The sequence below is a fragment of the Cupriavidus sp. 05N39 genome (assembly GCF_056397325.1).
The window spans coordinates 1-51,360 of record NZ_JBFTNE010000070.1; the positions used below are offsets into that span (position 1 = coordinate 1).

Sequence of the window (51,360 nt, forward strand, 5' to 3'; positions counted from 1 at the left end):
CCAATCACCCAATCACAGCCATGCCGCCTTCGTCTATCAAGCGGCGGATCACGTTCTGCAATTCCTGAACAATAATAGGTGCCAAACCTTCCATCGGTTCGTCCAGTAATAGCAGTACCGGGTTTACCATTAACGCCCGGCCAATTGCCAGCATCTGCTGCTCGCCACCCGACAACTGGTTGCCCAGATTGCCCCGGCGCTCCTGCAATCGCGGGAAGATCTCATAGACCCGCGCGACGTTCCAGAAGCCCGGCCGCGCCACCGCCGTCAGGTGCTCCTCCACCGTCAGCGACGGGAACATGCAGCGCTCCTGCGGGACCCATCCCAGCCCGGCGGCGGCACGCTGGTGGGCTGCCAGCCGCGACAGGTCGCGCCCTTGCCAGTGCAGGCTGCCGCGCCGCAGCCGCGTCAGGCCCATCAGGGTCAACAGCAGCGTGCTCTTGCCCACGCCGTTGCGGCCCAGCAGGGCCAGGCTCTCACCGGCGCGGAGCGTCAGGTCGATCCCGTCGATCACCACGGCCTCGCCGTAGCCCGCGCACACCCCTTCTGCCCGCAGCAATTCAGTCATGCGCGGCCTCCCCGAGGTACACCTCCCTGACGCGGGGATCGGCGCCGATCTCCGCCGGCGTGCCTTCGGTGAGCACACGGCCGCCGACCAGCACGGTAATGCGCTCGGCAAAGCGGAATACCAGGTCCATGTCGTGCTCGATAAACAGGATGGTGATGTCGCGCGGCAAGCCGGCAATGACGCCAAACAGCTCGGCGCTCTCGCCGGCCGGGATGCCGGCCGCGGGCTCGTCCAGCAGCAGGATGGCGGACCGGGTGGCCAGCGCCAGTGCGATTTCGAGCAGGCGTTGCTTGCCATAAGGCAGGTTGCGCGTCTCGGTATCGGCATCGCGGTCGAGGCGCAGGCTGGTCAGCACCGCCATGGCCTCGTCGGCCAGCGGTCTCTGCGATGCCACGGTGCGATGCCAGATACGTGTAGCGCCGCTGCGTTCGGCCACCGCAAGCACCACGGATTCCAGCACGGTCAGCCCAGGGAACAAGGTGTTGATCTGGAAGGTGCGCGTCATGCCGCGCCGCACCCGCGCGTGCTGCGGCAGATGCGTGATGTCCTCGTCGCCGAGCCAGATGGTGCCGCTGCTGGGCGGCAAGGCGCCGGTCAGCAGGTTGATGAAGGTGGTCTTGCCGGCGCCGTTCGGCCCGATCAGGGCATGGCGCGCGCCCGGCGGGAAACGCAGCGAGATCTCGCTGTTGGCGGCAAACCCGCCCCAGGACCTGGACAGCCCTTCCGTGCGCAAGATGGCCGTCATGGCTGGTCTCCGTCCGGCTTGCGGCGCATGCCGCGCAAGGCGTCAACGGCGCCCATCACGCCGCCGCGCGCGAACAGCACGGTCACCACCAGCAACAGGCCGATCCAGAACTGCCAGTAGACCGGATTGATGCCCGCCAGCACATCCTGCGCGATCATGAAGACCGCCGCGCCAACCAGGGCGCCGTACAGCCTGCCCGCGCCGCCCAGCACCAGCATCACCAGCAACTCCGCCGAGCGCGGAAAGCCCAGCACGTCCATGCCGACGAACTGCGTGGTCTGCGCCAGCAGCCCGCCGGCCACGCCGGCCAGCGCCGCCGCCACGGCAAATACCGCGCCGAGCCGGCGCGGCACGTTGACGCCCAGCGCGGGCATGCGGCGCGCCCCTTCGCGCATGCCCCGCAGCGACAGTCCAAAGGGGGAGTCCACCAGCCTGCGCACCAGCGCAAACAGGACGAAGACAACCACCAGGCTGTAGAGGTAGGCGGTCTTGCCGAACAGATCGAACTCGAACAACCCGAGCAGCGGCGACATGGTGACGCCCGCCAGCCCGTCCACGCCACCGGTGAGGAAGGCCGCTTTGTTGGCCGCCTCGAACAGCATCAGCCCGATGCCCAGCGTGACCATGAGCCGGGTCAGGTCGCCGCCGCGCACCACCAGGAAACTCGCCAGCCAGCCCGCCACGCCGGCCACCGCGCCCGCCGCAAGCAGACCCGACAACGGCTCGCCCCAGCCATGCGCGGCCAGCAGGCCGGCGGTGTAGGCGCCCAGCCCGAAGAACGCCGCATGCCCGAGCGAGACGATGCCCGCGTACCCCAGCAACAAATCCAGCGACAGCGCGAACAGGCCGGTAATCAGCACCTGGCTGCCGAGTATCAGGTAGCCGGGCAACAGGAACCAGGCCGCCACCGGCAGCAGCCAGAACACGATCTCGCCGGCTCGCCAGCGTCCGTCCGGCAGGCGCGGGCGCAGTACGCCGCCACCCGCGCTGGCCACATCGGATACCTTGTCCAGCGCGCTCATGCCCGCCTCCCGTAGAGACCGGCCGGGAACAGCACCAGCAACAGCACCATCAGCGCATAGATGACGAAGGCGCCCACCGCCGGCACGTAGTACTTGCCGGCCACATCGGCCACGCCCAGCAGCAGCGCCGCCACCAGCGGCCCGCGGATGGTGCCCGCGCCGCCCACCGCCACCACCAGCAGGAAATACACCATGTACTTGAGCGGGAAGGAAGGATCGAGGCCCAGCACATCGATGCCAAGCCCGCCACCCAGGCCCGCCAGTCCAGAACCGAGCGCGAAGGTCAGGCTGAATACGCGCTCCACATTGATACCGAGACCGCGCGCCGCCTGCTGGTTGTCCACCGCCGCGCGCACCTGCGCGCCAAAGCGCGTACGGGCCACCAGCCAGCCCAGCGCGGCGGTGATCGCCACCACCACGCCGATCAGGAACAGCCGATAGGCGCCAAGATCCAGCCTGCCAAGCCGCACCTGCCCGCGCAGGAAAGCGGGCAGCTCCACCGGCTGCTGTCCGGGCCCGAACACGTAGGTCGCGGCGGCGATCGCCATGAAGGTGAGCCCGATGGAAAACAGGACCTGGTCGAGATGGCTGGCGCGGTAGAGACGCCGGTACAAGGTGCGCTCCAGCCCCCAGCCCACCACCGCGGCACCCGCGAAGGCCAGCGGCAGCGCCGCCAGGAAGGGAACGCCGGCGCGGCTCATCAGCACCACCGCGACGTAGCCGCCGAACATGGCGAATGCGCCGTGGGCCAGGTTGACGAAATTCATCAGGCCCATGGTGACAGAGAGCCCGACACTGATCAGGAACAGCAGGCAGCCGTAGGCCAGCCCGTCGAACAGCACGCCAAGGAAGCTGGCGATCATCGCCGGCCCTCCCCGCGTTGCGATGAGGCCCGTCCACTGCGCTGAGTCATGAAGTCTCCTGTCTTTCCAAAGGGATGGATGGGGTTCACTCGCCCTCGAAGGCGGCAAAGGGCAGCCCGACGTAGTTTTCCGCGAGAGACGCGGCCGCGGCCGGTGAAGCGGCAACGTATTCCAGCTCGGCGCGCTGCAGCCGCGCCATAAAGGGGGTCTGGTCAGGGAAACGATGCAGCAGCGAAGTCATCCACCAGGAGAAATGCTCGGCGCGCCAGACCCGCCGCAGGCAGGTGGCGGAGTACGCCGCCAGCAGGTCTTCGCGGCGTTCACCATAGTGTGCCGCCAGCGCGCGTGCCAGCGTGCGCACGTCGGCCACCGCCAGGTTCATGCCCTTGGCGCCGGTCGGCGGGACGATATGCGCCGCGTCGCCGGCCAGGAACAGCCGGCCATATTGCATGGGCTCCACCACATGGCTGCGCATCGGCGTGATGCCCTTTTGCAGCACCGGGCCTTCGTTGAGCCGCCAGCCGTCGCCGGTCTCCAGGCGGGCGTGCAGCTCCTGCCAGATCCGCGCATCTGGCCACAGGGTGAGATCCTCGCCGGGACGGCATTGCAGGTAAAGCCGCGTGATCTGCGGCGAACGCATCGAGAACAGGGCAAAGCCGCGCGCATGACTGGCATAGATCAGCTCCCGCGCGGCTGGCGCGGCCTCGGCCAGGATGCCGAGCCAGGCAAAGGGATAGGTCCGCTCGAACACCTGCAGCGCGGATGCTGGAATCGCTCCACGCGAGACGCCGCGAAAGCCATCGCATCCGGCGATGAAATCGCAATGCAGCGTGTGGCGCCGCCCCCCGTGTGCAAACGTGACGCCGGGCGCCTTGCCATCGATGCCGTGCAGCGCCACGCCGCTGGCCTCGAACAGCAACGGCGCGCCATCCGCCAGGCGCGCGGCGATCAGGTCCCTGACCACCTCGTGCTGGCCGTACACGGTGATGGCACGGCCCCCGGTCGGCCCGGACAGGTCGATATGGTGGCGGCGTCCGCCGAACAGCAGGTCGATGCCGTGGTGGCGCAGGCCCTGGCGCTGCAGGCGCTCGCCCGCGCCGCAGGCCACCAGCAGGTCCACGGTGCCTTGCTCCAGCACGCCGGCGCGGATGCGCGCCTCGACGTGCTGGCGGCTGCGGTCCTCGATGACCACGGCATCGATGCCGGCGCGGCGCAGCAGATGCCCCAGCAGCAGGCCCGCCGGCCCGGCACCGATGATCGCTACCTGGGTGCGCATCGTGGTCTCCCGTCTCCCGTTCAGCCTCTTGCCACGGCCCCTGGCCGCGGCGCCCGGTCTTGGATGAGGGGCATTTTCAGGCGCTCGCCCCCAATTTGCAATCGGGGGTTCCGGCGATACCGCGCGGGCCGCCGGCGGAAGCAGGAAGGACGATCAGGCTGGCAGGATCGCCACGTACGCCAGGCCGGCGGCCAGGACTGCGCATAGGGGCGAATAGACCCGCGTGTCCAGCCGCGCAAACGGAGAGCCGGTGATGCGCTTGAAGAAACCAACCAGGCGGAAATCGCCCACCGCCCTCGCCAGCATGGCCACCGCCACCAGGCCGATGGCCCATTGCAGGAGCGGCCCCGTGGATGGCGCGGCGAACAGCCCGGCGCGCGCGGCCACCATCGATGCCACCACCGCCAGCCCGACGGCCACCATCAGCGTGCCGGTGCGCGAAGGCGTGAAAGCGGGAACCATCGCAGGCACCGCGGCAGCCCCTTCGCCTGGGGATACCTTGCGCGGAATGCGGGGCACCGCCGCATCCTTGGCCAGGGAGCCGCCCAACGCCCAGTAGACATGCACGCCGGCAAGCAACAGGTAGATGCAGACCAGCAGAAGAGCGACCAAAGCGACCATGGCAGCAGGATTCCTATCTGTGAGAAGATGCCCCGGACCGGGGCATCCAGCTTAATCCAGCCGGAGTGCGCGATGCGAAGCCGTGACCATATGCCGCAGCACCGGGAATCCCGGCCGCCAGAATCCGTGCCCACCAGCAAGGAGACCGTCATGCCATCTGATCGACGCAGCTTCCTGTGCCGCAGCATGCTGCTTGCCGCCGGCCTGGCCTTGCCCGTCGCCGCGCTCGCTGCCCCGCCCTCCCCGCCCCCCCTGCGCCGTGCGCTGCCCGGCGGCCGCGAAACGCTGCCGGTGATCGGCATGGGCACCGCCGATACCTTCAACGTGGGTACCGGGCCCGGCGAGCGCGCGCCGCTGGCCGAGGTCATGGCCCTGCTGCTGCAAACGGCCGGCCCGGTGATCGACACCGCGCCCAGCTACGGCAGCGCCGAGGCCGTTACCGGCGACCTGCTGCTGGATGCCAGCGCCCGCGCCAAGGTCTTCCTGGCCACCAAGATCTCGGCGTCGGCCGCCAACGCGCCGGCGCAGTGGGCGCAGTCGCTGCGCGACCTGCGTAGCGAAACCGTCGATCTGCTGCAGGTGCACAACCTGATCGACTGGCGCGACAACCTGCGCTTTATCCGCCAGTTGAAGGAACGCGGCAAGACGCGCTATACCGGTATCACCCACTACCGCGAGGACGCGCACGAGGCGCTGGCCCAGATCGTGCGCAGCGAACGCGTGGATTTTGTCCAGCTCAATTACTCGGTCGCCGAGCGCAATGCCGAACGCACGCTGCTGCCGCTGTGCCAGGAGCGCGGCGTGGCGGTGCTGGTCAATCGCCCGTTCCAGGACGGCCGGCTGTTCCGCGCGGTCAAGGACCGCCCGCTGCCACCCTGGGCCGGCGAGATCGACTGCGACTCCTGGGGCCAACTCTTCCTGAAATTCATTGTCAGCCATCCCGCCGTGACGGCGGCGATCCCCGCCACGTCGAAGCCCAGGAACATGCGCGACAACCTCGGCGCGGGCCTGGGCCGCATGCCCGATGCCCGCCAGCGCGAGCGCATCGCCGCGCTGCTGGCCTGAGCCGGTCATGGCCAGCACCACGCAAGCGGCCCGGCACGGCCTCGGCATCCAGCCCGGCGAAGGCAGCGCGGTGGCGGCCGGCTTCCTGTTCTTCTTCTGCCTGTTCGCCAGCTACTTCATGCTGCGTCCGGTGCGCGAGACCATGGGTATCGCCGGTGGTGTGCAGAACCTGCAATGGCTGTTCACCGCCACCTTCGTGGTCATGCTGGTGGCGATTCCCTGCTATGGCCTGTGCAGCGCGCGCCTGCCGCGCCGGCGCTTTGTGCCGTGGGTCTATGCGTTCTTTATCGCCAACCTGCTGGGCTTTGCCTTGGCCACGCGCGCCGCGCCAGACAGTATCTGGCTGGCGCGGGTGTTCTACGTCTGGCTGTCGGTGTTCAACCTGTTCGTGGTGTCGGTGGCGTGGAGCCTGATGGCCGATGTATTCCGTCCCGGCCAGGCGCGGCGCCTGTTCGGCCTGCTGGCCGCCGGCGCCAGCGCGGGCGGACTCGCCGGGCCGTTGCTCGGCGGCTGGCTGGTGCCGCGCATCGGCCTGACCGGGCTGATGCTGCTGTCCGCCGCGCTGCTGGCGGCCACGCTGCCCGGCGTGGGCTACCTGTTCGGCTGGCGCCGGCGCGCCGGTGCCGGTGTGCCGGCGGCGGACGATCCGGTCCCGGCTCAGGACCCGGCCCGGCCCATAGGCGGCGGGCTTTGGGCCGGCCTGACGCTGGTGGCGCGTTCGCGCTACCTGCTGGGCATCAGCCTGTTCGTGATCCTGCTGGCCACCGCCAGCACCTTTCTCTACTTCGAGCAGGCCAGGCTGGTGGCACAGACCTTTCCCAGCCGCACGCAGCAGACGCAGGTCTTCAGCGCCATCGACGCCATCGTGCAGGCACTGACCATTGTGGTGCAGGTGTTCTTCTCGGGCCGTGTCGCCAGGCGCTATGGCGTGACTTCCCTGCTCAGCGCGGTGCCGCTGGCGGTGGCGGCGGGCTTCCTGGTGCTGGCGCTATGGCCAGCCTTCGGCGTGCTGGCCGGCGTGATGATCCTGCGCCGGGTGGGCGAATATGCATTGCTGCGGCCGGGCCGGGAGATGCTGTTCACGGTGGTGGATGCCGAAACCAAATACAAGGCCAAGAACGTGATCGACACCGCCGTTTATCGCGCCGGCGATGCGGTCAGCGCCTGGATCAAGACCGCCATTGACGGGCTATCCGGCCACCCGGCCGTGGTGGCGCTCACCGGGGCTGCGCTGGCATTGGGATGGGCCTGGCTGGGATGGTGGCTTGGCCGCCAGCATGAAGGCCAGCACGGGACCGCATCGCCGGCGTCCACCGCCCGCCTGGCGGCGGCGCCTCGCGACCGGGGCGGTGCCTGAGTACGCTCGCCAGATACGCCGGGAGGCAAATGCGATACACGGTTCAGGTGTTTTCCTGCACTTCAGCCCCCGCATTTGCCGAGAGTTGTGACGATTGTGRCGGATTATTTTTCGAGGAGTCCTGATGAAGTCCGGAATTTCGATGTACAAGGCAGCCGCCCTGCTTACCGCCCTGGCCATCAGTGGCATGGCCTGCGCCGCGCTGCCGCCGCCCGAGCCGCAAACGCCGCAAGGCGAGCGCGCCACGCAAAAGCCCCTGCCGCCACAGCCGCCGCGGCACAAGAAACACAGGAAGCACAAGCAAAAGGCTCCTGACAGGCAGGCCCCGGCGCCGCAGGCTGCCCCGGTACCCGACGCTTCGCCACCTCCGTCGCCGCCGAGTCCGGCGCCCTGATCGCCATGGCTCCAGCGTTACATCTGCTAACCGTGTGGACAGATTCCGGCGACGCCTGACCCCTAAGATGCCTGCAAGGCCAGCCGCTGTCACTGTCGCTGGCCCTCACATGCAGCCACAAGGAGTCAGTCATGCGCAAACCCAATCGTGCCGCCCGCATCGTCGGCGCAGGCCTGCTCACCGCCGCGCTGCTGGCCGCGGGTCCTGCCTCCGCACGCGGACGCGGCCACGGTGACGGCGACTCAGCCGGCGCTGTCGCGCTGGCCATCGGCGCCCTCGTCGGGCTGGCCGTGGTCGGTACCGCCGTGGCCAGCCAGCCGGTCGTCATGGCCGCCCCGCCCGCGCCGGCTTATGGGCCGGCTTATGGGCCGCCGCCGGGATATTGCTATCGCGATTACGATCGCGCTTATGTGCCATGCGCGCCACAGCCGGCGCCCTATTACTATCAGGAAGCGCCGCAGCCTCGATACCCAGGATACTGAGCGCGACGGCCCGTCAGATCCGGCGGGCCATGGCACCACCGGCATCCTCGCGCGCCCGCTGGCGCAAAAGCCGAGCCAGGCGCTCCCTGGTGCGGAACTGCGTTTCGAGATGGCGGTGCCGGATGCAGTGGCGCCGTTGTTGCGGGGACCGGCGCAGGCTGGCCCGTCTCCGGGCGGCATGGCGATCCTGCCGGGCGCCTTGCTCACGGGCGGCCCGCCAGCTCCAGGGCAAACACCATGCGCTGCAGCCACTTGCCGCTCTGCGCATCCATCTGGCCAAAGCGGCAGCCGAAATGGTTGTACGCCTCGTTGCCGTGCCATGCCTTTCGATGCCGCACCACCTGCAGCGCAAGCTTCATCGCACCCAGGTCGCCAAGATCCAGGCAGCATTGCGCGATGCTGGTCCCGACCGGCAACTGACCCGGTCCGATGCGCATGGAGCGCAAGCCCACCCCGGATACGGACAGGTCCGCGACTTCCATTTCCACAAGCTGGCCGTCGCTTAACAGGATCTGGCAGCGAAAGTCCCTGTCCTGCTGCAGGCGGACGCGAAAATGCCTGCGGCGCGGAACCATATAGATCCCGGCCGGCAAGGAAGCGAGAAACGCCGGTCCGCCGTCGAAGCGGGTGACTGCCGGCGTGGCGAACCGGAAGTGGAACGTGATATCGCCCAGCGATGCCGAGGCGGCCAGTTCGCTGGCGTTCAGGATCGCTTCCAGTTCCAGGCCGTTGCGGCACCAGGCAAGCACGCAGGTGCCTCTGGATGGGTCGACGGACAGAAAGCACGAAGCAACCCGCCACTCCTGCACAGGTTGAAGATGGAGCCGGGTACGCACGCGGGCCAGATCCTGCAGGATCTGAAGTATCCGGCCCGGATCGCTGAGCCGTTCGATATGGCTGCCAGCAGCCCACGGGAGCGGCAAAGGCGCGCCTAAGGCGTTCGAGGCCATGATGGTATTGCAGACTGGTCCGGGAACACTGCGGCGCTAGCGCTACGATTCATCGGGACTAACTCATTCAAGGTATTCGATCGGACGTTTCTCGCGACTTTCCAGCTTCGAGGGCATATTCGTTGCATCGCATGTTCCGTTGCATGCCGACCGCTCTAACGGCATTGCCAGACAGGTTCTTGAGAAATCCAGCGCTCTCTTCCCCATCTTTTCCATTCGGCGCCATTCCGCCCTTCCCCGGCGGGCTAAAGATTTGATCGCTCCCGCCGTTAGGAGTCGTTTCGCGGTCACATTTCTTTCCGCTTTCGCTTGCCAGCCTGGGCCTGACTCCGCGCCGGGCCGACGCCTCGCGTCAGATCGTTCACCAGCCATTCCAATCCATGAATAGACTTGACTCCGCTTCGACCAACCCGCCGTCATCGGACGGGTTCCAGTACGCCCTTGAGGGTGAGATCCACGCGATACTGGACATCCTGGCCATGCAGGAGCGCAGCCTCGACTTGCGCTTGCCGGACGGGCGCACACTGCACACGAAAGTACTGTCCGTGGATGGGCCAGCCCGCACGTTTACGCTCCAGGGATACGTCAGCGAGCCTGACAATGAGGCAGTACTGGCCTGCGCGCAAAGCGAACTTTCGACTGTCCTGGATGATGTGTCGCTCACGCTTTGCCTGGGCGCCCCGGCCCGCTCCCTGTTCTCCGGCGCCGCCGCGTTCTCGGTGCCGTTCCCGGAAAAACTGTCCCAGGTGCAACGGCGGCGGGACTACAGGGCGGAGACGCTGGATTACCAGTACACATTCGAGGCCGAGTTGCCTGACGGCACCGGACTCATCCTGGACATTGCCGATCTTTCGGCGTCCGGGGTGGGCCTGCGCTCGCGCACACCAGGTACGAATGCCCTGGCCGTCGGGACGTTGCTGCCCAAAGGCAGGCTGCGCTTTGGCACGCTGGCAAGCCTGGAGATGGGGGTTCGCGTGGTACGTTACCAGTCGGTGCATACCGACGGCGATGCGGTACACCACTACGGCTGCGAATTTGTCGCGTTCGAGCAGGGCGCCCTGCTCGATTGACCGGAGTCATTCAACTGGAGTCATTCATGTCCCACCCGCATCGCGTCGTTGGCGCCCTGCTGCTTTCGATGTTTTCGCTTACCGCACTGGCACATGAATCGCTGTGCGCGGCGGCCGAGAATGTTGCGTTCTCATGCACGGTCAAAGGCAACAAGGTTGTATCGCTTTGCGCTTCGCCGGATCTTTCCAAAACGAAAGGGTACGTGCAGTACCGCTTTGGAAAAAAGGGGGCCGTCGAGCTTGCTTACCCGAAACTCACGGATGATCCGCGCAAGCACTTCCGGTGGGGCGTCACCGCTTACTCAGGTGGCGGCACCGATTACTTCCGGTTCTCCAACGGGGGCTACGACTATGTGGTCTACGCCGGCAGCGGCAAGGGCTGGGAAAAGGAAGGGCTTGTCGTCGAGAAGGACGGCAAGCGCGTCGGCAGCTTACCCTGCCGTGACGGAGGGCTAGGTCCGGACAACTGGGCGGTGATGTATTCCGCAGGTTTGCCGGAGCTGGATCAGAGCAAGCCATCGGATCAATTCGATATGCCCTGACCCTGCCATGACCCTGCCCTGACCCTGCCCCGATCCAGGCAAGGGGCGGCAGCGCGCGCTGGTCGACCCTGCGCTGGCCGCGTCGGCCAGTCGGAATCTCTCCGGGCCGATGCCAAAACCCTGGCCGAACCGGCATCYGGACTGCAGCCGCCCGGTCAGCCGTCCCGCCCCGCGCAACCCACGATTTCGGCCAAACAAGGGGCGCCCGAGGCCAAATCCGCCGCCTCGGGCATCCGCGGCCAACCGCGTGGGCGTATAGTCGTCGCTGACCAACGGTGCCGTGCCTGGCTCGTCCCGCACGGCACTGGTATGCGTCCCCAGACATCGGGCCGGCACGCAAGTTGCCACCACTACCAAGGACAACATCATGAAGACCAAAGCCGCCATCGCCTGGAAGGCCGGTGCCCCGCTGACCGTGGAAGAAGTCGACCTGGACGGCCCGCGCGCCGGTGAAGTGCTGGTGGAGATCAAGGCCACCGGCATCTGCCATACCGACTACTACACGCTGTCCGGCGCCGATCCTGAAGGCATCTTCCCGRCCATCCTGGGCCACGAAGGCGCAGGCATCGTTACCGACGTGGGCCCCGGCGTGACCTCGCTCAGGCCCGGCGACCATGTGATCCCCCTGTACACGCCGGAATGCCGCCAGTGCAAGTTCTGCCTGTCGCGCAAGACCAACCTGTGCCAGGCCATCCGCGCCACGCAGGGCAAGGGCCTGATGCCCGACRGCACCTCGCGCTTCTCCATCGACGGCAAGCCGATCTTCCACTACATGGGCACCTCCACCTTCGCCAACCACATCGTGGTGCCGGAGATCGCCCTGGCCAAGATCCGTCCGGATGCCCCTTTCGACAAGGTTTGCTACATCGGCTGCGGCGTGACCACCGGCGTGGGCGCGGTGCTGTTCACCGCCAAGGTGGAAGCCGGCGCCAACGTGGTGGTGTTCGGCCTGGGCGGCATCGGCCTGAACGTGATCCAGGCGGCCAGGATGGTGGGCGCGGACAAGATCATCGGCGTGGACCTGAACCCCGGCCGCGAGGCCATGGCCCGCAAGTTCGGCATGACCCACTTCATCAACCCGAACGAGGTGGAGAACGTGGTGGACCATATCGTGCAGCTGACCGATGGCGGCGCCGACTATTCCTTCGAATGCATCGGCAACACCAAGGTCATGCGCCAGGCGCTGGAGTGCTGCCACAAGGGCTGGGGCAAGTCGATCATCATCGGCGTGGCCGAGGCCGGCGCGGAGATCTCCACCCGCCCGTTCCAGCTGGTCACCGGCCGCGAATGGAAGGGCTCGGCCTTCGGCGGCGCGCGCGGCCGCACCGATGTGCCGAAGATCGTCGACTGGTACATGGAMGGCAAGMTCAAYATCGACGACYTGATCACCCACACCCTGCCGCTGGAGCGCATCAACGAGGGCTTCGACCTGATGAAGCGCGGCGAGTCGATCCGCTCCGTGGTCCTGTACTGAGGCCCGCCATGCTCGAACTACTCTCAGAGCACGGCTGCTTCGGCGGCGTGCAGCGCTTCTATCGGCACGCCTCGACGACCATCGGCCTGCCGATGCGGTTCTCGGTATTCCTGCCGGCGCAGGCATTGATCCAGCCCGAACGGCGCCTGCCCGCGCTGTTCTACCTGGCCGGCCTGACCTGCACCGAGSARAMCTTCATSAYCAAGGCCGGCGCCCAGCGCGTTGCCGCCGAGCATGGCCTGATCCTGGTGGCGCCCGATACCAGTCCGCGCGACACCGGCATCGCCGGCGAGGCGCAGGCATGGGATTTCGGCGCGGGAGCGGGTTTCTACCTGGACGCCACGCAGGCGCCCTGGAGCCAGCACTGGCGCATGGAAAGCTATGTGGCGCAGGAGTTGTTCGACCTCGTCACCACCGCGCTGCCCGCCGATCCGCAGCGTGTCGGCATCTTCGGCCATTCGATGGGCGGGCATGGTGCGCTGGTGCTGGCGCAGCGCCATCCCGGCCGCTTCCGCTCGGTGTCGGCCTTCGCGCCCATCGCCGCGCCCATGCGCTGTCCGTGGGGCGAGAAGGCCTTTAACGGCTATCTGGGCGAGGACCGCGCAAGCTGGGAGCAGTACGACGCCTCGGCGCTGATGCGGCGCCAGGCCAGCGCGCCCTTCCCACGCGGCATCCTGGTCGACCAGGGCCTGGCCGACAAATTCCTCGCCGAACAGCTCTACCCCGAAGCCTTCGAGGCCGCCTGCGCCGCCGTCGGGCAGCCGCTGCTGCTGCGCCGGCACGAGGGCTACGACCACGGCTATTACTTCATCTCGACCTTCATCGAGAACCATATCCGGCATCACGTAGCGCAACTCTGACCATGTGCGGACGGGCTGGACCCATTTGCTGGTGGAAGATGTGCAGGCCTGGTGGGACAAGGTCAATGCACAGGATATCGGCGGGCGCTACGGCGTCAGGCTCGTGCCGCCACAGGACCAGCCCTGGCAGATGCGCGACTTCGTGCTGCTCGATCCGTCCGGGGTGTTGTGGCGTATCGGGCAGAACCTGGAGTAAGCGCCGGTGCAGGCGGCGCCGCCTGGTAATACGTTGAAACACGCCGGCGCCCGATGAAACGGAATCCGCCGTGCGACGCCTTGCGTTGCGGCGGGCCGCGCTGGTAGTGTCCTGGATCGCTGTCACCGCGTCATCCGAACGCGGCTTGCGGCCAGCCGAAGGACTTCAACATGACCCGCAGCGCCCGCGCTTTTCGCCTGATTCCCGTGGTGGCCACGCTATTGTTGTCACCCGCCGCCTTCGCGCAGGGTTCACCCGCGGCTGGCGACGAAGCCATGAACGCCATCCAGAGCAACTTTGCGCGCATGACGCCTGCGCCGCGCACGGTGGACAGCATCAATCAGGAACTGAAGCAGAACCATGCCGCGCCGATCGGCGCCAGCGGACGTGGCGGCAGCCGCGGCCGGGGCCGCCAGCGCTCGCAGGACAGCGCCCAGAACGGCCCGGGCGGCACTGCGGCCGATACGCCAGCAAGCCAGGATACGGGGCTGCACGCCAACGCGCCGGGCGCTACGCAGGCGGCCGCGGCGGCTTCAGGCAACCAGTAAAGCCGCGCCTATCGCTGCGCCACCCCGAAACGCTCGCGGTAGTCCCGCGGCGTAATGCCCATCTGGCGCAGGAACGCGCGCCGCAGCCCCTCGTCCGAACCAAATCCGGTGCGCGCGGCAATGGACTTGAGCGGCAGCTCGCCTTGTTCAAGCAGCCGCCGCGCCCCTTCGATGCGCGCCGACTCGATAAACGCCATCGGGCTGCTACCCGTCTCCCGCGCGAACACGCGCCGGAAATTGCGCTCGCTCATCGCCACCCGGCCCGCCATCTCCGCCATCGTGAAGTCGTGCGTCAAATCCGAGAGTATCCAGTCCTGCACCCCGCGAATGCCGGCGTGGCTGGTGGCYTGGCTGGCCAGATGCAGGCTGTACTGCGATTGCCCCCCTGGACGCTTGAGGTAGACCACCAGTTCACGCGCGAGGTCTAGCGCCAGTTCGCGGCCAAGGTCTTCCTCGACCACGGCCAGCGCCAGGTCGATGCCCGCAGTCACCCCGGCCGAGGTCCACAGGTTGCCCTGGCGCACAAAGATGGCGTCCGCATCCACTTCCACCGCCGGAAAGCGCTGGCGCAGCAGCGCGGCCACGCCCCAGTGCGTGGTGGCCCGGCGCCCGTCGAGCAGGCCCGCGGCGGCCAGGAAGAAGGTGCCCGAACACAGCGCAATCAGCCGCCCGATGCGCGGCGCCACCGCGCGCGCCCAGGGCACGATGCCCTGGGCTTCGTCCATGGCGCGCTCGATATCGCGCGCGCCCACGATCAGGGCGATGTCCGGCAGCAGCACGGTATCGAGCCGGGCCGTGGCCTCCAGCGTCATCAGCGTGTCGGAGCGCACCGGGCCGGTTTCCAGCGCGACGATCCGGGTGGCGTAGGCCGGTGGCTGCCCGCGCTGGGCCAGGCGCACATTGGCGTAGTCGAACACCGTCATGGGGCCGACCGCCTCCATGGCCTTGAATCCGGGGTACACCACGATATCCACCCGCCGTGGGGCGGCGACTGCCTGCGCTTGCATCGATCTGACCGGAATGGAAAGCGGCGATCTTACCCCACTGCCGGCCACGCCCTCGCGCCGGTACAAGCATATGCAGCCGCCGCATTAGTCGGTGGGCGTGCAAGCTTGTGCCAACAAATTCGTTCTGTTGCAGTGAACCAGTTCTTAGCATGGTGCATATCGTCCACATCCCGCAGCCTACCGAGGAGTGTCATGCACCAAGAGCCAGAGCAGCCGTCCGCAGTCAACCGTTCCTCGCCCGAGGGCAATCCGCGCAGCACGGGCGCCCTGAACCGCCGCGGCTGGCTGCAGGCCGCCGGCGCGCTCGCCATCGCCGGCGGCGTCGCGCCCTTTATCTGGACCTCCAGGGCCAGCGCCGCCACCGGCCAGCTCAAGCCGGTCAAGCTGGCCTGGAACGCCAGTTCCGTGTGCCTGGCGCCGGTTGCCGCGGCGCTGAAGGAAAACATCTTCCGCAACCACGGGCTGGACGTGGAGCTGATCAACTTTGGCGGCTCGACCGACCAGTTGCTCGAAGCCATTGCCACCAGGAAAGCGGACGCCGGCGTGGGCATGGCGCTGCGCTGGCTCAAGCCGCTCGAGCAAGGCTTCGACGTCAAGCTGACGGCGGCCACCCACGGCGGCTGCATGCGGCTGCTGACCCTGAGCAACTCGGGCGTGACCGACCTGAAGAGCCTCAAGGGCAAGACCGTGGCCGTCAGCGACATGGCCAGCCCGGCCAAGAACTTCTTTTCCATCCTGCTGGCCAAGCGCGGCATCGAYCCCGTGCGCGATGTGCAGTGGCGCCAGTACCCGGCCGACCTGCTCGGCATCGCGCTGGAAAAAGGCGAAGCCCAGGCCGCCGCCGACGGCGACCCGCGCACCTACCTGCTGCGCAAGGAGCGCGGCCTGGTCGAGGTCGCCACCAACCTGTCGGACGAATACGCCAACCGCGCCTGCTGCGTGCTCGGCATTCGCGGCAGCCTGATCCGCGAGGACAGGCAGACCGCCTCGGCGCTCACCCACGCCGTGCTGCAGGCGCAGGACTGGACGGTGGCCAATCCCGCAGGCGCGGCGCGGCATTTCGCCGAGTTCGCCAAGGTGCCRCAGGCCGATGTGGTGGCCATGCTCAAGAGCCATACGCACGGCCACCATCCGGTGGGCGCGGACCTGAAGAAGGAGCTGGCGCAATACACCGACGAACTCAAGCTGGTGTCGGTGATCCGGCCCGGCACCGATTCCAGCAAATTCGCGGAGCGCATCTATGCCAACGTTCTCGGCTGACGGGCAGCGCGGTGCGCTGGACAGCGCACAGGCGCTTGCCGGACACGATGCCTTCGACGCGCCCGATGACTTCCTGGCCTTGCCCGCGCCCGCGATCCCGCGTGTCTGGCTGGCCGGCGCACTGGCCGCGGCGGCCTGGCTGGCCGTCGCCGCCGTGGTGAAGTTCTGGCCCGAGCCGGAAGACTGGCCACTGACGCATGAAACCGCCTCGCTGTTCGCGGGTATCGCCGCCGTGCTGCTGGTGCTGGCATTCGTGCAGCACCGGCTGGGCGGCATCGGCGCCGCGCTGCGCCGTGCCGGACCGTGGCTGCTGGTGCTCGCGGCGCTGACGCTGATCTGGGAACTGGTGACCGCCAAGCTGGGCCTGTTGCCGCGCCCCTTCTTCGCGCCGCCGCAAGCGCTGCTTGAAGTGTTTCTCGAGGACTATGCGCGGCTGGCCGACGCGGTGGCGCACTCGCTGCGCCTGCTGGCCACCGGCTACCTGCTGGGCGCGCTGGCGGGCTTCCTGACCGGCGTGGCCATCGGCTGGTCGAGCCGCGCCGGCTACTGGGTCCACCCGGTGCTGCGCCTGCTGGGGCCGCTGCCGGCCACGGCATGGCTGCCGATCGTGTTCTTCGCCTTTCCCAGCAGCGCCAGCGCGGCCACCTTCCTGGTGGCGCTGGCGACCTGGTTCCCGGTCACGGTGCTGACGTGGTCTGGCGTGGCGGCGGTGGACCCGGCGTATTACGACGTGGCCCGCACCCTCGGTGCCAAAGAGCGCTTCCTGGTGCTGAAAGTCGCCGTGCCCGCGGCGCTGCCGAGCGTGTTCGTCGGCCTGTTCATGGGCCTGGGCGCATCGTTCTCGGTGCTGGTGGTGGCCGAGATGCTGGGTGTCAAGTCCGGCCTGGGCTGGTACCTGCAATGGGCCCAGGGCTGGGCCGCCTACGCCAGCATGTACGGCGCGCTGCTGGTGATGGCGATCCTGTTCTCAGGGCTCATCACCTTGCTGTTCCGCTCGCGGGACCGCCTGCTGGCCTGGCAAAAAGGAGTGGTCAAATGGTAAGCGCCGTGCTCGACGAACCCGCCCGGGCCCAGCCTGCGCAAGCTGCCATCGACACGGCCGGCGCCGCCGGCAACGGCGTGCGCCTGACCATCGACCAGGTCAGCCATCATTTCACGCTGCGCGACCAGGTGCTGCCGGTGCTCAGCCGCGTCAGCCTGACTGCGGAGCCGGGCGAGTTCGTTGCCCTGCTCGGTCCCAGCGGCTGCGGCAAGTCCACCCTGCTGCGGCTGGTGGCCGGGCTGGAGCCGCCACGGCGCGGCACGCTGGCGGTGGATGGCGTACCGATCGGCGGGCCTGACCCGAGCCGGGTGGTGGTGTTCCAGGACCCCACGCTCTACCCGTGGCGCACCGTATGGGACAACGCCGCGCTCGGCCTGGAAGCGCGCGGCTTGCTCGGCAGCCAGCGCGCCCGCGTGGACGATGCGCTGGCACGCGTGGGCCTGACCGACTTCGCCCGCGCCTATCCGCGCCAGCTGTCCGGCGGCATGGCGCAACGCGCCGCGCTGGCGCGCGCTCTGGTCAACGAGCCGCGCCTGCTGATCCTCGACGAGCCGCTGGGCAAGCTCGATTCGCTGACGCGCCTGAGCATGCAGGGCGAGCTGGTAGCGCTGTGGCAGCGCTCGCGCTTTACCGCGCTGCTGGTTACGCACGACGTGGAGGAAGCGCTGCTGCTGGCCACGCGCGTGATCGTGTTCAGCGAACGCCCCGCCCGCATCACGGCGGAACTCAGGATCGACCGCGACTATCCGCGCCATCGCGACGACCCCGAACTGATCCGGCTGCGCCGCGAGATCCTCGGCCTGCTGGGGCTGGGCCAGGGATGGTAAGCCAACGCAGGCGAGGCGGCCATGCCCGATGAGCTCTGGCATCTGCACGGCACCTGGTGGCTGGGGCCCGACCCGCTACCAGGCGGCATGGCGGACGGCATGCGTACGCGTAGCCTGCCGCGCTTGCCCTCTGGCATCCCGGCGGCGACAAGGCGCATGGCGGGCGTGATCGCCCTGGCGGCTTGCGCGATCGCCCTGCCGCTTTGGCTCTTCGCCGGCACGCCGTGGCAATCGCACGCCGAACCCGGTCCCCTGCTGCGCCAAGCCCAGGCGCGTGGCGAACTGGTGGTGGGCGTGCATGTGTATCCGCGCCCGACGCCGCCGGGCCGGCCGCTGGTGGCAAAACCCGATCCGGGTGAAGCCGGGCTGGCCGCGGAACTGGGCCGTGCACTGGGCGTCCCGGTCAGGCTGCGGCATTTGCCGGTAGCCAGCGCCGGCGGCAACGAGCACCCCGCTATCGATCTCGCTTTTGGCGCGGCGGCGGACGGCGCGTATCCTCGCGCAGCCTCGGTACGGGCACCAGGCACGCCTCGCGGCACTTTGCTGACCCTGCGCTTCGCGCCGGTAAGCCGGCTCGATGCGCTCGACGGCAAGACCGCCTGCGTGAGCGAAGGCAGCCCTTTCCAGGCGCTCCTGACCCGAGCTGGCGCCGGGCTTCGCCGCTACCCCTCGCCGCTGCAGTCGCTGCTGGCGTTCCGCCGTGGCGAGTGCGCGGCGGTGGCGGAAGATGCCGCGCTGATCGCGCGCGTGATGCGCTTGCCGGAATGGCGCTTCTTCGCGGCGGCGCCGCTGCTGCTCGATGGCGAGGGCGCGACGCTGACGCTGCGCCAGCCTGACGCGCAATCGGCGCGCTACCTGGAGCACTGGCTGGCGCGCTGGCAACGCGACGGGCGGCTTGCACGGCTGCGAGATGCAGCCGCCGGCGACGCCGCCTTCAACATGATGCTGGTCGAGAGCGGGCTGATCTGCCATTGAACATCCACCAGACAAAACAGGAGCAAGAATGCATTTGAAACCCACCGGCACGACCAGCCGGCAGCGGATTTCGGAGTGGCATCGCGAAAGCGGCTTCACGCCCGCCGCGCCAACCCCCGATGCCACCGGTACGGCCGGCGCGGCGCGTCCCCTGCGCACGGACGAAGCCTTGCGCGCATTGTCCGCGCGCTTTGCCGCACGCGCCGCCACGCATGACCGCGACGCCACCTTTGCCTTCGAGAACATCGCCGAACTCCACCAGCTCGGGCTGCTCGACCTCACCGTGCCGCGCGCGCTCGGCGGTGCCGGCGCCGGGCTGGCGGAAGCGCGCCGCGTGGTCCATCACGTGGCTGCGGGCGATCCGTCCACGGCACTGGTGCTGGTGATGCAGATCCTCGGCCATCGCAACCTGGCGCAGGACACGCAATGGCCGGCTGACATCCGCGAACAGGTGCAACGCAGCGCGGTGGAACAAGGCGCGCTGATCAATTCCCTGCGCGTGGAGCCCGCGCTGGGCTCTCCCGCGCGCGGCGGCCTGCCGGCCACGGTGGCGCGCCGGCAGGGCGACGGCTGGCTGCTGTCGGGCCACAAGATCTATTCCACCGGCATCCCGGCGCTGAGCTGGCTGGCCGTATGGGGCCGCACCGACGAGCCCAGCCCGCGCACCGGTGTGTTCCTGGTGCCGCGCGACGCGCCCGGCATCACCGTGTTGCCTACCTGGGACCATCTCGGCATGCGCGCCACCGGCAGCCACGACGTGGTCTTCGACAACACCCCGCTGTCCGCCGCCCATGCGGTCGACCTGCGCCTGCCCGAAGCCTGGGCGGAACGCCATGACCCGGCCTGGGCCGTGTGGACATCCACCCTGCTCGGCACGCTGTACAACGCCGTGGCGCACAGCGCCCGCGACTGGTTTGTCGCGTGGCTCAACCTGCGCGCCCCCGGCAGCCTGGGCGCGCCGCTGGCCACGCTGCCACGCTTCCAGGAAGCGGTGGGCCGCATCGACAGCTGGCTGCTGGCCAACCGCATCCTGCTGGACCGCTTCAGCGCCGATGCCGATGCCGGCGCGCCGGCCAGCGCCACGGACAGCAACCTGCTCAAGCTCAACATCACCGACAACGCCATCGCCGCCGTCGAGCTTGCGGTCAGGCTCGCCGGCAACCCCGCCTTGTCGCGCGGCAACCCGCTTGAGCGCCATTACCGCAACGTGCTGTGCAGCCGCATCCATACCCCGCAGAACGACGCCATCCTGGTGAGCGCCGGCGAGCAGGCGCTGCGCGCCGCGGCACACGCCAACCCGCCCGGCACCAACGCCTGAGACCATCATGACCCGACCCGATTCCCAGCCACGCCGCATCGCCATCGTGGGAGGCGGCATGGCCGGCACCCTGACCGCCATCCGGTTGCTGCGCGACAGCAGCGCACCGCTCGCCATCCACCTGTTCGAGCCGCGTGCCGAGCCGGGGCGCGGGCTGGCCTACAGCACGCAAGACCCGGCGCACTACCTCAACGGGCCCGCGCTGAACTTCAGCCTTCACCCCGATGCGCTGGAAGACTTCTCGCAATGGCTGGTGCGCCATGGTCACGCCGCCCCCGCCGAGGCCGACAACGCCTTCGCTCCGCGCGGCGTGTACGGCGACTACCTGCAAGACACCCTGGCGCGCGCGCTGGCAGGCGCGGCCGGGCACGCCACGCTGGAACATGTGCGAGCGGAAATCACCGACGTGACCATCGGCGTGCCGCACCGCGTGCGCAGCGCCGACGGCCGCGCCTGGGATACGGACCACATCGTGCTGGCCACCGGCGTGCAGCCCGCGCGGCCGGCGCTGGCGCAAGACGACGCGCTCGAAGCCGATGGCCGCTACGTGCCGGACCCCTGGCAGCCCGAAGCACTGGCCCGGCTCGCGAACGCACGCGAGATCGCCCTGATCGGCACCAGCCTGACCATGCTCGACGTGGTCGCCACGCTGGAGCGCCTCGGCTTCACCGGCACCTACCACGCGTTCTCCCGGCGTGCGCTGGTACCCTGGCTGCGCCACAACGCCGGCCCCTGCGACGACTTCCTGGCCGCAGCGGGACCTGTAGCGCTGGCCGCGCCCACCGCGCGCGACGTGGTCCGGCGGGTGCGCCGGCAAAGCGCTGCACTGACGGCGCAAGGCCTCGACTGGCAAAGCGTGCCGCCCGCGCTGCGTACCTACATCGGCCCGCTGTGGGCGGCCGCCAGCGTGCCGGAGCGCCAGCGCTTCCTGCGCCATGTGCGGCCCTTCTGGGACAACCTGCTGCACCGCGCCGCGCCGCCCACGCATGCGGTATTCGAGGCGGTGCGCGCACAGGGACGCCTGCACGTACACGCCGCCCGCGTCACCGCACTGGCGCCGGCCGATGACGGGAACACCGCGAGCGGCTGGCAGCGTGGCGGTCACGGGAGCGAGGGAAGAAGCCACCGCGTGGCCCTGCACCTGTCGCGCCCGCTGCCCGCGCCCTCCACTGTGGACGCGGCCATCAACTGCACCGGCGCGGAGTACGGCTGGCACGCAGGCAACACCCGGCCCCTGGTGCGCAGCCTGCTGGCGCGCGGCCTGGTGCGGCCGGCGGCAGCCGGGTCTGGCCTCGACGGCGACGCGCGCGGCCGCGTATTCGATCGCGGCGGCCGCCTCGTGCCCGGCCTCAGCACGCTGGGCGCACCGCTGCGCGGGGCATTGTGGGAGTCGGGCACCATCATCGACGTGCGCAACCAGGCCGCAGCGCTGGCGGCACGGCTGGTGGAGGAACTCGGACTGACGGCCGAGACCGAGGCGCAGGCGGCCTAGCCGGCCGGCATCCGGCCAAGGGCACGCGCAGCCTGATTCAGCCAACGCTTGCCAAAGGCATCCGGTGCTGGCATATAATCCCGTCCGGGCGCCGGCAGGGCGCCCGCTCCCGCAAAAGCCAGCGCACCTGCCTGCCCGTACCGTACGGCGCCGAGCGATCCAGCCCGGCACCGCCAGTTCGTTGCAAGAACCACAACGTTGACCTTTTTTGCCGCCGCGGGAAACGGCATTGCAAGGACATGACATGTGGCTCACAACGCTCAACGCTCCATCCCGCCTTCCCAATAGCGATTTCCTGCGCCGCCATGCACGCAGGCTGTTGCGCCAGCTCCACGCCGGAGAAGCCATGCAGGCGCTACCGGTAATCCGGCGCATCCACCGCGAGCAGGTACGCGCGCAAAGCGTCGCGGAACTCTACCGGCTGCGCCACACACTACAGCTCAAGCACTGCCTGCAACTGCTGGCGGCCGAACTGGGCTACGCCGGCTGGTCCGCGTGCAAACGCGACATCGACGGCCGCCCCGCCAGGGTACTGGACCGCTACCGTCTCGACCTCGGCGAGTTCGGCGACTACCAGCAACTCTGGTTCGCCGACCGGCAAGGCGCCCAGGCATGGCAAGCGTCCAACGGCGGTTACGTGGTCACGTATGGTGAACAAGCGGCGGTGCTGCTGACGGGCAACGCCATGCCGGCGATGCGTGACTGACCGGGGGAGAACCACGGCTCGGGCCGAAGACCCTGAGAAATAGAGGTAGCAAGGGATTCCTGCCGGCCCGGGAACGGGCCGGCGCTATTTTCGCCTTCCATGCGTAACCTCATCCGCAGGTAGTTCGAGGAGGCGGCGCATCTTCTGGCCGCGCCGGATCGTGAACAGCGTGTCTCAGAAACTCAACTGCATCAATTGCAGTCGGCACGCCAAGTCCTGCGTGACCCCAGCGGCCATTGGCAGGCATGCCCGCAACGTGATTCGTATCGAGTTAGTGTGCAGGCGTCGACCGGCCGCCAAGAAAAGGCCGGTCGCACGCCAGTTGAGCGCAGTAGCCTGCCCCCCTTCAGGTCACCGCTCGGGTGGCAAGCTGCGAAAGCGGGTGACATGGGCGCGAGCCCCTGTTCGCTGAAAACTCGGTTGGCGCATGAAGTGGAGCCGCGATGCTCCCGAAGACGTTCCATCAATCGCTGCCGCGAAGCCTCACTCCCCTGTTGGCGTCACGGCCCTCGACGCTGCTGCCGACCGTTGTTGTCCAGTCACCCTTTGAGTTATCGTAACGCCTCATTGCTATGTTGTTTTCACGGCTTTGATGAATGCGTTGCGTACTAAATCGACTGCTGTTTGCAAGCCTTGGCAGCATCGAAGCGATACTCCGGTTTTCCGTGACGACTCATCACATCGCCCCGGGTCGCAAATGCATGCTGTTGAGCAGCGTATCCCACGCCTGGATCGCGCCGGCCTCGTCGACGAGCGAAGATACTTCTTCCGGCTTCACCCCGCGATCCTTGTCAGCATCGGTCAGTGCACTTCCCAGCCTCAACTGGATCTCGGTGTGCGGTTGCGCCATCGAATGGTGGACCCCTGGCGCCAGAAGATAGAAACGGTATAGCTGGCTCCCACCCTCCTTGATGGAAAACAGCACTTCTTCCGCCTCCATGCCCGCGACCGGGCGCTTGCCTTCGCGCAGAATCTGGACGCTGCCTTGCGCGCGCAACTGCCGACGTAGATCGGGCAGGGTTTTGAGCAGCGACGATTGCTGATCCACATCCACCGCATCGCGCATCTTGATGACAAACGCGGACGCTCGGCCGGGTTGCAGGACAATGGTTTGCTCGGCCAGTTCGCTGTTGCGCGAAGGCCCGCCGATCAGTGCACCCGGAATGCAAAAGCCGCGTTCCGTTGGAACCGTCCAGTCATCGCGGTAAGTGATATTTTGGTATACATCGGTTGAGCGTTGCGTGACCTTCTGTATCCCGCTGCTGCGCTGAACGTCGAACTTCATGGTCAGCATCGTGCTGCCGGCGAGCACGTAACCCTCGGCGGTGAAAGGGTAATCCTCTCTCACCTTCGTTTTGAAAATCAACAGACGGGAATTGGGTGTGGGCGAAACGGCTTGCTCCAGCCAAGGAGCATCGGTCTTATGAAGACCATTGTCCCCCGTTCTCATCATTTCATCGGTGAGCGGGATGGACATGATTCGCTTGTTGGCTCGCAACTCGCTTTCGCGCGCATCGACTCTGTAGTGGAACGTTCCCGGGCTGACATCTCTGGCAATATCAATCTTGTTGCCCCAGTATTCGTATTTCTCGTAGCTGAGTCCGCTACGAGCAGGGCGATCCATCACAAGTCGGCCAATGCACCACGGACGCGGATCGGCAAGCAAGGGGTTGTTGGTCATTTCGGGCTCCACGGGAACCGTCCGCACGCAGGCGGACAGGCTACATATCGACAGGAAGAGGGCCGCGCGCAGTACGCGTGAACTGATCCGATTGGGATTCATTGGGAGGCCACCTTGGTGCTGTGCACAATCTGCGCCACGCTGTACAGGGTGGCCCAGCGTGTCCAGGGATGATCGAAACACTTCTGATGCTCATAGCCACCTTGCACAAAGGCCATCTGCACGCCCGTGGCTTTAGTTTCCGACAGATCCGGTATCACCCCACGGCCTTGCGCTGCGGCAGACCATGCCGGCACGGTGCCATCGCCTGGGATGATGCCGTTGTCTTTCTCTCCCGGCTTTGGCGCGACCGCTTGTTGTTGCACGGTGAGTGTGACAGTTCTTCCCCCGACCACGATCCTGAGTACGCCGTGCTGATCGTCGCCCACCCATTTAGCGGCTCTTAGCTCAGCTTCCCCGACACCTTCGGGAAGGTCGCCCCGCCACACCACCCTGCCCCAGGTTTGCAGGTTTTTCGCCGGTTCACTGAATTCCAGCTTGTCAGGCTCATGCGTGCCATCGGAGCGTTGTGGATCGAGCGCGCCGTCTCCGTACAGCGCATAGGTGTTGGCGTGGTAGTTGTTCATCAGCTCCTTTTGCCGATCCACTACATTACTCATCATTTTTTTAAAGTGTTCATGCACAGTGGAAGAATCCATTTCCTCTTCCAGGCGCTTCTTCACAATCCCTGCCGGATCTAACAACTAACTATCGGGCAACAACCCGTACCACGCGTCGTTGATGTAGAGCTCGTCCAGTGCGCTTTGCTTGGGCAAGGCCATACGTACTTCGCCGGCCTTATCCACAAAGATCCACCACGGCTTGCGATCGTGGTAATCCGGCATCGGCGACAACTCCATCGGACCTTCCGCGTTACTGGCAATCGCCACGAACTCGGCCGCGCAGCGGCCCATCAGGCTCTTGTTGATGAAATCCTCTCCCCCCGTGCGGAACCGTTTGGCAAACAGCGGCGCCCCGGTGGCAGGTTGCGCGCCGTGGATCACGCCGAGCATGTCGTTGGCGCCGCCGCAAAGTTGCGAGGCCATGCGCGCCACTAGGCCGCCCATCGAGTGCGTGATGATGATGGCCTTGTCCGTCCGGTTTTCCCGGCAGATCTCCCGGATGCCCATGATGCGCGTGACCTCCTGGCTCTCGGGATCCTTGAAATCCATGCCGTCCAGCACTTGCTGGCCTGAGACCTGATTCGACTGCAGAAAGTTGTAGCCAATGGCGTAGACGGGATAGCGATAGTTGATTAGTGACTTGAACACGTCGGAGCACGCGTCAATCGGTCCGCCAGGACCATAGGCGCCGTAATCGGATGGGTGCGTGCCAAGCACGGCTTTCAGCGCGGCCTTCTCGCCCTCTGCATCACCGTGTGCCCATTCGCCGTGGAGCTTGCCATCGAGCATGGGGTGGTTGAGTGTGTACTCCAGCCAGGCCAGCGTGGCCTGATAACTCCAGCGGTGCACCGTGCTCCAGCCGCGCCGCCTCGCCTCCTTCTCGCTCAAGCCGCTGTTACCTACTTTGACTGGACCGCGGGGATCAACCACGGCCGGTACGGGGTCGAAGCGTCTCGCGCGCCCGGCGGCGCTGGCGAACCAGCCTGCAATGACAGAAATCGCACCCGAAATGCCCGAAACCACGCCATCCATGTTGGGCGGGTACCACACTTCTTCACCGGTGTCCTTGTTGGCCAGTAGCGAGCCCATCACGCCAGGCAGGAAGATGACCGGAATGGGCGAGCGCGGATCAAAGCTTATTTCCTTGCAACGCTGGTCACTATCTGGCGTGAGCACTGCGCGTGCGGAGGCCACGCCATCCGGGTCGAATCCACTGGCAAGCCGGACAACGTCATCACTTCCGTGTCCGGTGTCGGGGACCGTTGCGTTTTGATTGTCTTGTGCGAGCGGATTTACGTCAGGTGTGCTGCTGCTCATAGGGCTACTCATGAGTCTGCCTGGTTTGCGAAGCGTTGGAATGACGTGCCAATACGGGGCCCATCACACGATCCTCCACCCGGAGATCAGCGCGCCATGTCTTGATGGCTCGTCCACGTCAATATCGCGCAATGGATGTGCTTTCCCTGGCCAACGAGAACGATCTGTGCCCCACTTGATCCGCCAAGGGACGGAGCAGCACAGGCTACCGCCAGCCACCTCCAGCAAGTACGCCCAGCGCGCACCGCCGTATGCGTTCCGTTGTTCAACAGGATCCGTCATGGTCTTCGCTCCATTGTCAGCGTGATCGAACTTGACGCAGGACTCTAAACGGCTTTCCTTATGCCATAAATGCCTTTTATACAATTTTTAAACAAAATAGTACTTTTAAATTAAACTCGTACTAGTCCTATATATCTCGGCAGGTCTCCGTGCTATTAAGCGCGGCGGAATACCTTATTGATCGTTGATCGAGCGGCGGTGGTAGCATTGCCTATTCAATGCACGCCGGTACTGCCCACTAGCCCCTGCGCGTGGCGGCTCAACGTCGTGTAGTTGGTGGGTATTGGGGACTGGCAAGTCGGGAAATGCGAGCACGCGGCTCCCCGGCTGCAGCCGTGTGGAGCGCTCCCAAGGGGGGCACGCCGGCCCGCGCTGCGAAGCGGGCCGTAGCGGTGTGCCAGAGCGTATGGGCCGCCCCGGGCCCTACTTCGCCGCCGGGCGCCTTGTCAGCTGACGGTAGCGCGTCAGCGCCCACAGCGGGAAGTAGGCGGTGTAGCCGTGGTACTTCAGGTAGTAGATGCGGGGGAAGCCCGGCGCATTGTGCGACGGATGCTGCCAAAGGCCGCTGCCAGTCTGGCAGCCCAGCAGGTAAGCGATGCCCCTGCGCACTGTGGGCGTATCCACCTCGCCCACGGCGAAGAGGGCCAGCAGCGCCCAGGCGGTGCAGTTGGGCGTGCTCTCGCCCCCATTGGTGCCCGCCAGCGAGTGGTCGAAGTAGCTGTCGTTGGTCTCGCCCCATCCGCCGTCGGCGTGCTGGCAGCGTAGCAGCCAGTCGACTGCCTTGCGGACATAGGGCTGGCGCACGTCCTCGCCCACCAGCGCCAGGCCCGCCAGCACACTCCACGTGCCATAGATGTAATTGCTGCCCCAGCGTCCCCACCAGGCGCCGTCGGCGCGCTGCGTGCGGCGCAGATAGGCCACGCAGCGCTCGACGGCGGCGGCGTGCGTTTCGCGGTTTCCGCTCAGGCCGATGCATAGCAGCACGCGGCCGGAAACGTCCTCGGTGGGCGGATCCAGCAGGGCGCCATGGTCGGCGAAGGGGATACGGTTCAGGTACTCGCGATCGCAGTTGGCATCGAAGGCGCCAAATCCGCCATTGCGCGATTGCAGGCCCACCATCCATTTCACGGCGCTCGCGACCGCGTCCTGGTAGCGTTCGGGCTGGCCGATCCGGCGCGCGTGCACGGCAAGCATGGCGGCCACCACGGCGCTGTCGTCGATGTCAGGGTAATAGGCGTTGGCGTACTGGAACGCCCAGCCGCCGGGCTGCACCGAGGCCGGCACGTGCTTGCCCCAATCGCCGCGCAGGTCTCGCACCTGCCGCGCTTCCAGCCAGTCGTAGGCGCGCTGCACCGCCTCCTGCGTGCGCGCGTCGGTGCCGGCGTGCTGCAAGGACATGATGCTCCAGGCGGTATCCCACACCGGCGACAGGCAGGGCTGGCAATAGGCCGAGCCGTCGGCGCGGCGCACCACGAGCTTGCGGATGGCGGCCAGGCAGGTAGCGCGGGCCGGATCCGTCTTCGGCACGCCGAGCAGCGCCATCATCTCGTACCAGTACACCATCGGCGGAAAGATGCCGCCCAGGCCATCCTCGCCGTTCATGCGCTTCACGCACCAGGCTTGCGCCCGGGCAACGGCCCGCCGGCGCACCGAGGAGGGAATCAGCGGCTCGATCGCGCGTGCCAGCTTGTCGACCACCAGGAAGGCCTTGCGCATCAGGCCTTCGCGGGAGAAATAGTGCCGCTCGCGCTCGGGCGGCGTGACGAACAGTTCGCTGACCCCGACACGGCGCGGATTGGCGGCCTTGGCCCGCATCGAGCACAGCACCGTCAGCGGTACCAGCGTGGAGCGCGCCCAGTAGGCCATCTTGTCCAGATGCACAGGCGCCCAGCGAGGGAACAGGATCAGCTCGACCGGCACGAAGGGGGTGGCGCGCCAAGGCACCTGCTCGAACGTGGCCAGGAGGATGCGGGTGAACACATTGGCCTTGGCGGCCCCACCCTGCGCCAGGATGGCGCGGCGGGCCTGGGCCATGTGCGGGGCCTCAGGGTCGTCGCCCGCCGCCTTCAGCGCGTAGTAGGCCTTGACGCTGCATGACACGTCGAGCGCGCCGCCGTGATACTGGTCCCAGCCGCCATGACGGTCTAGCCTCTGGATGCTTCGCAGGTAGACCGCCATCGCCGCCTGCAATTCGGCGTCGATTTCGTCCACGAAGTGCATCATCAGGATGTACTCCGCGGTGATGGTGGCGTCCGACTCTAGCTCGAAGCACCAGTGGCCGTCGCGATGCTGGTGGCTTAGCAGGGCCTCGCGGGCCGCGTCGATGGCCCGGTGCAGGTCCGCGCCGGCGCCCGGCGTGGCGGGCGTTTCCTGCTTGGGTGCGCCGGCGTCATGCCAGGTGCCAGGTTGAGCCTTTGGCTGGGTATTCGGTTGGGTATTCAATTGGAAATTCGATCGTGCGTTCATTGCGGCTGGCACCGCGTCATCTGGTCCAGCTGGCGCAGGACTTCCGCCCTCAGCCCGGGTTCCATCGACTGGCTGCCCAGCAGGTCGGCGAGCCACAGCCCGTCAGCGGCCAGGCGGCAAATCATCAGCCTCGCCGCATCTGCCGCGGGCAGCGGATCGGGGCGTGCGATTTCGGCGATGCGTGGCGCCCAGCGATCGCGCGTATCTGCATCGGTCAGCATCAGCGCCAACAACAGGTGCAGATAGCTGGCGGCGTCCTCTTTCCTCTCTTCCTGCAGCGTCGCCCGCATATAGGCCCGCGCCGCGCGGCCCTCGGCCTGCGTGTCGCTGGCGATCGCGGCGGCCACATCGGCGTTGAAGGTCTCAACCGCGTCGTCGAAGAGCGCGTCCAGCAGCGCCTGCTTATTGCGGAAATGATGCTGCAATCCGCCCTTGCTGACACCGGCACGCGCCGCCACCGCATCCAGCGTCACGGCGCGCAGGCCGGATTCGAGGGCGAGCTGGGCCGCGGCATGCAATAGCTGCGGGCGCAGCACGTCGGGCTGCTTCTTTCGGCGGTGTGCTTGTGTCATGGAGGCGGATCATACCAGCCAGACGGATTGTTTGGCGACAGGATGCGCTACGGGGTGGCGCGCGGCGCGGCAGCAACCCGCTGCGGCAGACACGCAGGAGCCGCATCGCCGCGGCCCCGGCTTGCCAGGGCTAGCGCCAGCGCGAGCGCGCAACCAGCGCCTCGCCCCTCTCACTGCCCCGGCTTATCCCCCACCACCGCATCCATCCCGCTCCTCTCGATCTCCCCTCTTGCCGCAGGCGAAGCCAGATACCGAATCAACGCCCGCCCGGCCTCCGGATGCTCCGCGCCCACCGGCACACCCGCCGCAAAGCTGGTCACCTGCTGCACCGCCTCCGGAATCTTCCCGACAAACGTGGCACCCGCCACCGGCAGCAACTCGCTGACCTGCTGCAAGCCGACCTCATAATCGCCCTGCGCCACCACGCTACCCACGGGGGTCTTCTCAATCCTATGCGCGCGCCCCTTGACCTGTTCCTCGATTCCCAGCTTCTTGAACATCTCCTTCTCGACATACACGCCGCTGGCGCTATCGGAATAGGCAATGGAGCGCGCCTCCAGCAACGTCTTGCGGAACGCATCGACGGTGCTGATATCCGGCTTTGGCGCGCCAGCCCGCACCGACAGGCCGATGCGCGAATCGGCCAGGGCTACCCGGCTATCCGGCACCACCTTGCCTTGCCGGATCAGTTCATCCAGCGCGTAGCCAACCATGATCACCACGTCGGCATGCTCGCCGCGCGCGAGCCGGTTGGGAATCGCCTCGGAGGACTTGCCCATCGACGGGCCCCACGCGGTTGACAAGGTATTGCCCGTGGCCTTCTCGAAGCCGGGTCCGAGTGCCTTGTAGGCTGCGGTGAAGCCGCCCGAGTTCATGACCTTGACCTCCTCGGCCAGTGCATTGCCAGCGCCCAGCGCAAGGCTGGCCACGCCGGCCAGCACCAGCGCCAGCAACGGCCGCTTGCGGGAATCAGGGGAGTTCGAAGGACGACTGCGGAGGGAGGTGACGACGGGGCTGGGCACTGCGGCGGACGATATGGGCATATGCGCTCTCGATGGGCATTGAAATGGGAAATGGGAACAGACAAAAGACAAAAGACAAAAGTCCTGCCCGCATCGGTCTCCGAGGGCAGGCAGCCCATTCTATGCACGCGCCGCGCGCCGCGATAATGCAATCTTTTTCAGCTTTGATCGCTTTCACGCATCAATGACCGCGCCCGGCCCCGCGCTGGCACCGCCTGCGCGACCATTTCGTACAACGCCTGCGCATGCGGCGACAGCATGCGCCCCCGGCGCCGCAGGATCCCCAGCATGCGGGAGACCGCGGGCTCGCGCAGGGGCACGGCGGCCAGCCCGGAGCGGTCGCCATCGGGCAGCGCCAGCCGCGGCACCGCTGCCACGCCAAGGCCGGCCTCCACCAGCGCCAGCACGCTGCTGACGTGGCGTACCTCGTAGAAGGCGGCCGGCCGCCGCGGCGCCTCCGCCAGGGCGAGATCCAGCATCAGGCGGTTGCCGCTGGACTTGGCCAGGGCCACCAGCGTGTGCCCGGCCAGTTCGGCCCATTTCACCGAGCGCCGCCGCGCCAGCGGATGGTCGCGGCGGCAGGCCAGCACGAACGGATCGCGCAGCAACGGCTCGAACAGCAGATCGGCTTCCTGCGTGCCGATAAAGTTCAGGCCGAAATCCGCCTCGCCGCTGGCCACGCTATGCAGCACGACGTTAGCCCCTTCGTCCACCATCTTGACGCGGACATTCGGATACTGCGCACGAAAACGCCCGATCACCGCCGGCAGGAAATAGTGCGCGGCCGAGGGCACGCAGGCAATGGTCACTTCGCCGGCGCGAGCCGTGGCGGCATCGCCGATGCCAAGTAGCGAAGTCTCCACTTCCGTCAGCACCGCACGCGCCTTGCCGACAAACTCCCGCCCAACCACAGTCAGGGTGACGCGGCGCGTAGTGCGCTCGAACAACTTGACGTTAAGCGCTTCCTCCAGTTTCTCGATGCGGCGCGACAGCGCCGGCTGCGACAGGTTGAGGGCTTCGGCCGCCGCGCGAAAGCCGCCTTGCTCGACCACTGCCACCATGGCCTGCAGGTCGCCGAGGTCGAATCTGATGTGTTGCATGGTTTTCCAGGCTGCGGCAATGAAAACAAGAGGGGAAGGACAGGATGACGGCAATACGGCCAGCGTCAGGGCATTGATGCGGAGTACCGATCAAAGCGCCCCGCTCCCCATTCTAGTCCCCTGACCTGACAGCCCCGCCGCAAGCCAATGGTCCACCCCCTCTTGCGTAGGTGGGTAGCGGCGACGCCGCTAGGGTATTCTCCCGAGCTTCCCGCCCGCCCGGGCACCCGCACCCAATCACGCGATACAACCGGAGGAAATCAGCAGATGTCGGACCCGTTCGCCCTGCTAGCCGTCACGACGCTGCTCAGCGTCATGATGCTGGCGATCGTCTGGTCGCTGCGCCGCTGCGGCCAGCCCGGCGTGAGGCACTGGTGGCAGGCCAACCTGACGGCCATGGTGGCGCTTGTACTATTTACGCTGCGTGGCCGGGTCCCCGACATCCTGTCGATCGTGGTAGCCAACGGCGCGCTGGCGTGGGCGCTGGCGCTGTTCCACGCCGGCATCGCGCGCTTCTGCGGGCGAGAGCCGCCCTGGCGGGCCATGGCGGCGGCGGCCCTCGCCGTGGTGGCCGGCATCGTGACGTGGCGCTATATCTACAATGACTTCAACGCGCGCGTTGTCGTCGTTTCGGTATTCCATGCCGTGCTGTGCGCCTGCGCGGGGTACGTGCTGGTGCGTTACCGCCCGCGCGCCCGCCCCACCAGCCACTACCTGACCACGGCCGGTTTCGCCTTTTTCCTTGCCGCCGCGCATGCCCTGCGCGGCATCTTGTCGGTGCTCTCGGTCATGGACGACCCGTCCACCATGACCTCGCCCGGACTGAATGCCGCCTTTCTCGTGCTGGGTGCGATGGCCACGCCGGGTCTCACCATGGGCGCGGTGCTGATGATCCACGATGCGATGGTGCACCGGCTCGAAGCCATTGCCAACAGCGACTACCTGACGGGCGCCATGTCGCGCAAGGCATTCGAGGAGGAAGCCTTTCGCGAACTGGCCCGCGCCGCCCGGGGCGGGCACCCGCCGGTGCTGCTGATCGTCGACATCGACCACTTCAAGTCGGTCAACGACACGTTCGGCCATGCCGCCGGCGACGCCGTGCTGGTCGAGTTCGCGCGGCTTGTCACCGCCAGCCTGCGCGCGCCCGACCGCATCGGCCGCATGGGCGGCGAGGAATTCGTCGTGCTGTTGCCAGCCAGTTCGCTGGAGGATGCCCGCCACGTCGCGGAGCGCATCCGCTCGCTGGCCGAGGCCAGCCCCGTCGGCGGCCCTTCCGGCACGGTGCGCTATACCGTGAGCGGCGGCTATGCCGCATGGCAGCCCGGCGAGAGCCTGCAGCAACTCACCGCGCGCGCCGATACCGCGCTCTATATGGCCAAGCTCTCGGGGCGCAACCRCGTGCTGCCGCATACGGCTGCCCCTGACGTCATGCCGCACGCCGCTCCGGCACATGCGGCGCAGCCCTCCGCCATGGGCCCTTCCGGCGAGCGCCAGCGCCGTTAGGGCATCGCGGGCGTCGTGGCCCGATACGCGCCCGGCCGCAGCCCGGTCCAGCGGCGGAACGCGCGGTGGAAAGCCCCCGGCTCGGCAAAGCCCAGTTCGGCGGCAATCTCCGCCAGCGGGCGGCTGGAATGGCTGAGCGCCTCGATGGCCAGGTCGCGCCGCAGTTCGTCCTTCAGTTGCTGGTAGGTGCCGCCCTCCTCCATCAGCCGGCGCCGCAACGACGATGACGACATATGGACATCGTGCGCCAGCCGGTCGAACGTGGGCCACTGTTCCGGCGGCTGGGCACGCAACTGGCGCCGCACGCGGGCCATGATGCTGCCCCGGTCGCTGTACTTGACCACCACGTTGTGGGGCGCGTCGCGCAGGAAGGCCTTGAGGCTGCGCTCGTCCTGGTGGACAGGCTGGTCCAGCCAGGCCGCGTCGAACACCAGCGCCGTGGCCGGCTCGCCGAACGCCAGGTGGCGCGAGTACATCAGCCGGTATTCCGCACTGTAGGCCGGCTCCGGATAGCTGAACGCCGCCAGCAGGACCGGCACGCGCCGGCGCAGCAGCCAGCTCATCAACCCGTGCAGCATGATCAGCATGGTCTCCTGGGCAAACACGCCCGGCGGCTGCGCCGATGGCGCCGTGAGCACCAGCGCCGCCCGCCGGCGCTTGYCGGCCCCGCTGCCGCCCCCCCGGCCGCCTTCGGCGCCAGCGCCTTCGCGCTCCAGGCGCACGCCGATATCGTCGAGCAGCAGCCCGAAATAGCGCACCACCCGCTCCAGCCCCTGCGCCAGCGTCTTGCTGCCCGCGACGGCGTGGCACAGCATGGCAAAGCTGCCGCATTTCATGCGGCGCGAATCCTGGCCAAAGAATTCATCGTCGAGCGCGGCGGCCACTTCCAGCCACAGGGCGCTGTAGCTTGCGGCGGACACCCGCGCCTGCGGCACCGCCAGCAGCGCCGGCGCGATGCCCGCGGCCTGCAACACCGGCTCCGGCGCGATGCCGCGCGCTCGCAGGCCCGCGATGGCGTGATGCACGAAGCAAATGGCGACGCTGTGTTTTTCCATGGAATGCAACGATCGGTACGGTACGGTTTGCCTGCCCGGGCTCGCCGGCAGTGGCAAACGAGTTCAGCAAGGTTGGCGGATTCTGGCATAGGAGCGCCCCCGCTGTCTTCCTACACTTGCTGCCATGCCCCCCGCCCACAGCGGGCCACCCGACCAACCGCCAGACGCCGCGATCGCGTGCCAACCCCACGCCGGTCCCGGCGCAACCCGAGCCGCCATGCATCAAGAATTCAGCGAACAGCAAGCCATGATCCGCGACACCGCGCGCGCCTTCGCCAGCGAACGGCTGGCGCCGGACGCCGCGGCCTGGGACCGTGCCGGCCAGTTGCCGCCGGAGGTCGTGACGGAAATGGGCGCGCTCGGCCTGCTCGGCATGATCGTGCCCGAGGAATGGGGCGGCACGTATACCGACTACATCGCCTATGCGCTGGCCATCGAGGAGATCGCCGCGGGCTGCGCCGCCTGCGCCACGCTGATGAGCGTGCACAACTCGGTGGGCTGCGGCCCCATCCTGCACTACGGCACCGAGGCGCAGAAGGCGCGCTACCTGCCCCGCCTGGCCAGCGGCGAGATGATCGGCGCATTCTGCCTGACCGAGCCGCAGGCCGGCTCGGAAGCGCAYAACCTGCGCACCCGTGCCCGCGCCACCGACGACGGCTGGGTGCTGTCCGGCTCCAAGCAGTTCGTCACCAACGGGCAGCGCGCCGGCGTGGCCATCGTGTTTGCCGCCACCGAGCCGGAGCAAGGCAAGCGCGGCCTGTCCGCGTTTGTCGTGCCTACCGATACACCCGGTTTCATCGTGCACGCGCCGGAACGCAAGCTCGGCATCCGCGCCTCCGACACCTGCGCCATCACGCTGGAAGACTGCCGCGTGCCGCACGACGCGCTGCTCGGCGAGCCCGGCGAGGGCCTGCGCATTGCCTTGTCGAACCTGGAAGGCGGGCGCATCGGCATCGCCGCGCAAGCGCTCGGCATCGCCCGCTCCGCCTTCGAAGCCGCCTGCCGCTATGCCGCCGAGCGTGTGCAGTTCGGCCGCCCGCTGCGCGAGCACCCGCCGATTGCCAACATGCTGGCCGACATGGCTACCGAGCTGAACGCCGCGCGCCTGCTGGTGCACCGCGCCGCGCATATGCGTACCGCAGGCCAGCCCTGCCTGTCGGAAGCCTCGCAGGCCAAGCTCTACGCCTCTGAACTGGCCGAACGCGTGTGCTCCAAGGCGCTGCAGATCCACGGCGGCTACGGCTACCTGGAAGACTACCCGGTCGAGCGGCACTACCGCGACGCCCGCATTACCCAGATCTACGAAGGCACCAGCGAGATCCAGCGCATGTTGATCGCGCGCACCCTTTGAGCGGCGTGCCTGCTCCTTTCCTGCATTGACCCACCAAAACCCAGAACCGACGGAGACCACCCAATGAGTGCCCAGCCCGCTTCCGCAAATACCGCCGCCGTGCCCACCGTCAAGCTGTTGATCAACGGCGAGTGGGTGGAGTCCGCCGCCACCGAATTCCGCCCGGTGGTCAATCCCGCCACGCAGGAAGTACTGGCGCAAGTTCCCCTGGCCACGGCGGCCGAAGTCAATGCGGCCGTCGGCGCGGCGCATCGCGCCTTTGCCACCTGGCGCCACACGCCGTTGGGCGCGCGGCTGCGCATCATGCTCAAATACCAGGCGCTCATCCGCGAACACAGCAAGCGCATCGCCGCCATCCTCACCGCCGAGCAGGGCAAGACCCTGGCCGATGCCGAAGGCGATATCTTCCGCGGCCTGGAAGTGGTGGAGCACGCCTGCTCGATCGGCACGCTGCAGCAAGGCGGCTTTGCCGAGAACGTGGCCGCCACCGTGGATACCTACACCCTGCAACAGCCGATCGGCGTCTGCGCCGGCATCACGCCGTTCAACTTCCCGGCCATGATCCCGCTGTGGATGTTCCCGATGGCGATCGTGTGCGGCAACACCTTCGTGCTCAAGCCGTCGGAACAGGATCCGCTGTCCACCATGGAACTGGTCAAGCTGGCCGTCGAGGCCGGCGTGCCGGCCGGCGTGCTCAACGTCGTGCACGGCGCGCGCGAGGTGGTCGATGCCCTGTGCACGCACCCGGACATCAAGGCCGTTTCCTTCGTCGGATCCACCGCCGTGGGCACCCACGTCTACAACCTGGCCGGCGCGCACGGCAAGCGCGTGCAATCGATGATGGGCGCCAAGAACCACGCCGTGGTACTGCCCGACGCGCACCGCGAGCACACCCTCAACGCCCTGGTCGGCGCGGCGTTCGGCGCCGCCGGCCAGCGCTGCATGGCAACCTCGGTGGCGGTGCTGGTAGGCGCCGCACGCGACTGGCTGCCCGATCTGGTCGCCAAGGCCAGGACGCTCAAGGTCGGCGCCGGCAGCGAGCCCGGTGTCGATGTCTGCCCGGTGGTATCGGTAGCGGCCAGACAACGTGTAACCGGCCTGATCGAAGCCGGCGAGCGCGAAGGCGCCACCCTGCTGCTGGACGGCCGCAACGTGCAGGTACCCGGCTACCCCGACGGCAACTTCATCGGCCCGACCGTATTCGCCGACGTCACCACGGAAATGTCCATCTACACGCAGGAAATTTTCGGCCCGGTGCTGGTAGTGATCGCAGTCGACACACTTGACGAAGCCATCGCGCTGGTCAACCGCAACCCCTTCGGCAACGGCACCGGCGTATTCACCCAAAGCGGCGCGGCGGCGCGCAAGTTCCAGAGCGAGATCGACGTCGGCCAGGTCGGCGTCAACATCCCCATCCCGGTACCCGTGCCCTACTTCAGCTTCACCGGCTCGCGCGGCTCCAAGCTGGGCGACCTGGGTCCCTACGGCAAGCAGGTGGTGCAGTTCTATACCCAGACCAAGACCGTGACCGCACGCTGGTTCGATGACGCGACGGTGAACGATGGAGTGAATACGACCATCAGCTTGCGGTGAAACGAAGGGCGGCGGGCAAGCTTTCAGAAATTTGAAGGCATTGCCTTCTGCCGGCGCGATGCGAAGCGAGCCCCCCAAGCGATGCGAAGCGAGCCGTGAAGGTGTACCAGGCCGTATGGCGCGCCTTCTTTGCCTACTTTCTTGGCAAGACAAGAAAGTAGGTCGCCCCCCGCAGGGGGGTGAAACCGCCTTTGACTTTAGGTTTTTGACTCTAAAGCAGCCGCCACAGCCAAAACACAACCGATACAAAGAGTAAGGAGCCAACATGCACATCGCCTTCATCGGCCTAGGCAACATGGGCGCCCCCATGGCCCGCAACCTGCTCAAGGCAGGCCACACCCTCACCGTATTCGACCTGAACCCAACCGCCCTGTCAGCACTAAAAGCCGACGGCGCCGCCATAGCCCAATCCGCCCGCAAGGCAGCCGCCGAAGCCGACTTCGTCATCACCATGCTGCCGGCCGCCGCCCACGTCCGCGCCACCTACCTCGATCCCGAAGGCGTCCTCGCCGGCGTCCGCCCCGGCGTCCCCCTGGTCGATTCCAGCACCATCGACCCCGCCACCATCCGCGCGCTGGCCGCAGAAGCCAGCAAGCAAGGCAACCCGATGGCCGACGCCCCGGTCTCCGGCGGCACCGGCGGCGCGCAGGCGGGCACGCTGACCTTCATGGTAGGCGCCGAACAAGCCCTGTTTGAGCAACTGCAGCCTGTGCTCTCCGGCATGGGCCGCAACATCGTCCACTGCGGGGGCACCGGCACGGGCCAGGTCGCCAAGATCTGCAACAACCTCATCCTCGGCATCTCCATGATCGGCGTATCCGAGGCCATGGCCCTCGGCGTCAAGCTCGGCATCGACGCCGGCGTGCTGGCCGGCATCGTCAACACCTCCACCGGACGCTGCTGGGCCGCCGRCACCTGCAACCCCTACCCCGGCGTGATCCCGGCCGCGCCGGCCTCCCGCGGCTACAGCGGCGGCTTTGGCGCGGACCTGATGCTCAAGGACCTGGGCCTGGCCGCGGACGCCGCCCGCAGCGTGCGGCAGCCGCTCTTCCTGGGCGCCCTGGCCCAGCAGATCTACCAGGCCGTGAGCCAGGCCGGCGACGGGCAGCTCGATTTCTCGGGCGTGATCCGCCAGTACATGACGCAAGAGGAGCCGTCGGCATGATCGAACACGTGATCGACGGGCATATCGCCCGCCTGACCCTCAAGCGCCCGCCCGCCAATGCCTTCAATGCCGAAGGCCTGCAGCAGCTGCAGCAACTGGTGGGCACGCTGAACGCCGACGAGCGCGTGCGCGCCATCGTCGTCACCGGCGACGGCAACCGCTTCTTCAGCGCCGGCGCCGACCTCAACGGCTTCGCCGACGGCGACCGCGCCCATGCACGGGTAATGGCGCAGCGCTTCGGCGCCGCCTTCGAAGCGCTGCAGAATGCGCGCCCCCTAGTGATCGCTGCCATCAACGGCTACGCGATGGGCGGCGGGCTGGAATGCGCGCTCGCCTGCGATGTCCGCATTGCCGAGGAACAAGCCCAGATGGCATTGCCCGAGGCCGGCGTCGGCCTGCTGCCCTGCGGCTGTGGCACGCAGACCCTGCCCTGGCTGGTGGGCGAGGGCTGGGCCAAGCGCATGATCCTGGCCAATGAACGGATCGATGCCGCCACCGCGCTGCGCATCGGCCTGGTGGAAGAGGTGGTGCCGGCCGGCCAGGCCCTCGACGCCGCGATGCGCCTGGCCGAGCGCGCAAGCCATGTCAGCCCGCGCGCGGCGGCCTACAGCAAGCAACTGGTGCACCTGGCCCGCCAGGGCGTGCCGCGCGGCCCCGCGCTGGCGCTGGAGCGCGAGCGCTTTGTCGACCTGTTCGACGGCGAGGACCAGCGCGAGGGCGTCAACGCCTTCCTGCAAAAACGCGCGCCGCAATGGCGCAATGCCTAGGAGCCACGCCATGCGCCTGAACCCGAACGACGCTGCGCAGGAACGCCCCGCCGCCGCCATGAACGCCGAGCCCGAAGTGCTGTTCCAGGAGATCAACGGCGTCGGCGTGATGACGCTGAACCGCCCGCGTCAGCTGAACGCCCTGTCGTACCCGATGATCGGCGCGCTCGATACGCAGCTTGCGGCGTGGGCCACGCGCGGCGACATCGCCGCCGTGCTGTTGCGCGGCGCGGGCAGCAAAGCCTTTTGCGCCGGCGGAGATATCCGCGCGCTGTACGACAGTTTCCACGCCGGTACATCGCTACGCCAGCAGTTCTTCGTCGACGAGTACCGGCTCGACTACCGCCTGCATGGCTATCCCAAGCCGGTGGTGGCGCTGATGGACGGCATCGTCATGGGCGGCGGCATGGGGCTGGCACAGGCCGCGCATCTGCGGGTGGTCACGGAGCGCTCGCGGGTGGCGATGCCGGAGACCGGCATCGGCCTGGTGCCGGACGTGGGCGCCAGCCATTTCCTGTCCAGGCTGCCGCCGGCACTGGCGCTCTATGTCGGGCTGACCGGCGTGACGCTCGGCGCTGCCGATACCTTGCTGTGCAAGCTGGCCGATATCGCCGTGCCCGCCGCGAGCCTGGAAGGCATCGAGCAGACCCTGGCCGGCATTCGCTGGACGGGCGATGTGCTGGCGGACCTGCGCGCCGCGCTGCCGGCAACGCCCCTTGCCGGCGGCGCCGATGCGCCATTGCAGGCGGCCTTGCCGGCCGTGCTGCGGCACTTCCGTCCCGACGCGAGCGTGGCCGGGTTGCTCGACAGCCTGGCGGCCGAGTCCGATCCGGCTTATGCCGGCTGGGCCGAGCGCACGCTGGAGATCCTGCGCGGACGCTCGCCGCTGATGATGGCCGTGACGCGGGAAATGCTGCTGCGTGGCCGCGACCTTGATCTTGCGGACTGCTTCCGCATGGAGTTGGGCGTGGTATCCCACGCCTTTACGCAGGGCGACTTCATCGAGGGGGTACGCGCGCTGATCGTCGACAAGGACAATGCGCCACGCTGGCGCGTGAAGACAGTGGGCGAAGTCAGCGAAGCCACGGTGCAATCGTTCTTCGATAGTCCGTGGCCGCGTGAATCGCATCCGCTGGCGTCGCTCGGCTGACGCCGCGCACGTTGCACGCCGGCATTGCRCCGGCGTGTCATCGAACCAGAGTCCAATCAGCGGCTGATCAGTCCTTCGGCTTCGGCGCGTGGCCGTGCGGCTGGTGCTCGTCCACAGGCACCTTCACCAGTCCGTCCGTGCGGAACATCGCCTTGATGCCCCGCACCGCCTGCCGGATCCGCGCCTCGTTCTCGATCAGCGCGAAGCGCACGTACTCGTCGCCGTAGTCGCCAAAGCCGATGCCGGGCGAGACGCAGACCTTGGCCTTGGCCAGCAACTGCTTGGAGAATTCCAGCGATCCCAGCGCGCGATACGGCTCGGGAATGCGCGCCCAGATATACATCGAGGCCTTGGGAATCTCCACCGGCCAGCCGGACTCGATCAGCCCGCGCGCCAGCACGTCGCGGCGCGTCTGGTAATGCGCGGCGATCTCCTTCACGCATTGCTGGTCGCCTTCCAGCGCGGCGATGGCGGCCACCTGCAGCGGCGTGAAGGTACCGTAGTCGTGATAGCTCTTCATGCGCGTGAGCGCCGCCACCAGGTCGGGATTGCCGACCATGAAGCCGATGCGCCAGCCCGCCATGTTGTAGCTCTTGGACAGCGTGAAGAACTCCACCGCAATATCCTTGGCACCCGGAACCTGCATGATCGACGGTGCCTTCCACCCATCGAACACGATGTCGGCATAAGCCAGGTCGTGCACCACGAAGATATCGTGCTTGCGCGCCAGCGCGATCACGCGCTCGAAGAAGTCCAGCTCCACGCATTGCGCGGTCGGGTTCGACGGGAAGCCCAGCACGATCATCTTCGGCTTGGGATAGCTGCCACGGATGGCGCGCTCCAGCTCGGCAAAGAAGTCCACCCCCGGCACCAGCGGCACCGAGCGGATATCGGCGCCGGCAATCACCGCGCCGTAGATGTGGATGGGATAGCTCGGATCGGGCACCAGCACGGTGTCGCCGCGATCGAGCGTGGCGAGCATCAGGTGGGCCAGCCCTTCCTTGGAACCGATGGTGACGATGGCCTCGGTATCCGGATCGATCTCGACGTCGTAGCGCTCGCGGTACCAGTGCGAAATGGCGCGGCGCAGGCGCGGGATGCCTTTGGAAGCGGAGTAGCCGTGGGTGTCGGGGCGCTGCGCGGCTTCGGTAAGCTTGGCAACGATATGCGGCGGCGTGGCGCCGTCGGGGTTGCCCATGCTCATGTCGATGATGTCTTCGCCACGGCGGCGCGCCGCCATTTTCAGCTCGGCGGTGATATTGAAGACGTAGGGGGGAAGACGATCGATACGCGCGAAGCGGCGCTTGCCTGCGGAGGCGGACATGGATTTTCCTTGAACGTAAGCGCCCGGAACCGTCCGAGCGACGCTGCCGGCCGTTGGTGCGGCCGACCGGAAGATCTTAGCGGCGAATACGCACGGCGTCTACGGGTTTTGCAACGCGGCCGGCGACGCGCCCGCGGTGCGGATCAGCGCCTCGATCTCACTTTCGTTCCACACGCGCACGCCCGCCTCGGCCAGCAATGCCGCGGCCACGCCCTGCCCCGGACGCACGGCGCCGCTGAACGAACCGTCGTAGTGTTCGCGGTTGCCGCAGGACGGGCTCAGCGCCTTGAGCAAGGCATGCTTGCATTGGCGCTGCCGCGCGATCGCCAGTGCGTCGCGCGCGCCTGCCGTGAAGGGCTGCGTGACATCGGCGCCGGTGGCGTCGCGCACGATGGCGGCACCGGCCAGCACATGCGCGCCGCTGCCGCCGACGATCTCGGCGGGCGGGCGCGGCGTGGGCAAGCCGCCCAGCGATTCGGGGCAGACCGGAATCAGGTCGAAATGCCGCGCCAGCACGGCCAGCACGGGCTCGGGCTGGGCCTTGGCCTGGCCGTCGTAGCGCACCGGCTGGCCGAGCAGGCAGGAACTGACAAGGAGCGCGGGGCGGGAGGAAGAATCCGTTGGCATGGCGATGCGGTGTGGACTACGTATGAATGAAGACCGAAGGATCGGCTACGTCTGCGATGGATTGCGCAGCGTCATGCCGCCTCGCCCACCTTCCTCACCACGGCGTCATCGGGCCCGAGCAGGCGGCCATCCTCGGCGCGCACCTCGAGCTGCCGCACAGGCTTGCCGGCCTGGCCATCCACCAGCACCGAATGCGGCTCGCCCGGCGCGAAGAAAAACGCCTCGCCCCATTGGCGCAAACCCACCACCACGGGAAACAGCGCCCGGCCTTTCTGCGTCAGCACGTATTCCTGATAGGCACTGCCGTCTGATGCTGGCACCTGCTCCAGGATGCCGTGCGCCAGCAGCGTGCGCAGCCGGTCGGACAGGATGTTCTTGGCCAGGCCCAGGCTGCGCTGGAACTCGCCGAAGCGCCGCAGGCCGTCGAAGGCATCCCGCACGATCAGCAGCGACCACCAGTCGCCGATCACGTCGAGCGAGCGGGCCACCGGGCACTCCGCACCTTCCAGGCTGGTTCGCCGGACCATATCGCAACTCCGTCTGCGCGCCGCCGGCACGGCGCCGCGGGCTGCGGCGCGCTGCGCTGGCGCCGGTTCCGGCACCCACGGCGAGGCGGTTGCATTGTAAAACCAGCCGATCCGGTCTTCAACCTCCGCGCGAACGGACGCCGCAGCCGTCAATCATCAGTCGTCGATGTTCTCATGCACGGCGGCGGCGCCGGCCTTCCAGTAGCTGGCGGCGCGGATGCGGCCCTTCTCGATGCCGCGCTCGCCCACCAGGTACTGGCGCACGGCACGGATTGCCGCGCCTTCGCCGGCGGCCCAGGCATAGCCCTCGCCGCTCGGCAGCGGGAGCTCGCGCAGCGCTTGCTCCAGCAAGCTGCCAGCGGTTGCACCCGCTGGCGCGCCGTCGCGGTGCTGCCAGCGGAGTTCGACGTCGGCGCGGCTGGGCAGCGGAATTTCGGCGGCGGCGTTGTCCACCGCCAGCACCACCAGCGCGCGCACGCCGGCCGGCAGTTCCTCCAGGCGCCTGGCGATCGCGGGGAGCGCGGTTTCGTCGCCCACCAGCAGGTGCCAGTCGAAGCCCTCGGGAATCACAAACGAGCCGCGCGGGCCGCCCACGCCGAGATGCTGGCCGGCCGCAGCCTGCGCGGCCCAGGTGGAGGCAGGGCCATCGCCATGCAGCACAAACTCGATGTCGAGTTCGCCCGCGACCGGGTCATAGCGGCGCGGCGTGTAATCGCGCGCCGCGGGTTTCTGCACGCCTTCGGGAAAGACCGGGCCGTTGGGGCCGGCTACCGGCAGTATGGGCTTGTCCTGTCCGGCCGCCGGGAAGAACACCTTGACGTGATCGTCGAAGGACGCGGAGACAAAGCCTTTCAGGTCGTCGCCGGCCAGCGTGACGCGCAGCAGTTGCGGGGAGACGGCCTGGGTACGCACCACTTGCAGCAGGCGCATCTTGAGTTCATGGCGAACGCGTTGCACGGTGAGGTCGCGAGTATGCATGGATCTCCTTGATGACTGGGAGTTGGAATTCGGGATATGGAGTGTCGGGAACCGGGTCAGCACTCAGGTAGCGCCCTGCCCGGCATTGATCTCCGCCGTGGCCCGCGCCAGGATGGCGGCGATGCGGCGCTGCTCGGCCGGCGTGGCCTCGGTGCGCATCAGCAGCGCGCGCTTGAGCGCCAGGCGCGCCTCGACGAACTCGGGCAGCCACCCGCCTTCGGCTTCACGCTCCTCGCCGCCCTCCGCCCCTTCGCCTGACAGCGCGCGCCGCACCCACTCCATCTTGCGCGCCACGTGCTTGAGCTTGTTGAGCATCAGCGCCAGCCGCTCGCGGTTGGCTTCGAGATGCGCCCGGCCCGGCTCCGCCAACTGGTAGCGCTTCTTGTTGCCCTCGGTATCCACGGTGGCATAGCCGACTTCTTCCAGGAACGTCAGCGCGGGATAGACCATGCCGGGGCTGGGCTTGTAGAAACCGTTGGTGCGGGTTTCCAGTGCCTTGATCAGTTCATAGCCATGGCTGGGCTTTTCCTCCAGCAGGGACAGCAGCATCAGCTGGAGATCGTCCGAACTGAACTTGCGGCCGCGGCGCCAGCTATCGCCGTCACCGTCGAAGCCGTCGCCGCCGCCAAAGAAGCCGCCCGGACCGCCGCCATGGCGATGGTGGCCAACAGCATGTATGGCATGGCGCGCCCCGGGCAACGAGGGATGGGCGGAGAAATGAGACGACAGGTGAGCCAGCATGTGATGGCTAAGCCTGCCCAGAAGCGGATGGTGACGCACGATCGCAACCCCTACTATCGAAAGACATATCGTAAGATATATATCTTAAGTAAGGATGTCAAGGCGATCCTGGCAGGCGCGGCCAGGGGAAACCGGCCCGCCGGGCCTGCGCCATTGCGCGCGCAGGCCGGTGAAACGCGGAGGGCCAGCGCCTGAAGCGCCGGCCCTCCGAGCCTACTTGGCGCCCTTTGCCGTGGTGTAGCTCGCGATCAGGTTGCGATAGTCTGGAATGTGATTGGAGAACAGCGTGCCCAGTCCCTCGATATCGTTGCGCCAGTCGCGATGCAGCTCGCAGGCGATGCCGAACCAGCTCAGCATCTGCGCGCCGGCTTCCGCCATGCGGCTCCAGGCGGCATTGCGGGTGATCTCGTTGAAGGTGCCGGAGGCGTCCGTCACCACGAAGACGTCATAGCCTTCGGCCAGCGCCGACAGCGCGGGGAACGCCACGCAGACCTCGGTCACCACGCCCGCGATGATCAGTTGCTTGCGGCCGGTGGCCTTGACCGCCTTGGTGAAGTCCTCGTTGTCCCAGGCGTTGATCTGGCCCGGCCGCGCAATGTAGGGGGCATCCGGGAAGGTCTGCTTCAGTTCCTGCACCAGCGGCCCGTTCGGACCATCTTCGAAGCTGGTGGTCAGGATGGTAGGCAGGTTGAAATACTTGGCCAGGTCCGCCAGCGCAAGCACGTTGTTCTTGAATTTGTCGGGCTCGATATCGCGGACCAGGGATAGCAGGCCAGCCTGGTGATCGACCAGGAGGACGGCGGCCTGGCTCTTGTCCAGGCGCTTGTACGGGGTAGTCATGCGAATCTCCTTTTTGAGGATTAACGATTAACAACGGTCAATCGCGATGAAGGCTCATCGATTGACGTTCAGCCGCGCCGGGAATCCAGCGTTTCGCGATCGGATGCAAACTGCCTGGCCTGCCGCGGCCCCTGAGGGCCGCCCCATCCTGATGCGCGCTTACTGCACGCGCCTCTCCTGCACTGCCTCGATACGCCCGAAGCGGCCGCTGCGCAGGTCCTGCAGCGCCTGCGCGATTTCTTCCTGCGTGTTCATCACGAACGGCCCATAGCTGGCCACCGGTTCGTCGATGGGGTCGCCATGGAGCACCAGCACCACGGCGGCGCTGGTAGCCTCCAGCGCAAAGGCGGTGCCCGCGCGGCCAAGCAGCACCATCTGCCCGGCCTGCGCGACCTGGCTGCCGTTGACCCGCACACTGCCGCGCAGCGCAACCAGCGCCACGGTGCGGCCCTCGGGCGCCTGCAAGTCGACATCCGCGCCCTCGCGCAACTGCAGATCCCAGACATCCATCGGCGTGAAGGTGTGAGCGAGTCCGCGCGCGCCCTGATGTTCGCCGGCAATCACGCGCATCCGGCCAGCGCCGCCCGGCAAGGGCAGCGAAGGAATGTCCGCCGACAGGATGGTCTGGTAGCCCGGCGCCGCCATCTTGTCGCGGGCGCGCAGGTTCACCCACAGTTGCACCATTTCCAGGGTGCCGCCGGTGCGGGTGAAAGCTCCCGAGTGGAACTCTTCATGCAGGATGCCGGACGCCGCCGTCATCCATTGCACGTCGCCCGGGCCGATGCGTCCGCCCTGCCCGGTGGAGTCGCGGTGTTCCAGCTCGCCCTGATAGACGATGGTCACGGTCTCGAAACCGCGGTGCGGATGCTCGCCCACGCCGCGCTTGCGGGTGGCGGGCGTGAATTCGGCCGGGCCGGCATGGTCCAGCATCAGGAACGGGCTCATGTGGCTGCCAAGGCTCTGCTGGGAGAACAGCGTGCGGACTGGAAAGCCGTCGCCCACCCAGTGGGCATGCGGGCTGCTATAGGTGCCGATGATCTGCTTCATGAAGCTTCCTGGACGATGGGGGCTGACTGCGCCTCTGTTGAAGAAAAGCTTAGGCGGTCCCCAGGCCCGTCGGTAGTCGGCGTGCGCTATCCTCAGTGTCCTATTGATAGGACGATGCCCCCGATGCACCCCGACCTCAACGACCTCTTCTACTTCGCCCAGGTGGTGGATCACCAGGGCTTCGCGCCGGCAAGCCGTGCCCTCGGCATTCCCAAGTCAAAGCTGAGCCGCCGTATCGGCGTACTCGAAGAGCGCCTGGGCACGCGCCTGATCCAGCGCTCGACCCGGCATTTCTCCGTCACAGAGATCGGGCAAAGCTATTACGGCCACTGCAAGGCCATGCTGGTCGAGGCGGACGCCGCGCAGCAGGCCATCGACCTGACGCGTTCCGAGCCCCAGGGCATCGTCCGCCTGGCTTGCCCGGTGGCGCTGCTGCACGCGCGGATCGGCGCCATGGTGGCGGAGTTCATGGCGGCTTACCCAAAAGTGATCGTGCATCTGGAGGCCACCAACCGCCGCGTGGACGTGATCGCCGAGCGCATCGACGTGGCGATCCGGGTCCGCGTGCCGCCCTTGCGCGACAGCGATCTGGTGATGCGCACGCTGGGCAGGCGCGCCTGGTGCCTGGTCGCGAGCCCCACGTTGCTGGCCGAGCGCGGCCTGCCCGCCGTGCCGGCCGACGTGGCCGCGCTGCCGACGCTCGACTGGGGCCCGCCGCAACCCGCGCATAGCTGGCAACTGGAGGGCCCCGATGGCGCCGGCATGGAAATCCGGCACAGCCCGCGCCTGGTCACCGACGATATGCTGGCCCTGCGCCTCGCCGCGCTGGCGGGGGTCGGCGCGGTGGCATTGCCGAGCATGGTGGTGGAGGACGAGCTGAAGCAAGGCCGGCTTGTCATGCTGGTGCCGCAATGGCGGCCAAGGGGCGGCGTCATCCATGCCGTGTATCCCTCGCGCCGGGGGCTGCTGCCCGCGGTGCGCGCCCTGATCGATTTCCTGGCCCTGCGCTTCGAGCAGATCGTGGAGGAATAACGCCAGCGGGCAAGCCGGCGTGTTACCGGCGGCGGTCCCGGCACAGTCTTGTCGGCGCATTCCGCCAGCCGCTTCCGACCTCGGAACGGCTCTGCGCACAGCCCGCTAGAACACGAGCGTCGCCGTGCCCATGAAGGTTCTGGTACTTTCCATGCGATTCTGGCTCGCCACCGTCGGCACCCAGCGCAGGCCGAGCGAAAGCGTGCTCTTGGCAGCGATCCTGGTGTCGTAGTTGATGACCGGCCCGATCGCCCAGTCGTGCCCGCGGAAGCCATTGAGGCGATCCGCGGTGGGTCCGCTGTCGTTACCGAGCTGCTGCGTGGTGCCGACGATCAGCCCCGCGCTGAAGGATTTGGTGAACAGCTTGCGCGCCATGACGTCAAGCGTGAAGAGCGGCGCATTCTGGTAGTTGGTGGCGTTGTTGCGCGTGTAGAACTGCAGGCCGGAAACCACATCGAACTGCCACCCCTGCTCGGGCAGGATCTTGGTGTACGCCACCTGCGGCACAAAGGTCCAGTTGTTCAGGCCCGTGTTGGCCAGCGCGTTGGCATCGTAGCTGCCCGTGGGCGCCCAGATGTTCAGGCTCAGCGCCACGTGCTCGGTCTGGGAGAAGTGATAGCCGGCGATAACCGGTGTGAAGTAGATATCGAACAGGCCGGACGCGGTGTCCTGGCTGCTACCGTTGAAACGCCCGAGCGTCACGTTGGCACCCACCTTGTTCCACAGATAGGGCAGCGTGAAGCTGGAGGCAAAATTCCAYGCGCCGGTCCTGGTGTCCCAGACCTTCATGATGGTGGCCAGCGTAAAGGCTACCTCGCCGCTGATGCCGAGCGAGGCCTGCCCCCCGATCGGCACCTGGCGTCCGCCGTCGACAGAGCCATTCAGGTACATCTCGGCCAGGTTGACAGCCAGGATCGGCTCCGGCGATACGATGCCGCCATTCGGCACCACGCTGGTGCCGGAAATGGGTCGGCCCAACGCGCCCTCCGTGGCATGCGCCGACACCGCAGCGAGCAGCAGTGGCAACACAATGGCGAGAGGCTTCGTCTTCCTGGGGTGCATTTAGGTTTTCCCTTGTAGTCGGGTGATCGGCAATCTTGTGTTGGCCGGCCGCTGGTTGCGCGCATCGCACCGCTCCGGCAAAGGTTACAGATTTTGCCCGAAAAGCGGTTTCGCCAGAATTGGTGTTTTTCCCGCCAGAGAAAAAAACCCTCGGCCGGGGTGGTCGAGGGCTAAGTGTGAAAAGGCGGGTCGCGAGGTCCGCCCCAGCCGCAGATCATGAGCAATCAGGCGCATGGCGCAATCACCTGACCGGGTGAGGTTCGTCACGCTGCCTGCCTTGCCCGGACTCGACATCGGCAACCAGCACGCGATAGAGATCCCGCGCCAGCGCTCTCGGCTGGGCAGCGCGACGGGCCGCGGCCGGGGCCACCACGCACAAGTGGACTGACGGGGGTGGCATGAATGGCACCGCCGGCTCCAGCACCGCGAGATGTCTTTCGGCCAGGTATCCCGGCAAGCCCACCTCGGGCAGCAAGGTCACGCCAAGCCCGGCGGTCAGCAAGTCCATCAGGACGCCGGCAGACTGCGCGCGAACGCGTGGCTCGCCGCCGGCCAGCACCGCGCGGAACCAGACGCCGAGATCCGCGGAAAGGCCCGGCATGCTGTCTTCCAGCAACCACGGCCAGGCATCAACCCTGGCCGCCATGAATTCGGCGTGGCGCAGGCGGGAGCATACGGGCACCATCCGGCAGCGCATTTCCACGCAGTCCGTGACCACCTGGAATGCGTCGTCCGCGCCAAGGGAAAGCCCGAGATGGATGTCCGCGCGGCGCAGTGCCTGCATCAGCGCGGCGTCCGTCGCCATGGGCACCAGCATGGCATCCATCAGCGGATGCATCCTGCGGACATGGCCAAGGACGTGCGGCGCCACCAGTTCCGCCACGCCCGAGACACCGATACGCAAGCTGCCGGACGCCTGCACAGCCGGCTCACCCGCGCGGCCGCCAACGAGGCTCGCCCAGATATCCAGCATGCCGCGCACCTTGGGCGCCATATCGACAGCCAGCGGCGTTGGACAGAGCGCCCCGTCGGACTGGACATGAAACAAGGTGCCGACCCGCTCTTCCAGCGAGTGCAACTGGTAGAGCACGGTAGCGCGGGATACCCGCTGCCTGTCCGCCACGAAGGCAATCGAGCCGGCATTCAGCAGGGCGATGAATGTCTGCAGCACGCGCGTGTTCACCCTGCGGGCAGGCATGCAGCTTCGCGGATCCCTTGCCGCGCCCACGCTTTCCTGCCCGCCCGTCCCATCTGCGCCGGGCACCCTGTCCGCCGATGTGATCGCATTCGATTGGCGCGAATCAAGGGCTTGGCGCATGGATGGCTCCGGAGCATCGTGATGAAACTGGCGCCTGCCCTGGCATCAGGCCAGTGCCCCACCTACCTGAGTCCGATATTTTGGAAAATTTGGTTTCCAGTCTCGGCGGCCGTGCTGGCGCGCTAGTCCTCAGTGACGAACTTTAGTTCTATCGTTTCCAATATCAACATTTTCCCCATCTGAAATCTATCGGCGTGTGTATTGAATTCTTCTGGAGGGGAAACGGGGGTCGATTGACGCTACATGCGGCGAATTCGCCACGCTTCGCGCAAACGAGGCGGTACTTTGCCTTGCTGCGCTGCGGAATGCCCCAGCCGTCCGCGCTTCTGGTCCGGACGGCTACCAAATTTTGCTAAATCTGGCGGGACCGGGACCGGCATGCCGCACAGGAGGAAATCCGGCTACTCTGTGCGACCTCTGGCGCCTTAGATGCGGAAATCCGCCGCCATGTCTGCATCCGTACGCGCCTCCAGGCGGCCAGAGCGGCAAGCGGCGACAAACACGTCATAGTCGCGCTCGACCTGATCCGCATACGCGTTCGAATACGCCAACAGCGCATCGGCCATCGCATCGCTATTGCCAAGGTAGCCGCTGATCTCCAGCGCCATCCCGCTGGCCTTGGCATGGGCTCGCGCCAGCACCCAGCCGCACACCGCCGCGAACTCGCTGAACAGTTCGATATCCATCAGTTCGATCTCGGGCGACAGCTTCATGTCGCGCAGTTGCCGCATATAGAAATGCCGGCCGGACGGCCCGTTGTTCCAGCCAAGGAACACGTCGCTGGCCGCCTGCATCAGCCGCTGGCCCTCCACCACACGGCGGCCTTCATGCGTCACCGGCGGCGACTTGAAATAGCGCGCCACTACCGACTGCGTGGCCTGCTTGCTTTGCAGGAAGAGCGGCTTGCCGTGATTGTCGATCATCAGGATGATCAGGCAGCGCGTGCCGACGCTGCCCACCCCCACCACCTTGAAGGCGGCATCGTGGCGCGTGAAATGGCTGAGCAACTGGCGCCTGTCTGGCGCCATGGTACCCAGGTATTCCTTGAACGCCCTGTCGAAAGCCTTGTCGGTGTCGGTGATCTTCATCCAGTCGTCCTCGGGGGAGAACAGCGTGTTCTCGCCTCGTATGTGGAAGATCCCTGGCGGTGCGTCGCGGATAACCCAGCGCTCGCCAACCCGCTCCGACAACTTCGGCAGCAGCGCCTGGCTGGCGCGCTTGGTCGCGCGCGCCATGCCGCGCTCCAGGGCTTTGTGGATCTGCGGCGAAGGCGTCTCGGCCATCAGCCGCTCGAAGGTGATGGCGTCATACCAGGTGTCGAGAATGCCCATCCCGGCATAGTTGGCCATGCGCTCCTGATAGCTGCGCACGATGCGGTAGACCAGGTCGTCGATCACGCCCCGCTTGTGGCGCAGATGCCGGCCCGCCACCACGAAGCTGGCGGTAAGCCGCTTCAGGTCCCATTCCCAGGGCCCGAGGCTGGTTTCGTCGAAATCGTTGAGGTCGAACAGCAGCGAG

At 67.3% G+C, this 51,360-nt stretch carries 49 protein-coding genes and 1 pseudogene; 24 read left to right on the plus strand and 26 right to left on the minus strand.

Annotation, left to right across the window (positions count from 1 at the left end):
- Nucleotides 1–10 precede the first annotated feature (10 nt).
- From AC1DN0_RS27860 to AC1DN0_RS27885, 6 genes and pseudogenes are all read right to left on the minus strand, one after another.
- Nucleotides 11–568 (minus strand): annotated as a pseudogene (locus AC1DN0_RS27860) (ABC transporter ATP-binding protein); the annotation flags it as partial.
- Nucleotides 561–1,313: an ABC transporter ATP-binding protein gene (locus AC1DN0_RS27865; protein ID WP_441627814.1), complete on the minus strand. Its 753-nt coding sequence runs from the start codon at nucleotides 1,311–1,313 to the stop codon at nucleotides 561–563. The pseudogene AC1DN0_RS27860 and the gene AC1DN0_RS27865, both read right to left, overlap by 8 nt.
- Nucleotides 1,310–2,335 (minus strand): branched-chain amino acid ABC transporter permease, encoded by a 1,026-nt coding sequence (locus tag AC1DN0_RS27870; RefSeq protein WP_441627816.1) that lies wholly within the window; start codon nucleotides 2,333–2,335, stop codon nucleotides 1,310–1,312. The genes AC1DN0_RS27865 and AC1DN0_RS27870 overlap by 4 nt, the downstream gene beginning before the upstream one ends.
- On the minus strand, nucleotides 2,332–3,198 hold the full coding sequence (locus AC1DN0_RS27875; protein ID WP_441627818.1) for a branched-chain amino acid ABC transporter permease: 867 nt from the start codon (nucleotides 3,196–3,198) through the stop codon (nucleotides 2,332–2,334). Before AC1DN0_RS27875 ends, AC1DN0_RS27870 begins: the two co-directional genes overlap by 4 nt.
- An 85-nt stretch (nucleotides 3,199–3,283) precedes the next feature.
- Nucleotides 3,284–4,474: a 4-hydroxybenzoate 3-monooxygenase gene (gene pobA / locus AC1DN0_RS27880; RefSeq protein WP_441627820.1), complete on the minus strand. Its 1,191-nt coding sequence runs from the start codon at nucleotides 4,472–4,474 to the stop codon at nucleotides 3,284–3,286.
- A gap of 153 nt (nucleotides 4,475–4,627) precedes the next feature.
- Nucleotides 4,628–5,095: a DUF3995 domain-containing protein gene (locus tag AC1DN0_RS27885; RefSeq protein WP_441627822.1), complete on the minus strand. Its 468-nt coding sequence runs from the start codon at nucleotides 5,093–5,095 to the stop codon at nucleotides 4,628–4,630.
- A gap of 150 nt (nucleotides 5,096–5,245) precedes the next feature.
- Here AC1DN0_RS27885 and AC1DN0_RS27890 point away from each other — a divergent pair, with 150 nt between their 5' ends.
- The 4 genes from AC1DN0_RS27890 to AC1DN0_RS27905 all read left to right on the plus strand — a co-directional run bounded on the left by AC1DN0_RS27890 (nucleotide 5,246) and on the right by AC1DN0_RS27905 (nucleotide 8,393).
- Entirely contained in the window at nucleotides 5,246–6,160 is a 915-nt protein-coding gene (locus AC1DN0_RS27890; protein WP_441627824.1) for an aldo/keto reductase, read from the plus strand.
- A gap of 7 nt (nucleotides 6,161–6,167) precedes the next feature.
- The gene (locus AC1DN0_RS27895; RefSeq protein ID WP_477111212.1) at nucleotides 6,168–7,517 is read left to right on the plus strand and encodes an NTP/NDP exchange transporter; all 1,350 of its coding nucleotides are present in this window, start codon (nucleotides 6,168–6,170) and stop codon (nucleotides 7,515–7,517) included.
- A gap of 124 nt (nucleotides 7,518–7,641) precedes the next feature.
- Nucleotides 7,642–7,911, plus strand: coding sequence for a hypothetical protein (locus AC1DN0_RS27900; protein WP_441627828.1), 270 nt, complete (start codon nucleotides 7,642–7,644; stop codon nucleotides 7,909–7,911).
- 131 nt (nucleotides 7,912–8,042) lie between these two features.
- Nucleotides 8,043–8,393, plus strand: a complete 351-nt coding sequence (locus tag AC1DN0_RS27905) for a mechanosensitive ion channel protein MscS (RefSeq protein ID WP_441627830.1) — start codon at nucleotides 8,043–8,045, stop codon at nucleotides 8,391–8,393.
- Nucleotides 8,394–8,596: 203 nt separating this feature from the next.
- Here AC1DN0_RS27905 and AC1DN0_RS27910 read toward each other — a convergent pair whose 3' ends face one another.
- Entirely contained in the window at nucleotides 8,597–9,343 is a 747-nt protein-coding gene (locus tag AC1DN0_RS27910) for a flagellar brake protein (protein ID WP_441627832.1), read from the minus strand.
- A 380-nt stretch (nucleotides 9,344–9,723) separates the two neighbouring features.
- On the opposite strand from AC1DN0_RS27910, the gene AC1DN0_RS27915 reads away from it, so the two are divergent.
- The 6 genes from AC1DN0_RS27915 to AC1DN0_RS27940 all read left to right on the plus strand — a co-directional run bounded on the left by AC1DN0_RS27915 (nucleotide 9,724) and on the right by AC1DN0_RS27940 (nucleotide 14,033).
- The gene (locus AC1DN0_RS27915; RefSeq protein ID WP_441627834.1) at nucleotides 9,724–10,413 is read left to right on the plus strand and encodes a flagellar brake protein; all 690 of its coding nucleotides are present in this window, start codon (nucleotides 9,724–9,726) and stop codon (nucleotides 10,411–10,413) included.
- Nucleotides 10,414–10,439: 26 nt separating this feature from the next.
- Nucleotides 10,440–10,955, plus strand: a complete 516-nt coding sequence (locus tag AC1DN0_RS27920) for a hypothetical protein (protein WP_441627836.1) — start codon at nucleotides 10,440–10,442, stop codon at nucleotides 10,953–10,955.
- 367 nt (nucleotides 10,956–11,322) lie between these two features.
- Complete coding sequence (locus AC1DN0_RS27925; protein ID WP_477146160.1) at nucleotides 11,323–12,429, plus strand: S-(hydroxymethyl)glutathione dehydrogenase/class III alcohol dehydrogenase; 1,107 nt, start codon at nucleotides 11,323–11,325, stop codon at nucleotides 12,427–12,429.
- An 8-nt stretch (nucleotides 12,430–12,437) separates the two neighbouring features.
- Complete coding sequence (fghA, locus tag AC1DN0_RS27930) at nucleotides 12,438–13,289, plus strand: S-formylglutathione hydrolase (RefSeq protein ID WP_477146161.1); 852 nt, start codon at nucleotides 12,438–12,440, stop codon at nucleotides 13,287–13,289.
- 25 nt (nucleotides 13,290–13,314) lie between these two features.
- Nucleotides 13,315–13,485 carry a VOC family protein gene (locus AC1DN0_RS27935; RefSeq protein ID WP_477146162.1) on the plus strand — a complete coding sequence of 57 codons (171 nt, stop codon included), beginning with the start codon at nucleotides 13,315–13,317 and terminating at the stop codon, nucleotides 13,483–13,485.
- Between the two features lie 170 nt (nucleotides 13,486–13,655).
- Nucleotides 13,656–14,033, plus strand: a complete 378-nt coding sequence (locus tag AC1DN0_RS27940; RefSeq protein WP_441627844.1) for a hypothetical protein — start codon at nucleotides 13,656–13,658, stop codon at nucleotides 14,031–14,033.
- 8 nt (nucleotides 14,034–14,041) lie between these two features.
- Here AC1DN0_RS27940 and AC1DN0_RS27945 read toward each other — a convergent pair whose 3' ends face one another.
- Entirely contained in the window at nucleotides 14,042–15,040 is a 999-nt protein-coding gene (locus AC1DN0_RS27945) for a GlxA family transcriptional regulator (protein ID WP_441627846.1), read from the minus strand.
- A 192-nt stretch (nucleotides 15,041–15,232) separates the two neighbouring features.
- On the opposite strand from AC1DN0_RS27945, the gene AC1DN0_RS27950 reads away from it, so the two are divergent.
- The 7 genes from AC1DN0_RS27950 (at nucleotide 15,233) to AC1DN0_RS27980 (ending at nucleotide 22,660) form a co-directional block, all read left to right on the plus strand.
- Nucleotides 15,233–16,300, plus strand: a complete 1,068-nt coding sequence (locus AC1DN0_RS27950) for an ABC transporter substrate-binding protein (protein ID WP_441627848.1) — start codon at nucleotides 15,233–15,235, stop codon at nucleotides 16,298–16,300.
- Entirely contained in the window at nucleotides 16,281–17,342 is a 1,062-nt protein-coding gene (locus AC1DN0_RS27955; RefSeq protein ID WP_441627850.1) for an ABC transporter permease, read from the plus strand. Before AC1DN0_RS27950 ends, AC1DN0_RS27955 begins: the two co-directional genes overlap by 20 nt.
- Nucleotides 17,336–18,169 (plus strand): ABC transporter ATP-binding protein, encoded by an 834-nt coding sequence (locus AC1DN0_RS27960; RefSeq protein ID WP_441627852.1) that lies wholly within the window; start codon nucleotides 17,336–17,338, stop codon nucleotides 18,167–18,169. Before AC1DN0_RS27955 ends, AC1DN0_RS27960 begins: the two co-directional genes overlap by 7 nt.
- Nucleotides 18,170–18,190: 21 nt before the next feature.
- Entirely contained in the window at nucleotides 18,191–19,144 is a 954-nt protein-coding gene (locus AC1DN0_RS27965) for a substrate-binding periplasmic protein (protein ID WP_441627854.1), read from the plus strand.
- Nucleotides 19,145–19,172: 28 nt separating this feature from the next.
- Entirely contained in the window at nucleotides 19,173–20,462 is a 1,290-nt protein-coding gene (locus AC1DN0_RS27970) for an acyl-CoA dehydrogenase family protein (protein ID WP_441627856.1), read from the plus strand.
- A 7-nt stretch (nucleotides 20,463–20,469) separates the two neighbouring features.
- A complete protein-coding gene (locus AC1DN0_RS27975) occupies nucleotides 20,470–21,954 on the plus strand; it encodes an FAD/NAD(P)-binding protein (RefSeq protein WP_441627858.1) in 1,485 nt (494 codons plus the stop codon).
- Nucleotides 21,955–22,198: 244 nt separating this feature from the next.
- Nucleotides 22,199–22,660: a hypothetical protein gene (locus AC1DN0_RS27980; protein ID WP_441627860.1), complete on the plus strand. Its 462-nt coding sequence runs from the start codon at nucleotides 22,199–22,201 to the stop codon at nucleotides 22,658–22,660.
- Nucleotides 22,661–23,336: 676 nt separating this feature from the next.
- Here the strand turns inward: AC1DN0_RS27980 and AC1DN0_RS27985 are convergent.
- From AC1DN0_RS27985 to AC1DN0_RS28015, 7 genes are all read right to left on the minus strand, one after another.
- Nucleotides 23,337–24,341 carry a T6SS immunity protein Tli4 family protein gene (locus AC1DN0_RS27985; protein WP_441627862.1) on the minus strand — a complete coding sequence of 335 codons (1,005 nt, stop codon included), beginning with the start codon at nucleotides 24,339–24,341 and terminating at the stop codon, nucleotides 23,337–23,339.
- Between the two features lie 98 nt (nucleotides 24,342–24,439).
- Nucleotides 24,440–25,084 carry a hypothetical protein gene (locus AC1DN0_RS27990; protein ID WP_441627864.1) on the minus strand — a complete coding sequence of 215 codons (645 nt, stop codon included), beginning with the start codon at nucleotides 25,082–25,084 and terminating at the stop codon, nucleotides 24,440–24,442.
- Nucleotides 25,085–26,320, minus strand: a complete 1,236-nt coding sequence (locus AC1DN0_RS27995; RefSeq protein WP_441627866.1) for an esterase/lipase family protein — start codon at nucleotides 26,318–26,320, stop codon at nucleotides 25,085–25,087.
- 705 nt (nucleotides 26,321–27,025) lie between these two features.
- Nucleotides 27,026–28,939 carry a squalene--hopene cyclase gene (gene shc, locus AC1DN0_RS28000; RefSeq protein ID WP_441627884.1) on the minus strand — a complete coding sequence of 638 codons (1,914 nt, stop codon included), beginning with the start codon at nucleotides 28,937–28,939 and terminating at the stop codon, nucleotides 27,026–27,028.
- Nucleotides 28,940–29,064: 125 nt separating this feature from the next.
- On the minus strand, nucleotides 29,065–29,640 hold the full coding sequence (locus AC1DN0_RS28005; RefSeq protein WP_441627868.1) for a TetR/AcrR family transcriptional regulator: 576 nt from the start codon (nucleotides 29,638–29,640) through the stop codon (nucleotides 29,065–29,067).
- A gap of 170 nt (nucleotides 29,641–29,810) precedes the next feature.
- A complete protein-coding gene (locus AC1DN0_RS28010) occupies nucleotides 29,811–30,683 on the minus strand; it encodes a substrate-binding domain-containing protein (protein ID WP_441627870.1) in 873 nt (290 codons plus the stop codon).
- 137 nt (nucleotides 30,684–30,820) lie between these two features.
- On the minus strand, nucleotides 30,821–31,762 hold the full coding sequence (locus AC1DN0_RS28015) for a LysR family transcriptional regulator (RefSeq protein ID WP_441627872.1): 942 nt from the start codon (nucleotides 31,760–31,762) through the stop codon (nucleotides 30,821–30,823).
- 267 nt (nucleotides 31,763–32,029) lie between these two features.
- Here AC1DN0_RS28015 and AC1DN0_RS28020 point away from each other — a divergent pair, with 267 nt between their 5' ends.
- Complete coding sequence (locus AC1DN0_RS28020; protein ID WP_477146163.1) at nucleotides 32,030–33,265, plus strand: sensor domain-containing diguanylate cyclase; 1,236 nt, start codon at nucleotides 32,030–32,032, stop codon at nucleotides 33,263–33,265.
- Here AC1DN0_RS28020 and AC1DN0_RS28025 read toward each other — a convergent pair.
- Nucleotides 33,262–34,320 carry an AraC family transcriptional regulator gene (locus tag AC1DN0_RS28025; protein WP_477146164.1) on the minus strand — a complete coding sequence of 353 codons (1,059 nt, stop codon included), beginning with the start codon at nucleotides 34,318–34,320 and terminating at the stop codon, nucleotides 33,262–33,264. The two genes, AC1DN0_RS28020 and AC1DN0_RS28025, sit on opposite strands and share 4 nt — an antisense overlap.
- A 217-nt stretch (nucleotides 34,321–34,537) precedes the next feature.
- On the opposite strand from AC1DN0_RS28025, the gene AC1DN0_RS28030 reads away from it, so the two are divergent.
- From AC1DN0_RS28030 to AC1DN0_RS28050, 5 genes are all read left to right on the plus strand, one after another.
- Nucleotides 34,538–35,671, plus strand: a complete 1,134-nt coding sequence (locus AC1DN0_RS28030; RefSeq protein WP_441636016.1) for an acyl-CoA dehydrogenase family protein — start codon at nucleotides 34,538–34,540, stop codon at nucleotides 35,669–35,671.
- 63 nt (nucleotides 35,672–35,734) lie between these two features.
- On the plus strand, nucleotides 35,735–37,264 hold the full coding sequence (locus tag AC1DN0_RS28035; RefSeq protein ID WP_441636018.1) for a CoA-acylating methylmalonate-semialdehyde dehydrogenase: 1,530 nt from the start codon (nucleotides 35,735–35,737) through the stop codon (nucleotides 37,262–37,264).
- Nucleotides 37,265–37,529: 265 nt separating this feature from the next.
- Complete coding sequence (gene mmsB / locus AC1DN0_RS28040; protein WP_477146165.1) at nucleotides 37,530–38,429, plus strand: 3-hydroxyisobutyrate dehydrogenase; 900 nt, start codon at nucleotides 37,530–37,532, stop codon at nucleotides 38,427–38,429.
- Nucleotides 38,426–39,196 (plus strand): enoyl-CoA hydratase, encoded by a 771-nt coding sequence (locus AC1DN0_RS28045; protein ID WP_441636022.1) that lies wholly within the window; start codon nucleotides 38,426–38,428, stop codon nucleotides 39,194–39,196. The genes mmsB and AC1DN0_RS28045 overlap by 4 nt, the downstream gene beginning before the upstream one ends.
- Before the next feature lie 10 nt (nucleotides 39,197–39,206).
- Nucleotides 39,207–40,346: an enoyl-CoA hydratase/isomerase family protein gene (locus AC1DN0_RS28050; protein ID WP_441636024.1), complete on the plus strand. Its 1,140-nt coding sequence runs from the start codon at nucleotides 39,207–39,209 to the stop codon at nucleotides 40,344–40,346.
- 67 nt (nucleotides 40,347–40,413) lie between these two features.
- On the opposite strand, the gene alaC is transcribed toward AC1DN0_RS28050, so the two are convergent.
- The 7 genes from alaC to AC1DN0_RS28085 all read right to left on the minus strand — a co-directional run bounded on the left by alaC (nucleotide 40,414) and on the right by AC1DN0_RS28085 (nucleotide 46,430).
- Nucleotides 40,414–41,670 (minus strand): alanine transaminase, encoded by a 1,257-nt coding sequence (gene alaC, locus AC1DN0_RS28055; protein ID WP_441636025.1) that lies wholly within the window; start codon nucleotides 41,668–41,670, stop codon nucleotides 40,414–40,416.
- 99 nt (nucleotides 41,671–41,769) lie between these two features.
- Nucleotides 41,770–42,297 (minus strand): 2-thiouracil desulfurase family protein, encoded by a 528-nt coding sequence (locus AC1DN0_RS28060; protein ID WP_441636027.1) that lies wholly within the window; start codon nucleotides 42,295–42,297, stop codon nucleotides 41,770–41,772.
- Between the two features lie 71 nt (nucleotides 42,298–42,368).
- Nucleotides 42,369–42,824 (minus strand): winged helix-turn-helix transcriptional regulator, encoded by a 456-nt coding sequence (locus AC1DN0_RS28065; protein ID WP_045239698.1) that lies wholly within the window; start codon nucleotides 42,822–42,824, stop codon nucleotides 42,369–42,371.
- A 156-nt stretch (nucleotides 42,825–42,980) separates the two neighbouring features.
- A complete protein-coding gene (locus tag AC1DN0_RS28070) occupies nucleotides 42,981–43,802 on the minus strand; it encodes a siderophore-interacting protein (protein ID WP_441636029.1) in 822 nt (273 codons plus the stop codon).
- Between the two features lie 63 nt (nucleotides 43,803–43,865).
- On the minus strand, nucleotides 43,866–44,543 hold the full coding sequence (locus tag AC1DN0_RS28075; protein WP_441636031.1) for a PadR family transcriptional regulator: 678 nt from the start codon (nucleotides 44,541–44,543) through the stop codon (nucleotides 43,866–43,868).
- Nucleotides 44,544–44,756: 213 nt separating this feature from the next.
- Nucleotides 44,757–45,383, minus strand: a complete 627-nt coding sequence (ycaC, locus tag AC1DN0_RS28080; RefSeq protein ID WP_477102125.1) for an isochorismate family cysteine hydrolase YcaC — start codon at nucleotides 45,381–45,383, stop codon at nucleotides 44,757–44,759.
- A 159-nt stretch (nucleotides 45,384–45,542) separates the two neighbouring features.
- Nucleotides 45,543–46,430, minus strand: a complete 888-nt coding sequence (locus tag AC1DN0_RS28085) for a pirin family protein (protein ID WP_441636035.1) — start codon at nucleotides 46,428–46,430, stop codon at nucleotides 45,543–45,545.
- Between the two features lie 123 nt (nucleotides 46,431–46,553).
- On the opposite strand from AC1DN0_RS28085, the gene AC1DN0_RS28090 reads away from it, so the two are divergent.
- Nucleotides 46,554–47,462 (plus strand): LysR family transcriptional regulator, encoded by a 909-nt coding sequence (locus tag AC1DN0_RS28090; protein ID WP_441636043.1) that lies wholly within the window; start codon nucleotides 46,554–46,556, stop codon nucleotides 47,460–47,462.
- Between the two features lie 105 nt (nucleotides 47,463–47,567).
- Here the strand turns inward: AC1DN0_RS28090 and AC1DN0_RS28095 are convergent, their stop codons facing one another.
- The 3 genes from AC1DN0_RS28095 to AC1DN0_RS28105 all read right to left on the minus strand — a co-directional run.
- Nucleotides 47,568–48,524, minus strand: coding sequence for a SphA family protein (locus AC1DN0_RS28095; protein WP_477146166.1), 957 nt, complete (start codon nucleotides 48,522–48,524; stop codon nucleotides 47,568–47,570).
- Between the two features lie 241 nt (nucleotides 48,525–48,765).
- Nucleotides 48,766–49,722 carry a LysR substrate-binding domain-containing protein gene (locus tag AC1DN0_RS28100; protein ID WP_441636039.1) on the minus strand — a complete coding sequence of 319 codons (957 nt, stop codon included), beginning with the start codon at nucleotides 49,720–49,722 and terminating at the stop codon, nucleotides 48,766–48,768.
- 545 nt (nucleotides 49,723–50,267) lie between these two features.
- Nucleotides 50,268–51,360: DUF2252 domain-containing protein (locus AC1DN0_RS28105; protein WP_477146167.1), on the minus strand; the 1,093-nt coding region annotated here is incomplete at its 5' end.

What these genes read in the sequence shown, in the direction of transcription:
- AC1DN0_RS27865 (WP_441627814.1), bottom strand. Translation starts at nt 1,313, where the DNA reads ATGACGGCCATCTTGCGCACGGAAGGGCTGTCCAGGTCCTGGGGCGGG.
- AC1DN0_RS27870 (WP_441627816.1), bottom strand. Translation starts at nt 2,335, where the DNA reads ATGAGCGCGCTGGACAAGGTATCCGATGTGGCCAGCGCGGGTGGCGGC.
- AC1DN0_RS27875 (WP_441627818.1), bottom strand. Translation starts at nt 3,198, where the DNA reads ATGATCGCCAGCTTCCTTGGCGTGCTGTTCGACGGGCTGGCCTACGGC.
- pobA (WP_441627820.1), bottom strand. Translation starts at nt 4,474, where the DNA reads ATGCGCACCCAGGTAGCGATCATCGGTGCCGGGCCGGCGGGCCTGCTG.
- AC1DN0_RS27885 (WP_441627822.1), bottom strand. Translation starts at nt 5,095, where the DNA reads ATGGTCGCTTTGGTCGCTCTTCTGCTGGTCTGCATCTACCTGTTGCTT.
- AC1DN0_RS27890 (WP_441627824.1), top strand. Translation starts at nt 5,246, where the DNA reads ATGCCATCTGATCGACGCAGCTTCCTGTGCCGCAGCATGCTGCTTGCC.
- AC1DN0_RS27895 (WP_477111212.1), top strand. Translation starts at nt 6,168, where the DNA reads ATGGCCAGCACCACGCAAGCGGCCCGGCACGGCCTCGGCATCCAGCCC.
- AC1DN0_RS27900 (WP_441627828.1), top strand. Translation starts at nt 7,642, where the DNA reads ATGAAGTCCGGAATTTCGATGTACAAGGCAGCCGCCCTGCTTACCGCC.
- AC1DN0_RS27905 (WP_441627830.1), top strand. Translation starts at nt 8,043, where the DNA reads ATGCGCAAACCCAATCGTGCCGCCCGCATCGTCGGCGCAGGCCTGCTC.
- AC1DN0_RS27910 (WP_441627832.1), bottom strand. Translation starts at nt 9,343, where the DNA reads ATGGCCTCGAACGCCTTAGGCGCGCCTTTGCCGCTCCCGTGGGCTGCT.
- AC1DN0_RS27915 (WP_441627834.1), top strand. Translation starts at nt 9,724, where the DNA reads ATGAATAGACTTGACTCCGCTTCGACCAACCCGCCGTCATCGGACGGG.
- AC1DN0_RS27920 (WP_441627836.1), top strand. Translation starts at nt 10,440, where the DNA reads ATGTCCCACCCGCATCGCGTCGTTGGCGCCCTGCTGCTTTCGATGTTT.
- AC1DN0_RS27940 (WP_441627844.1), top strand. Translation starts at nt 13,656, where the DNA reads ATGACCCGCAGCGCCCGCGCTTTTCGCCTGATTCCCGTGGTGGCCACG.
- AC1DN0_RS27955 (WP_441627850.1), top strand. Translation starts at nt 16,281, where the DNA reads ATGCCAACGTTCTCGGCTGACGGGCAGCGCGGTGCGCTGGACAGCGCA.
- AC1DN0_RS27960 (WP_441627852.1), top strand. Translation starts at nt 17,336, where the DNA reads ATGGTAAGCGCCGTGCTCGACGAACCCGCCCGGGCCCAGCCTGCGCAA.
- AC1DN0_RS27965 (WP_441627854.1), top strand. Translation starts at nt 18,191, where the DNA reads ATGCCCGATGAGCTCTGGCATCTGCACGGCACCTGGTGGCTGGGGCCC.
- AC1DN0_RS27970 (WP_441627856.1), top strand. Translation starts at nt 19,173, where the DNA reads ATGCATTTGAAACCCACCGGCACGACCAGCCGGCAGCGGATTTCGGAG.
- AC1DN0_RS27975 (WP_441627858.1), top strand. Translation starts at nt 20,470, where the DNA reads ATGACCCGACCCGATTCCCAGCCACGCCGCATCGCCATCGTGGGAGGC.
- AC1DN0_RS27980 (WP_441627860.1), top strand. Translation starts at nt 22,199, where the DNA reads ATGTGGCTCACAACGCTCAACGCTCCATCCCGCCTTCCCAATAGCGAT.
- AC1DN0_RS27985 (WP_441627862.1), bottom strand. Translation starts at nt 24,341, where the DNA reads ATGACCAACAACCCCTTGCTTGCCGATCCGCGTCCGTGGTGCATTGGC.
- AC1DN0_RS27995 (WP_441627866.1), bottom strand. Translation starts at nt 26,320, where the DNA reads ATGAGCAGCAGCACACCTGACGTAAATCCGCTCGCACAAGACAATCAA.
- AC1DN0_RS28005 (WP_441627868.1), bottom strand. Translation starts at nt 29,640, where the DNA reads ATGACACAAGCACACCGCCGAAAGAAGCAGCCCGACGTGCTGCGCCCG.
- AC1DN0_RS28010 (WP_441627870.1), bottom strand. Translation starts at nt 30,683, where the DNA reads ATGCCCATATCGTCCGCCGCAGTGCCCAGCCCCGTCGTCACCTCCCTC.
- AC1DN0_RS28015 (WP_441627872.1), bottom strand. Translation starts at nt 31,762, where the DNA reads ATGCAACACATCAGATTCGACCTCGGCGACCTGCAGGCCATGGTGGCA.
- AC1DN0_RS28035 (WP_441636018.1), top strand. Translation starts at nt 35,735, where the DNA reads ATGAGTGCCCAGCCCGCTTCCGCAAATACCGCCGCCGTGCCCACCGTC.
- AC1DN0_RS28045 (WP_441636022.1), top strand. Translation starts at nt 38,426, where the DNA reads ATGATCGAACACGTGATCGACGGGCATATCGCCCGCCTGACCCTCAAG.
- AC1DN0_RS28050 (WP_441636024.1), top strand. Translation starts at nt 39,207, where the DNA reads ATGCGCCTGAACCCGAACGACGCTGCGCAGGAACGCCCCGCCGCCGCC.
- alaC (WP_441636025.1), bottom strand. Translation starts at nt 41,670, where the DNA reads ATGTCCGCCTCCGCAGGCAAGCGCCGCTTCGCGCGTATCGATCGTCTT.
- AC1DN0_RS28060 (WP_441636027.1), bottom strand. Translation starts at nt 42,297, where the DNA reads ATGCCAACGGATTCTTCCTCCCGCCCCGCGCTCCTTGTCAGTTCCTGC.
- AC1DN0_RS28065 (WP_045239698.1), bottom strand. Translation starts at nt 42,824, where the DNA reads ATGGTCCGGCGAACCAGCCTGGAAGGTGCGGAGTGCCCGGTGGCCCGC.
- AC1DN0_RS28070 (WP_441636029.1), bottom strand. Translation starts at nt 43,802, where the DNA reads ATGCATACTCGCGACCTCACCGTGCAACGCGTTCGCCATGAACTCAAG.
- AC1DN0_RS28075 (WP_441636031.1), bottom strand. Translation starts at nt 44,543, where the DNA reads ATGCTGGCTCACCTGTCGTCTCATTTCTCCGCCCATCCCTCGTTGCCC.
- ycaC (WP_477102125.1), bottom strand. Translation starts at nt 45,383, where the DNA reads ATGACTACCCCGTACAAGCGCCTGGACAAGAGCCAGGCCGCCGTCCTC.
- AC1DN0_RS28085 (WP_441636035.1), bottom strand. Translation starts at nt 46,430, where the DNA reads ATGAAGCAGATCATCGGCACCTATAGCAGCCCGCATGCCCACTGGGTG.
- AC1DN0_RS28090 (WP_441636043.1), top strand. Translation starts at nt 46,554, where the DNA reads ATGCACCCCGACCTCAACGACCTCTTCTACTTCGCCCAGGTGGTGGAT.
- AC1DN0_RS28100 (WP_441636039.1), bottom strand. Translation starts at nt 49,722, where the DNA reads ATGCCTGCCCGCAGGGTGAACACGCGCGTGCTGCAGACATTCATCGCC.